The following is a 54,350-nucleotide window of genomic DNA, read 5'->3' as shown; positions in this document are numbered from 1 at the left end:
CTCTGGCGCGACGAGACGCGACAGAGCGCAGAAGTGAAGCGCTTGGCGCAGGGCCATATCGACGCGCTGGAGAGGAAGATCGCGGATATGCAGGACATGGCCCACACGCTCACCATGCTGGTGAACGCCTGCCAAGGGGATCATCGGCCGCATTGCCCGATCCTACAGCGCCTTGAGACCGATCAGGACGATGAAGATCTTTCGATCCGGCCTCGGTCCGGCGCGGTCAATCGCTCGCTGCAATAACCGCATGCCCAAGCAGCCTTTCGGCTGCGAGGGCGCAGAGCGAGGACCTGACCCGGTGCGTCCCCGCCAAAATGGCGGGGACATTGCGTTTCAGGCTTGCGGTTTGCGTGCCGCTTGCCAGAGCAACGGCACGAGGATCAAGGCGACCGGCGGAAACAATAGCCAGTTGATTGCCGCCCAGCCCGAGTTGTGCAGGACGCTGCCTGCCAGAAACGAGACGGCGGCGGTCGTGCCGAAGACCATGAAGTCGTTTGCGCCCTGCGCCTTGGCGCGCTCGCCCGGCGTATGGCAGTCTGTGACCATCGCCGTCGCTCCGATGAAGCTGAAATTCCAGCCGATGCCCATGATGGCCAGAGACCCCCAGAAATTGATTAGCTCAAGCCCGGCCAGCGCGACGATGGCCGAGACGGCGATGAGCAGCATCCCCGCCGCCGTCACACGCTCCTTGCCGAAGCGTGTCATGAGGCGGCCGGTGACGAAGCTCGGCGCGAACATCGCCAGTAGATGCCACTGGATTCCGAGTGCTGCGCTGTCGACCGAATGGCCGGTATTGACCATCGCGATCGGTGCGGCCGTCATGACGAAAGCCATGAGGCCGTAGGAGACGACGCCGGCCGCGACGGCAAGCATGTAGCGGGGCATCATCAGGATCTGGATCAGGGAACGGCCGGAGCTTTCCGACGCGGATTGCGAAGCGGATTGCGGCGTGCGCAGCATCAACAGAATCGGGATCGACAACAACGGAAGCGCCGCCTGGCTGAGGAAGCTGCCGACATAGGGGGTGCCGGGGAAGGAATCGCGTGTCCAGATGACGAGCTGCGGACCGATTACAGCCGCGATCAGCCCACCGACCATCACCCAGGAGATTGCTCGTGCCTTCAAAGCGCCTTCGGCAGCATCGGCGGCAGCGAAGCGATAGCTTTGGACGTAGGAACCGTAGAGACCGGCGGTAAAGCAGCCGACGCAGAACAGTAGGAACGACGATACGAAGATGCCAAACGCCGCGATGAGTCCCGCTGCGAGGCCGAACAACGCGCCGAACAGATAACCGCCACGGCGCCCCCAGGCGCGCATGACGAAGGCGGCGGGCAGCGTGCCGATTGCGAGGCCGAGACCGAAGAGACTGACCGGCAGCGTCACCCATGCGGGGTTGTCGGCAAGCTGCTGGCCGACCAGGCCGCCGAGCGACATGACGATCGGCGCGCTCGATCCTCCGAGCGCCTGCGCGGCAGTAAGGACGGTGATGTTGCGCCGGACAGTTACCGTATCGTCCATTGGACCTCCCACGATTATTTGCTTCGACGTTGACATGCCGGCAAAACTCTTGGGTTTTGCGGGAACCAAACTTTTGCTCTAACGTATATATACCCATACCGGGTAGGGGTAGCTGGATGTGCAACAAAAATTCCAAGCAGATCATCGCGTCGCTCAACCGGATCGCCGGGCAGGTTCGCGGTGTCGGCCAGATGGTCGAGGACGAGCGATACTGCATCGACATTCTCAACCAGATCCACGCGGTTAAAGCCGCGCTCTCCAAGGTGGAGAACCAGGTGTTGCGATCGCATGCCGCCTGCTGCGTCGAGGAGGCGATCGCATCGGGCGATGCAGACCTTCAGCGCGCCAAGTTCAATGAACTGGTGGAGGTGTTCGCGAAAGCGAAACTTTAGATCGAAGGGATCAGACTATGGCGACCCATGCAGCCAAACGCGCCGAACTTCATAGAATGGTGATGGAAAACCATACCTGCCCCTACGGGTTGAAAGCGCTCGATCTGCTCAAGCGGGAAGGCTACGAGGTCGACGATCACCATCTGACGACCCGCGCGGAGACGGACGCCTTCAAGGCAAAGCATGATGTTCAATCGACGCCGCAGACCTTCATAGGCGGCAAGCGGATCGGCGGTTACGATGATCTCGTCCGGTTCTTCGGCGGCAAGGTCGAGGACAAGGATGCCGTTACCTACAAGCCGGTGATCGCGCTGTTCGCGATGGCTGCCCTAATGGCTTTGGCCGCGAGTTGGGCGGCGTTCGGGAACCTCGCGACGGTCCAAGCCGCCGAATGGCTCATCGCCATCGCGATGTGCCTTCTTGCCCTTCAGAAACTGAAGGACGTGGAAGGCTTCGCGACCATGTTCCTGAACTACGACCTTCTGGCGCAGCGATGGGTCCGATATGCCTACATCTATCCCTTCGCGGAGGCGCTCGCCGGCGTCCTGATGATCTCCGGTGCCCTGATGTGGGTGTCGATCCCCGTCGCGCTGTTCATCGGCGGCATCGGCGCGGTCTCGGTGTTCAAGGCGGTCTATATCGACAGGCGCGAGCTGAAATGCGCCTGCGTCGGTGGCGACAGCAACGTGCCGCTCGGCTTCGTGTCGCTCACCGAGAACCTCATGATGATCGGCATGGCGGTCTGGATGATCTTCAAGCCGATGGGCATTGGACACTGACAACCGCGAAAGGACGATCAAATGGCGAGCGACCACACGGCTCATGGCGGGCATTCGGGGAATAGCCACGGCTCCCATGGCCGTCCCTATCTGATGTTCTGGATCAACATGATCCTCGGCCTCATCGTGATGTATGTCGTGATGTTTTCGATGATCGACGGCTGGGGTGACTTCCGGAACAATCTGAACATGCTTTACATGGCGATAACCATGTGGGCGCCGATGGGCATCTTCATGCTGGCGACGATGCCGGGCATGTTTCCGAACCGCAGCGTGAATATTGTCCTCTATGTGCTTTTTGTCGTCCTTACCCTGGGATCATTTTGGGCGACTCGATCCCAAGCCATGATCGATGACCGCCAGTTTATCGACTCGATGATTCCGCATCACTCGGGAGCCATCTTGATGTGCAGAGAGGCCAACCTGTCGGACGCCGAGCTTCTGGCGTTGTGTGAAGAGATTGAGGTCGCCCAGCGTCGCGAGATCGAGCAAATGCAGGCGATTGCTGGCCGGCTGAACGATTAGTCGGGGCTTGGTTCGCATGCGGTGGCAACCTGCATGCGGGTAGATAAGGGAAGCGGAGGCTTACTATGGTTCACGACCATAACCATCATCAAGGCGCCGCCCATGCCCATAACAAGGGGCACGGTGGCGGATCGGGCCATCACACCGCGACTGCGGAGGCAAGCGATACTGTGAAGGACCCCGTTTGTGGGATGTCCGTGGATCCCACAACGGCTAAGCACCGAGCCCAATACCAGGGCGCGACGTATTATTTCTGCTCCGAGAACTGCCAGACCAAGTTCATGGCCGATCCGGGCAAATATGTTGGACCATCGGAACCGACCCAGGCAGCGGTAGTGCCGGAGGGCACGATCTTTACCTGTCCGATGCACCCCCAGATCCGTCAGGTCGGTCCAGGATCATGCCCGATCTGCGGGATGGCGCTGGAACCCGAAATGCCGACGGCCGAAACCGGACCCAGTGCGGAACTGGTCAACATGACTCGACGGTTCTGGGTGGGTGCCGCCCTTTCTGTTCCGGTGGTCTTCCTTGGGATGGGCAGCGAACTTTTCGGCCTGCATCGTTACATTCCTGGCCAGATCAACAACTGGCTGCAACTCATACTGGCGACGCCGGTGGTGCTGTGGGCAGGCTGGCCGTTCTTTCAGCGCGGCTGGGCGTCCGTGGTGAACCGATCGCTCAATATGTTCACGCTCATCGCGATGGGCGTAGGCGTTGCCTGGATTTACTCCGTGGTGGCAACGCTCGCCCCCGACCTGTTCCCGGAAACGGCGCGGATGATGGGAGACACCGTTGCGGTTTACTTCGAGGCGGCCGCGGTGATCACGGTGCTGGCGCTGCTCGGCCAAGTGCTGGAGCTACGCGCGCGCGAACAGACCTCGGGCGCGATACGCGCGCTTCTTGACCTGGCTCCGAAGACAGCCCGACGTATCCGGCCAGATGGCACCGACGAGGAGGTGGCGGTCGAGCATATTGCCGTCGGCGACAAGCTTCGTGTTCGCATGGGCGAGAAAGTTCCGGTGGACGGGACGGTGCTGGAGGGGCGTTCGGCCGTCGATGAATCGATGATTACCGGCGAATCGATGCCGGTCACGAAAGAGCCGGGTGCAAAGCTCATCGCAGGGACCATCAATCAATCTGGCGCTCTGGTCATGGATGCGGCTCGCATTGGTCGCGATACCATGCTTTCGCAGATCGTCCAGATGGTGGCGCAGGCGCAGCGGTCCCGCGCCCCGATCCAGCGCTTAGCAGACCAGGTGTCCGGCTGGTTCGTTCCACTGGTCATCGTTATCGCCTTGATCGCTTTTGTGGCCTGGACCCTTTTTGGCCCGGAACCCCGGTTGAGTTACGGCCTGATTGCGGCTGTTTCTGTTCTCATCATCGCCTGCCCATGCGCCCTTGGCCTTGCAACGCCGATGTCGATCATGGTTGGCGTCGGCAAAGGCGCCAATCTCGGATTGCTGATCAAGAACGCCGAGGCGCTCGAAAGGCTGGAGAAGATCGATACCCTCGTGGTCGACAAGACCGGCACGCTTACGGAGGGGAAACCGGCCGTCACGGCCATCGTTCCGGTCGATGGGCGGAGCGAGACGGAACTTCTTCAAGCCGCGGCGAGCCTTGAACGTGCGAGCGAACATCCGATTGCACAGGCTATTGTCCGTGCCGCGGTGGAGAAGCAGCTCGCACTGTCGGAACCCTCGGACGTCGACTCTCCTGTCGGTCGGGGAGTCTTGGGAACCGTCGCCGGTCAGCGCGTGCTGATCGGTAGCGCCAAGTTTTTGGAGCTGGAAGGCGTTCAGCCGGGCGCAGCGGCGATCGAGGCGGACGTCATTCGCTCACGCGGGGCCACCGCCGTCTTGGTCGCCATCGACGGCCGGCCCGTCGGCGCCATCGGCGTGGCCGATCCCATACGATCCACTACGCCGGCAGCGCTGGAAGCCCTCCGAAAGGACGGCATCCGCGTGGTCATGATGACTGGTGACAATAAGCTCACGGCTCAGGCGGTGGCAAAAGAGCTGGGCATCGCCGATGTGGAGGCCGAGGTGCTTCCAGAACGCAAGAGCGAGGTTGTTACACGTCTTCGCAAGGAAGGCCGTATCGTCGCCATGGCGGGCGATGGGGTGAATGACGCCCCAGCGCTTGCGGCTGCCGATGTCGGCATAGCGATGGGCGGAGGAACGGATGTCGCCATGGAATCCGCGGGAGTCACGCTGCTAGGCGGTGACCTATTGGGGATCGTGAAGGCGCGTCGCCTGTCGGGAGCGACAATGCGCAATATCCGGCAGAACCTGTTCTTCGCATTCTTCTACAACTCGGCAGGCGTGCCGGTGGCGGCCGGGTTACTGTATCCCGTGATGGGGCTGCTGTTGTCACCGGCGCTTGCCGCACTGGCCATGGCGCTCTCTTCGGTCAGCGTCATTGCCAACGCTTTGCGATTGAGAACTACCAAGATCGACATTTAGTGTCACAGGCCAGCGAAGGGCTGCTCAAGAACGAGGACCGATGATGTCGCGTTTTGGGTCGCCTTCCCTTTCCTCACGCGCATGCGAGAGCATGTCGAGCAGAACGTCACCGACATGCCTGTCGGTGACCTCGTAGAACATTTGCTTCGAGTGGCGAACACGGGTCACCAGGCGCGCGCCACGAAGAAGACGCAGGTGATGGCTGACGAGCGACTGCGAAAGCTCCAGCGCCTCGGAAATATCGGTCACGGATTTCGGACCGTCTTCGCAGTGCAGGAGAATCTTCAGCCTGCTGGGATCACCCAGCAGGCGGAAGGTTTCAGCGAGAAAGTTCAACTCTTGGGACGAAGGGGCTTCTGCGATATTCATGTCGAACCTTCCCGATCAACTGAGTGAACCATCAGGCGCGACCGATCAGTGCGAATGACCCGCATGGGATAGCGCCGCGGTGTTCGGCTCCTCCAAGGTGCAACTGGCTACTCCGTCCCAGTCGATGCCGATCGTCGGGTGTTCGATTTTGAACTTCGTTTTCAGTTCGGCCTCGACCTGTTTCATGACGCTGCGAACATCGACGCCTTCCATCGGCTGCACCTGAAGCGTCGCCAGCACACGACCGGAGGTCAGCGACCAGACATGGATATGGTTGACGCTCTGGATACCAGGAACAGTCTTGAGAAGATGCTCGGAGATCTTGTCGGCGCCGGCGTTGTCAGGTGCGCCTTCGAGCAGGATATGCAGAGTGTTCTTGAGCAGGCTCCATGCACTGCGCAGGATCAGCAGAGACACGAATACCGACAGGATGGGGTCGATAGGAGTCCAACCCGTATACCAGATGACGACAGCGGCGACGATCGCACCCACCGAGCCGAGCAGGTCGCCCATGACGTGCAGGACAGCGCCCTTGACGTTGACGTGTTCGGAATCTCCGCGCGTCAGATACCAAAGCACGAAGAGGTTCACGAGCATGCCGATGATGGCTACGACGAACATCGAACCAGCGAGGACCGGCTGGGGCTCCTGGAACCGTTCGATAGCCTCATAGACGATAAAGCCGACGATGCCGAACAACGTAAGAGCGTTGACCAGGCCGGCGATCACCTCGAAGCGGGCATAGCCGAAGGTGCGCTGGCCGTCCGCGGCCCGCCGACCGAGGCGGAAGGCGACATAGGCGAGGCCGAGCGCGATTGCGTCGGTCAGCATGTGGCCGGCATCGGCAAGCAGCGCGAGCGAGCCCGAGATCACGCCGCCGACGGCCTCCACGATCATGAAGGTGAAGATGATGAAAAAGGAAATGAGGATTTTGCGCTCGTTGTCCTTCGTGACTGTCGGGACATGCGAGTGGTCATGATCGTGATCGTGACCATGATCGTGGCCGCCGCCGTGGTTATGGTCGTGCTTGGAGTGGTCGTGACCGTCATGGTCGCTGTGGGAGTGTGATGAGTTTGCCATTGCTCGTTTCCGGTTGCATCAAGTCAACACTTGAATAGTTGTTAAAGTGTATGCTTGTCAACCAGCCGTGCGAATTTTTTTGCCATCTGCCCGAAGCCTCTAGGACCGACGGGTCGTGACGGCGCACAGGGCAATGCCGACGCCTTCGACGTTGAAGATCTGGCTGATCCTAGAAATCAAAATGGGCAGCCCGAGGACTGCCCATTTTGACACTGCAATGAACCGGGGGACACCTACGGGAGCAGCTTGACGCTCATGATCAGTGGGCAGGAGGTAGCATCAGGCGGCTGCCGGGGCGCCTTCGGCCGGATAGCCCGCCTCGGTGAGAACGGCACGCAGGTCCGCCTCGGTCGCGGATGATTCAACACGGACCTCACGCTTGGGCGGATCAGTCTCGATCTTCGCGGCGGCATCGACGATTTGCAGCGCCTTGGTTACCGACTTGGCGCAACCGCCGCATGTCATGTTGGGAACGGTGAAGAGATACATGGAGGGCTCCTTGATTTGAGTCCTCTGGAAAATGGGGCTTTCCACCGTTGGAAGGTCAAGGGGCAAAATTCAGAAACTTTCTGCTTGACCTTGCCACCGTTGTAAGCCGCAAGCATCCGTCATGCCACGACCGCAATCCTCAAGCGCCACGGGCTCGTTTTGAGACTTCGGCATCTTTACCTGGCGGTGGCATCGCCTCTCTCGATTATCTTCCTCTTTCATACAAATATTGAACAGTTGTTTATGTGTTCAAATGTTGTATGATCTGGCTATGACCCGCTACGCGCGATACGTCTCGTCATCGCGTGAATGCTCGACAATCGGAGAGGGACAGTTGGCTTGCCTATGGTCCGAGAGCATATGATCCGGACGGCGGCCCTCGGATGAAGGAGACCGCCAAGTTCCCTGACTCCATCGAGCTTCGTCACCTTCGCTACTTCATAGCCGCTGCCGAACATGGCAGCTTCCGAAAGGCAGGGAGTTCGTTAGGACTATCGCAATCGGCAATCAGCCGTTGCATCGCCGATCTCGAAGACAGGATGGGCGCGTCCCTTTTTCACCGGCACGCATGGGGCGTGTCGCAGACCTTTGCGGGGCAGCGTTTCCTTCATCGCGCGCGTCGGGCTATCAAGACGATAGACGAAGGCGCTCACGAAGTTGCCGCCGCAGGACGATCCGAGCAGGGACGAGTGCGGATCGGCATCTATTCGTCCATCGCTTCGGGCTTTTTGACAAAGCTGCTGGCAAGCTATGGTCGGTCTCATAAAGACGTCAGGATCGAACTGATCGACGGCGATCCTGCCGAACACGTCGCGGCCATCCGCCAGTTCCGCCTCGACGTCGCCTTCCTGACCGGCGACCGGGAATGGCCTGGATGCGACCGGGCGCCTCTGTGGTCCGAGCGGGTTTTCGTTGTGCTGCCCGATCTCCACCCCCTGGCGGCTTTGGACGAGGTGATGTGGGGAGATCTCGCCGATGAGCCCTTCATCGTCAGCGAAGCCGCGCCGGGCCAGGAGATCCATGACCATCTGGTGCGGGAGTTGGCGGACCTCGGCCGGCATCCCGAGATCCAGGTTCAATCGGTCGGTCGGGATAACCTGCTGCCGCTGGTGGCGATCGGCCAGGGTCTGACGCTAGTGAGCGAGGCCATGACGGTGGCCGCGCTTCCAGGCATCACATACCGACCCATCGCCGCCGAGGTGCTTCCATTTTCGGCGGTCTGGTCCCCGGCGAACGACAATCCCGCGTTCCGCAGGTTGCTCTCCATGGCAAAGGCGGCGTCTGCCAAGGCTATGAGGCTCAAGCAAGCGGCTTCGCAGATTGGGGCGAGCGACGTGCTTTTGCGAAGCCGCGATCTGTCGCAATAAATCGCTCCAGCATCGGCACAATGAGCCTGACGGGATCGGCGACGGGCTGGCCGCTCTCGCGGGCCAGCACCTCGGCATAGGCGACCAGATCGCGGTGAAGCGGCGCGGGCAGCTCCACCGTCACCTTGACGGGCTTGTCGTCGGGCAGCGGGCCGAGTCTCAGCTTGGTCATGATCAACCTCCTGCCGGCTCGAATACAAGGTCGCGGGTCACGATGATCCTGACCGGGAAGCCCGGCCGGATGGTCAGCGTGGGGGCAACCTGCAACTGACGTTGCACGATCTGTTGGCCCGCCTGATTGACGGTATCCTGTGCGCCGTCGCGGATGGCCCGGATAAGCCGGTCCTCGTCGCTGGTCGCCAGCTCCGCGCCGACCGCGAGCAGCGTGGAGAGGCCAGCCGCTTTCATCAGATCCCACCAGTGGTAGTCGATCCCGTCCTCAAGGCCGGCATAGCCGCTGGCGTCCGCGCCCGGCAGGCGCTCAAGCACGATGGAGCGTCCGCCCGGCAGGATCAGGCGATTCCACACCAAGAGCACCCTGCGCTGGCCGAAGGTCACGCCATCATCATATTGGCCGATGATGCGCGTTCCCTGCGGGATCAGGAGCAGCGAGCCGGTGGGGCTGTCATAGACGTTCTCCGTCACCTGTGCGGTGATCTGGCCCGGAAGGTCGGAACGGATGCCGGTGATGAGCGCGGCCGGGATCACGGCTCCGGCTTGAAGGATGTAGGGCGAGGCCGGCGGTGCGACGCGATCCGGAGCGACGGTCTGCCGGTCCACCGGCCCGTTGAGGAAAGCGGTATGGCGATTCTGGCCCGCCGTTCCGTCCGGTTGTCCTGTGAGCCCAGCCAGTCCGGGCATGGCTGTTCCGGCCGGACCTCCCGTGCGTGGGCCTGACTGGAAAAATACGTTGCTCAACCGTGCGGCTTCTTCTTCCGCGAGGCGGCGTTGCTCCTCGGGATCGACGGCAGGGGTTGTGATGGCAGGCGGAACGATCGGCTGTCCCCGATTTTGTGCATCGAGGATTGGCCGGCCAAGGTCGCCCGGCAATGCCGGCCCCAGGATCGGGCCAGTATAATCGCGCGGGAGACCGGCGAGGCCATCCGCAGTGGGACGGTTCTCGGTTGAGTAGAGTTCGCCTCCTCCCGGCCCCGCCTCGCGGGTCTGGAGCGCATAGATCAGCGCTCCCCCGACGCCGAGAAGCGCGGCGGCGCCGACGCCTGCCAGCACCTTGCGGGACAAGCGGGTGACGCGGGGCGGCTCGGCGCGCAACCGCATGGGCGCGGCGGTGTTGGTATCGCTCATGAAGGCGATCCTCCCGTGGTCGCGTCGGCCGACTGGGTAGCGGCCTGTCTCTGCTCGATACGGACGATTCTGACCACCTGCTGGCGGTCACCGCTGCCAAGGCGCAGTTCCGCCGCGCCGAACAGCCTGTCGACGATCAGGACATTTTGGTGGATGCGCGAATTGACGATCTGCGGTTCGCCGTCGGAACCGAGAACGAACAGGGGCGGCATCTCGCCCTGCACGATGCCGCGTGGGAAGACGACATAGACGCGCCTGCCGTCATCGAAGACGGAGACTGGACGCCATGGCGGGCTGTCGCCTTGCACCTGCAAGGCGTAGCGATAGTTCCGCGCGGCCTCGGCCGGGATGACGGGGACCGACGGCGCGGTCGCTCGGCTGCCCGGCGGCGGTGCCGGATACGCCCATGCCACGGCAGGCATATAGAGCGCTTCGCGGGCGCGAAGTTCGATCATGTAGATGCGCCGGTCGGTGGTGATGACGAGGTTGGTCGAGATGTCCGGCCGGGTTGGCTTCACCAGCACATGCACTCGGCGCGTCGGACCGCTTCCGCTCTCTGTGTCGCCGATCACCCACCTGGCCGTGTCGCCGGCGGCGATCGGTCCCGCGCCGGTCAGGTTCTCGCCCGGCTCCAGCGCGATGGTGGTGATCTGTCCGACGGCGGCATAGACTTGGTAGAGCGCACCTTCCGACCAGGGATAGATCTGTATGGCATTGTAATAGCCTTCGCGACGCGGCTCGACACGGGCGGCGGCATTGGCGTTCTCAACGCGGCCGGTGGCCGTGCCGGCAGCCTCGCCGCCCCGCGCCACATTCCAGGTGGGCGGCACATGCAGCGGCCTTGGGCGTGCATCGGTGATGGGAGCCTGCGCGGACGGAAGAGGCGGGACATCGGCGTCGTAGCTGAATTGCGGTGTCCGGTTGGTGGCGCAGCCAGCGAGCATGGTCGCGGCAAGCAACAAAGCCGGAAAACCGAGTTTACGGAAAACCGGAAAAGCGGGTTCACTCAAAGACGTGCGGATCATTGACTCATCTCCCGCGACCAGTTGATTGCGTTGACATAGATTCCCAAGGGATTGGCGCGCAGGCGCTCGGCGTCACGCGGCGGCTGGATGACGATGGTGAGGATCGCGGTCCATCGCTCGGTGGTGGAGAGCTGGCCGTTTTCGTAGTGGCGTTCGGTCCAGGCTACGCGGAAACTGTCCGGGGACGCCCGGATGATGCTCGACACCTCGACGGCGACCTGCTGGCGGCCGACGCGCGTGAACGGGTCGTTGGCGCGGGCGTAGTCGTTGAGCGCCACGGCGCCGCGATCCGTGGTCCAGTCATAGGCCCTGAGCCAGTTCTGACGGACAATGATCGGGTCAGCCGGAAGCGAGCGGACCTGTTCGATGAAGCGGCCGAGATGGAATGCGATCTGCGGATCGGTCGGCCGATAATCGGCGGTAGCGGGGGCAACGGTCTGCGCCTGGCCGAGATTGTCGACTTGAACGACCCAGGGCACGACGGTTCCGCGCGCAGATTGCCAGACAAGAGCGCCGGCGAACCCGACCGAGAGGATCAGCGAACCGAACGCCATGTAGCGCCAGTTCCTCGCCTGCACGCGGGCCGAGCCGATGCGGTCGTCCCAGACTTGCGCGGCGCGCTGATAGGGCGTTTCGGGTTCCGGCACCTTGCCGTAATGGGTCGTCGGTCGTTTGAAGGTGTTCATGTGCGGTCACTTTCGGAAAGGCTGACTGAGGAGCCGCCACCGTGGCTGTCGCCGGACCGGACGGCATGGGCGGCAGCGGTGACGCCGTGGCTCATCGCCCGGCTGCGGCGCATCTGCTGCGCCCAGGCCGGTGGACCATCAGCGGCTGAAGGAGGTGATTGCTCGGGCGACGGGGCGCCCCCGACCGTGCCCATGGACGAACTGCCGCCGGACGCCGCAAATCCGGCCCTTGCGCCATCGGAATAGCTGGACTTCATGCTGTCGGCGGCATGGGAGGCTGCGCGCTTCAAAGGCGAGATGGCAGCCGAGCCTGCGGCGCGCGCCACACCGCCAAGGCCGGAAGCGACCCCCGCCGCGCCTGACCCACCCATGGAGCCGAGGGAATAGGCAGACGATGCTGCGCCGGCGGCTGAGGCCCCGCCGCGTGCAAGTGCAGCACCGCCCGAGAGTGTGGCACCGCCCCCCCGCGCGGCGAGCATGGTCGCACCACCGGCAGCGATCGCGGCACCGCCGACAGCGAGGCCAGTCCCGACGGCAGCGCCAGCACTGAGTTGCGGGCCGCCGGAGACGAGGCCGGTGGCGATGCCGGGGCCGAAGATGCCGAGGCCGAGAAGGGAAAGGGCTGCCAGCACGATCGCCATGGCGTCGTCGATGGTCGGGGTCGCGCCGCCGAAGCCGGCGGTGAACTGGCCGAAGAGTGTCGAGCCGATGCCGATGATGACGGCGAGGACCAACACCTTGATGCCGGAAGAGATGACGTTCCCCAGAACCCGTTCCGCCATGAAGGCGGTCTTGCCGAACAGGCCGAAGGGGATCAGCACGAAGCCCGCAAGCGTGGTCAGCTTGAACTCGATCAGGGTGACGAAGAGCTGGATTGCCAAAATAAAGAAGGCGAGGATAACCAGTGCCCAGGCGAAGAACAGGCAGAGGATCTGCACCAGGTTTTCAAAGACGGCGATCCAGCCCATGAGACTGGAGATGGATTCGAGCAGCGGCCGCCCGGCGTCGAGACCGATCTGGGCAACGCGGCCGGGGCGCAGGAGATCTGCGGCCGAAAAGCCTGTGCCGGAAGCCATGAGGCCCAGCCCGGCGAAGCTCTCGAAGACGATGCGTGCGAGGCTGTTCCAATTGCCAATGATATAGGCGAAGACACCGACAAAGATCGTCTTCTTCACCAGGCGCGCGAGAATGTCGTCGTCGGCGCCCCAGGCCCAAAACAGGGCGGCGAGCGTGACGTCTATGACGATCAGCGTCGTCGCGATGAAGGCAACTTCACCGCCGAGCAGGCCAAAGCCCGAGTCGATGTAGCTGGTGAAGATACCGAGAAAATTGTCGATGACCCCCGTTCCGCCCATGATTATCGCTCCCCATCCGGGCCAGGCGTCGACTGCGCGGGCGACCGTCCGAGGAAGCGGTCGCGGGTTTCGGCCCAGATCGCCAAGCATTCGGCGTCATTGGCCGCCGCCTCGCCCATTTCCTGACAGCGACGCTGCCCCTCGCGCAGGAGATCGACCTGTCGCGTCTGCAAAGGAACGGAAGGGGCCGGACCGGCTACATCCTCGCGGTTCATCTCGATGATCGCCGCCGTGATGGCGACGGCTACGAATACGATGGCTGCGATCCGGGCCAGCACCTTCCCCTCCATGATGGGCCTCCCCGGCGTCAGTTGAACATCTGGGCGTTGCCGGGCTGGTAGCCCGAGCCCGGTGTCAGGAAGCGTTCGCGCTGGATGCGGCCCTGTTCGGCGGCGGTCGCGCGTTCGGCTTCCATCAGGGCGTCGGCCCGGCCGTTGGCCGAGATGACCGCGATCAGGTCGGAAAGCTGCTGCGACTGGAGGGCGAGAAGCTGATTGCCGGCTTGGGTGGCCTGAAGCGCGCCGGTCGCCCCTTGGCTTTCGCCGACGAGCGCGGACATCTCCGCGCGGTTGCTGTCGATATTGCCGACGACACCCGCCTGCACCCGCATCGCGTCCTGAAGACCCCCGACGGTATTTTCCCAGCGGGTTCGGGCATCCGCAATGAGCTGCTGGTCGGTGGCCGTGAGGGAAAGGTTGCCATAATCCTGCTGGAACATCTGGTCGATGTTCTGCACATCGAAGGCGATGTTCTGGGCCTGCCCGAGAAGCTGCTGGGTGCGTTGGACGTTCTGCTGAAGCGCCTGAAGCGAACTGTAGGGCAGGCTCGCGAGGTTGCGGGCCTGGTTGATCAGCATCTGCGCCTCGTTCTGGAGCGAGGTGATCTGGTTGTTGATCTGTTCCAGAGTGCGGGCGGCGGTCAGCAGGTTCTCCGCGTGGTTGGTCGGGTCATAGACGATCCGCCCAATGCCGAAGAAGGCGTGGGCCGGTGTCGTGAACATCGGGGTCAGCGCCAGCGGTGCGGTGAGCGCAAGGGCGAGCGCCGAAGCGCTGGCGATGCGGGTGAGCCGGGGAATTGTGCGCGTCATGGGGTAATCTCCTCTTCTTCCAGGATGAGTTCGATTTCGCCGAGGTCAGCGACCGTCGGCGGCAGGGTCTCGCTTTCGGTCGCGAGATTGGTGAGGTCCGGGATGAGATCGGCGGCCCAATCGACGTCGCGTGCCCGGAGCCAGGCCGAGAGGAACCCGTCGCCACCGTGTTCAGCGAGGATTTCGGTGATCAGGGCCTGATCGGATTTGGCCGAGGCGGCGCAGAGCGCCAGACCGACCTCCGACAATCCAAGATCGAACAGGCGGTTGCCACGCCGCGACTGGCAGTAGTAGTCCCGCTTCGGAGTCGCCCTGGCCAGGATTTCGATCTGGCGATCATTGAGGCCAAAGCGGCGATAGATCGCGGTGATCTGGGGTTCGATGGCGCGCTCGTTCGGCAAGAGGAGTCGCGTCGGGCAGCTTTCAATGATGGCCGGAGCAATGGCGGAATTGTCGATGTCGGACAGCGACTGCGTGGCGAAGATGACGCTGGCGTTCTTCTTGCGCAGGGTCTTGAGCCATTCTCTGAGTTGGTCCGCGAACCCTTCGTCGTCCAGCGCAAGCCAGCCCTCGTCGATGATCAGCAGCGTAGGTTGCCCACCCAACCGATCGCCGATGCGGTGGAAGAGATAGGAGAGGACGGCGGGCGCTGCGCCGGTGCCGACGAGGCCCTCGATTTCAAATGCCTGGACATCGGCCGAACCGAGATGTTCGCTCTCGGCGTCGAGCAGCCGACCATACGGGCCGCCGACGCAATAAGGCCGTAGCGCCTGTTTCAGGTCGTTGGACTGGAGCAGCACGGCAAGGCCGGTGATGGTGCGTTCGCCGACCGGGGCGGAAGCAAGCGAAGTCAGCGCCGTCCAAATATGTTCCTTGACGTCCGGGGTGATCTGGATGTTCTCGCGCATCAGGATCGCGACGATCCAGTCCGCAGCCCAGGCGCGCTCGGAGGTCTGGTGAATACGAGCCAGCGGTTGCAGCGAGACGGAAGCCTCGGCCGCATCGGTCAGCTCGCCGCCAAGATCGTGCCAGTCCCCTTGCATGGCGAGGGCGCAGGCGCGGATGGACCCCCCGAAATCGAAGGCAAAGACCTGAGCGCGCGGATAGCGGCGAAACTGCAAGGCCATCAGCGCCAGCAGCACGGATTTGCCCGCGCCGGTCGGTCCGACGACGAGGGTATGGCCCACGTCGCCCACATGCAGGGAAAGCCGGAACGGCGTCGATCCCTCGGTCCTGCCGTAAAGCAGTGGGGGTGCGCCGAGATGATCGTCGCGTTCCGGCCCCGCCCACACGGCGGACGAAGGGACCATGTGGGCAAGGTTGAGCGTCGAGACCGGCGGCTGCCGGACATTGGCATAGGCATGTCCGGGCAGGCTGCCGAGCCAGGCGTCGACGGCATTGACCGTCTCGACCATGACGCTGAAATCGCGGGACTGGATGATCTTTTCGACCAGCCGCAGCTTTTCGTCGGCGCGGCGGGCGTCCTCGTCCCAGACGGTGACGGTCGCCGTGACATAGGCCATCCCGGCCATGTCGGCGCCGAGTTCCTGCAAGGCCATGTCCGCGTCGGCGGCCTTGTTCGCCGCATCGGTATCCACGAGCGCAGATTGCTCGTTGGTCATCACCTCCTTGATGATCGCCGCGATGCTCTTGCGCTTGGCGAACCATTGCCGCCTGATCTTCGTCAGCAGCCGGGTCGCGTCGGTCTTGTCCATAAGGATGGCGCGGGTGGACCATCGGTAGGGAAAGGCCAGCCGGTTCATCTCGTCGAGCAGGCCGGGTGTGGTGGTGCCCGGAAAGCCGGTGATCGTCAGAAGCCGGAGATGTTGATTGCCCAGTCGGGGTTCCAGGCCGCCGGTCAGCGGCTGATCGGCCAGCAGCGCATCGAGATAGACCGGAGTTTCGGGCACGCGGACGCGATGCCGGTTGGTCGAAATCGTCGAGTGGAGGTAGGTCAGCGTGCCGGCGTCATCGAGCCATCGGCACTCGGGCATGAAGCCGTCGAGCAGCGCCAGCACGCGGTCGGTGCGGTCGATGAAGCCGCGCACCAGTTCCCAGGGGTTCACGCCCGAGGTCTCGCGCCCTTCATACAGCCAGGACTCGGAACGTGCGGCATCTTCGGCGGGCGGGAGCCACAGGAAGGTCAGGAAGTAGCCAGAGACGAAATGGCTGCCCTCCTCCTCGAAATCGGCCTTCCGCTCGGCATCGACCAGCGCCGAGGCCGGATCGGGGAAGCGGCTTGCGGGATAGCTTGCGGCTTCCGACCGCTGTGCTTCGACAAAGATGGCCCAGCCGGAGCCGAGACGGCGGAAGGCGTTGTTCAGCCGCCCGGCCACCGCGACCAGCTCGGCCGCGACGGCGGAATCCAGATCGGGACCACGGAACTTCGCCGTGCGCTGGAACGAGCCGTCCTTGTTCAGCACGACGCCGGAGCCGACCAGCGCCACCCAGGGAAGGTAGTCGGCAAGGCGTGAGGCGGTGCGACGGTATTCTGCGAGATTCATCATGGCTCGTGCCTCACACCGAAAGATGGCAGGGGATGCGAAGATGGCGGCGCGCGACCTCGACGAAGAGCGGATCGCGTTTGGCGGCCCAGACGGCGGCGATGTGACCGACGGCCCAGATCAGGATGCCTGCAAGCCATAGCTGAAGGCCGAGGCCGACGGCGCCAGCCAGCGTGCCGTTGAGGATCGCGACGGATCGGGGCGCCCCGCCGAGCAGGATCGGCTCGGTCAGGGCGCGGTGAACCGGCACCGCGAAGCCCGGCACGGTATCGAGGGCCTCGAAGCTCACGGCCATCAGACCAGCGCCCCCCCGCCGAAGCTGAAGAACGACAGGAAGAAGCTCGATGCCGCGAAGGCGATGGAGATGCCGAAGACGATCTGGATCAGCCGCCGGAAACCGCCGCCGGTATCGCCGAAGGCCAGTGTCAGGCCCGTGACGATGATGATGATCACCGCCACGATTTTCGCCACTGGACCTTCGACGGATTCGAGGATGGATTGCAGCGGCGCCTCCCAGGGCATGGAGGAGCCGGAGGCCCAGGCCGGGGACGTCATCAGGCTCACCCAGGCGAAGGCCGATGCGGTTGCGATATGGTGGCGGATACGGAAGGCACGACGGATCATGCAGGTTCTCCAGTGTTGTGAGTGGTGTCGGGTTCTGAAAAGGCTGAGGAAATTCGGTAGTCTCCGTCCGGCCCGAGCCCCTCGACGCGGGCAAGCTCGGCAAGGCGGCGGGCGGAACCGCGCCCGGAGAGGACGGCAACAAGGTCGATGGTTTCCGCGATCATCGCGCGCGGCACGGTGACGACCGCTTCCTGGATGAGTTGTTCGAGGCGGCGCAGCGCGCCGATGCCGGAACCGGCATGGATCGTTCCGATCCCTCCGGGGTGGCCGGTGCCCCAGGCTTTGAGCAGGTCCAGAGCTTCGGCCCCACGGACCTCACCGATCGGGATACGGTCGGGGCGCAGGCGCAAGGACGAGCGCACCAGATCGGACAGAGTGGCGACACCATCCTTGGTCCGCATGGCGACCAGATTGGGCGCCGCGCATTGCAACTCGCGGGTATCCTCGATGATTACGACCCGATCCTGCGTATTCGCCACCTCGGCGAGCAGCGCATTGGTCAGCGTGGTCTTGCCGGTGGACGTGCCGCCCGCGACCAGGATGTTCGCGCGCGACTGGACGGCGGCGCGGAGTGCTTCTGCCTGATCCTCGGACATGATGCCGGCCGCCACATAGTCATCGAGGGTGAACACCGCGACGGCGGGTTTGCGGATGGCGAAGGCAGGCGAGGACACCACCGGGGGCAGCAACCCCTCGAAGCGCTCTCCCGATTCCGGCAGCTCCGCCGAGACCCGTGGGCTGCGCGCATGCACTTCGACGCCGACATGGTGGGCCACCAGCCGCACGATGCGCTCGCCATCGGCGGCGGACAGGATCTCGCCGGTATCGGCCAGCCCTTCGGACAGCCGGTCGACCCAGATGCGCCCGTCGGGATTCAGCATGACCTCGACGACAGACGGGTCTTGCAGCAAGGTTGAGATGGCAGGCCCGAGCGCCGTCCGGAGCATACGCGCGCCGCGGTCCACCGTTGCCTGTTTGTGGTTGATGCCTGCCATCTCGTCCCCGTTCCACCGGGGAGGCGAGAGACGATCCCCGGATGGGGATGACTAAAAGAGACCCAAATCGGGTCGTTTCAACAAGTTTCGACCGTCGTAGTAGCGTAGCGCGCAAATACAGGAGAACGGCGGTGACCCCATCTAGGACCAAGCCTGAAAGCAGCGCCTTGGTCCTTGTCAGGTGATTCGGTTCATCGCGCGGCGGTCAGGAGCCAGCTCCGCACATCCGCTGTCGGTTCAGGGTGGCGCGGCTTGCGCGGCGAAACCAGGTAGAAGTCCGAACCGACGCGCAATTCCGTCGCGAAGGGGCGCGCGAGGCGGCCTGCATCAATATCGTCCTGCACGAAGAACAGGCTCGCTAACGCCAGACCCTGACCGGCGACAGCCGCGTCAACGGCGAGCGATGTCTGGTTGAAGCGAATGTTCTTGGCTGAGGCGGTCACGCCACCCGGATAGGCTCGTTCGAGGAACTGTGGCCAGAAATTATGTGCGTCGTGTAGGAGCGCATAGCGCGTGAGATTGTCGTCCTCGTCGGGCGGACCGAGCTTTTCGAGGAGAAGCGGGCTGGCAACTGCGACGATCACCTGCTCGAACAGGAGTTCGGTGTTGAGGCCCGCCCCGAAGGGTGGCCGCCCATAGCGCACGGCGATGTCGACCGCATCCGTCTGGAAGCTGGAAAGCCGATCCGTGGCAAGGATACGAAGGTCTATATCCGGGTGTGTGGCGGTAAAATCTGGCAGGCGCGGGATCAGCCAGCGTGATGCGAAGGTCGGCGTGACGCTGATGGTCAGGTGCCTGGGTTCCGGCTTCAGCATTTCGGTCGCCTCGGCGATCAACTCGAACGCCCGGCGGATATTGGCAACGTAGCTGCGGCCCGCCTCCGTCAAGGCCAGCGTGCGTGGCTGGCGCTCAAACAGCTTCAGCCCGAGTTCGGCTTCCAGCCCGCGAATCTGCTGCGCGACCGCCCCTTGCGTGACGCCCAGCTCCTCGGCCGCGAGCCGGAAGTTGAGATGCCGCGTCACGACCTCGAATACGCGCAGGCCGTTGAGCGAGGGGAGTCGAGGGAAACCTTCCGGCATAGGATAGATTTTCTACAGAGTGATGGGAGTGGAACTGGTTCGTATCCCGTTTCAAAGGATGATACCAATCCATAGTGCCTCCGTATAGGCGGCTTCCACGATCAATTCTCTTTCAGAGGCCACGGATATGACAGTAGAAAAAATCGCAATCATCACGGCTGGCGGTAGTGGAATGGGCGCGGCTGCTGCGCGCCGGCTGGCGGCAGATGGGTTCAAGGTCGCGGTTCTCTCGTCCTCTGGCAAGGGTGAGGCACTGGCACAGGAACTCGGGGGCTTCGGCGTCACGGGCTCGAACCAGTCGAATGACGACTTGAAGCGCCTCGTCGACGGCACCCTTGAGCGTTGGGGACGTATCGACGTGCTGGTCAACAGCGCCGGCCACGGCCCGCGCAAGCAGATCCTCGAAATCACCGACGAGGACTGGCACGCAGGGTTCGACACCTATTTCCTGAACGTCGTGCGGCCGGCTCGGCTCGTCGCTCCGACCATGCAGAAGCAGAAGGGCGGCGTCATTATCAACATCTCGACGGCCTGGGCCTTCGAGCCGAGTGCGATGTTCCCGACCTCGGCCGTTGCTCGTGCCGGGCTCGCATCTTTCACCAAGATCTTCGCCGATACCTATGCGGCCGACAACATCCGCATGAACAACGTGCTGCCCGGCTGGATCGACAGTCTCCCCGCGACCGAGGAGCGCCGCGACGGCGTGCCTTTGAAGCGTTACGGCACCTCCGAGGAAATCGCGGCGACGGTTGCCTTCCTCGCTTCCGATGGCGCGGCCTATATCACTGGCCAGAATATCCGGGTCGACGGCGGCGTCACCCGCGCCGTGTAAGCCCATGAAGAAAACCGCCTGGCTTGCCTTCTGCTTCCTCGGATTCATCTGGGGAAGCAATTTCATCTTCGTCAAATGGGCAGCGGAATACATCACGCCGGCTCAGATCACGCTGCTGCGCGTGGTCTTCGGCTTCCTCCCTGTTTTTCTGTTCGCGCTGTCTCGGGGCGAACTGCGATGGAGCCATGCCCGTCATGTGCATCATTTCGCGGTCATGGCGCTGGTGGCGACCGCGCTTTACTATTTCGCCTTCGCCAAGGGCACGGCCTTGCTGCCGTCGAGCATCGCCGGAATGCTGAGCGGGGCGATCCCGCTCTTCACCTTCGTCTGCGCTTTCCTTTTCCTGCGCGAGGAACGCATCACGGCGACAAAGGCGGTCGGCGTCGCCCTCGGCTTTCTCGGCGTGTTGCTGATCGCGCAGCCGTGGTCGGTCGGTGGCGACATCGAGATGGCAGGGGTCGCCTGGATGATCGCGGGCACCTTCAGCGTCGGTTGCTCCTTCGTCTATGCCAGAAAATTCGTCAACCCGCTGAAGCTGCCAGCCGCCGCCTTGACGACCTACCAGATCGGCATCGCAATGCTTCTGCTGTTCATGGTGATCCCGGTCGAGGGGATTGGCGCGGTCTTCGCCGACGACCGGGCCTGGATCGGCCTTGTCATCGGTCTTGGCCTCTGCGGAACCGGCCTTGCCTATGTCGCCTATTATCACATCGTCGAAAACCTCGGTGCGCTGGCGGCTTCGAGCGTTACCTACATTCCTCCGGTCGTGGCCCTGGTGATCGGCGTCGTGTTCGTCGGCGAGGCGATCCAGCTGATCGGCTACCTGGCGATGTGCCTCATCCTCGCGGGGGTCGCTCTGCTTCAGTTCGGGTCGCGGAAGGTGGCACCGGAGGTCGAGCCAGATGCCGGTGTCGGCCTTGCTCCTGCCGGAAAAGCACCATGAAGCAGGCATTGCTCCATGATGTCTGGCTGGTGCTGGCCGATGCGGTCAAACAGCGAACGCCCTTTACGCTGATGCAACTCGCGACCGTCGGCGAGGACGGTGCGCCGAAGATCCGAACCATCGTGCTGCGCAGCTTCAACGAGGCATCTACGAGTCTGTCCTTCATCACCGACCTGCGTTCGCCCAAGGTTCGGGAGATCACGGCCAATCCGTGCGTATCGCTTGCCGGCTTCGACAATGAGAGGGTCGTTCAACTGCGCATCGACGGTCGGGCGGAGATCATCGAAGACGAGACGAGGCGGCGGGACTTCTGGAACGCGCTGCGCCCGCATACACATATCCTCTTTCGGTCGGCACTGCCGCCGGGGACAGTGCTGGCCTCGCCGAATGAAATGGAAACCGACGATAGCGATCCGGCGACCGCCTATGCGCGGTTCTGCCTGGTCGAGATCGTCATAAGCCATGTGGAACGATTGGATCTTTCCTCGGAGCCGCACAGGCGATGCAGCTTTAGGCAAGGGCTCCACGGCTGGGAAGGACGCTGGATCGTGCCCTAAGAACGGTTTTGCGATAGTTGTAGCGTTCGCCTCCGTCGCGCCATCGCCGCGAAAAAGCAGTTTACGGGATCGGCATTAATGCAAGCACTCCGCCTGACGATCTATTCGTCCGCTGCCGCTACATCCTCGGTAATCTCCTGCCGCAGCTTCGGTCCCTGTGCGAGGCGTCGGCCGAGCGCAGTGATGAACGCCTCGTATCGCTCGGCCGATTTGGCCTTTGCCGCCTTTGCCGCCGGCTCGGGCAAGGCTGGCGTCGTCATCAGCCAGAAACGAATGAATACCGCCAGGCTCTCGACGGCGATGCCGACATCACGCTCTACCCGCGTCATGCGGCGGTCGATCTGGTCGAGTCGCTTGGCGACGATCGCCTCGCGGCGCTCAGCATCATCCGGCGACACGAAGGATGCGATGGCAGCCTCGGCGATCATGGATTGCGACCGATCCCGGCGTGCGGCGAAGTCGGCCAGCGCCGCAGTGAGGTCTGGATCGAGATAGATCGTGACCTTTGATTTCTTCTTGCGTTGCATCATGGTCCTATAGGTCCATGCCGTCGTTCGGGTCCATGGCAACCTGCCGGGCAATCCCCTGGACCTGCCGGATCATCCGCCGGTTCTGGACAGCCTCCTCGTCGACATCATCGGGCGGGGCGAACTCAAACTCGTTCTCGATGGGCTTTTTCTTCTCCACCGGCTTCACCCGGCTGAGTTCTGGCTGCAAGCGGCGTTCGGATTCGGTCGTATCCTCGTCATCCGTCGTGGGGTTGTCCTCATCCACGGCGGCTTCCGGCCGCGCCGGGAGCGGAAGCGTGGTCCAGTCGTCGGGCCGGGCTCCCTCAGGGCGCTGCAATTCAGGTGGTGACAGAACACGCTCGCGAAACCGGGCGTCCTCGTAGTAGCGCGCCTTCGTCGCCCGGATCGGGGGGATGCCCGCCACCATGACGATCTCCTCATGCGGGGGAAGCTGCATGATCTCGCCCGGCGTCAGCAACTGGCGGGCAGTTTCCGAGCGCGAAACCATGAGGTGCCCGAGCCAGGGCGACAGCCGGTGCCCGGCGTAGTTCTTCATCGCCTTCATCTCGGTAGCAGTGCCGAGCGCGTCCGAGACTCGCTTGGCGGTGCGTTCGTCATTCGTCGCAAAGCTCACCCGCACATGGCAGTTGTCGAGGATAGAGTTGTTCGGGCCATAGGCTTTCTCGATCTGGTTCAGCGACTGCGCGATCAGGAAGCTCTTGAGACCATAGCCCGCCATGAAGGCCAGGGCCGTCTCGAAGAAGTCGAGCCTGCCCAACGCCGGAAACTCGTCGAGCATCAAGAGCAGCCGATGCCGCCCCGTGTTCGCCTGCAGATCCTCGGTCAGGCGGCGGCCGACCTGATTCAGCAGCAGTCGCATCAAGGGCTTGGTGCGGTTGATGTCGGAGGGCGGCACGACGAGGTAGAGCGTGGTCGGCTGATCGCCTCCCACAATGTCGCTGATGCGCCAGTCTGAGCGGCGCGTGACCTCGGCCACGACCGGATCTCGATAGAGGCCGAGAAACGACATCGCCGTCGACAACACGCCGGACCGCTCGTTCTCGGATTTGTTGCGCAGCTCCCGCGCGGCGCTGGCGATGACGGGGTGCGGTCCTGCGTCACCGAGATGCGCGGTTTCCATCATGGCGCGCAGGGTGGAATCCACCGGGCGCTTCGGATCGGAGAGGAATCGTGCCACGCCGGCGAGGGTCTTGTCGGGCTCCGCATAGAGGACATGAAGGATGGCGCCGACGAGGAGCGAATGGCTGGTTTTTTCCCAGTGATTCCTTTTGTCCAACGAGCCTTCGGGGTCGACGAGGATGTCGGCAATGTTCTGGACGTCGCGCACCTCCCACTCGCCGCGGCGCACCTCGAGCAGCGGATTGTAGGCCGAGGACTTTGGGTTGGTTGGGTCGAAGAGCAGCACGCGGCCATGGCGTGCCCGGAAACCCGAGGTAAGCTGCCAGTTCTCGCCCTTGATGTCGTGGACGATGGCCGAGCCGGGCCAGGTCAACAGCGTCGGCACCACCAGGCCGACGCCCTTGCCCGAACGTGTCGGGGCAAAGCACAGCACATGCTCCGGTCCATCATGGCGCAGATACTCGCGATCATACCGGCCAAGGACGACACCATCGGGATCGAGCAGGCCGGCCGCCTTCACCTCGGGTTTCTCCGCCCATCGCGCCGAGCCATAGGTGGCGACGTTCTTCGCCTCGCGCGCGCGCCAGACTGACATGCCGATGGCGACCGCGATGGCGATGAAGCCGCCCGAGGCCGCGATGATCCCGCCCTTGGCGAAGATCGGCGGCGCATAGGCTTCATAGAAATACCACCACCAGAAGAGTGCGGGCGGATAGTAGATCGGGGTGCCGAACAGCTCGAACCAGGGCGGCCCGAGTTGCGCCTGATAGGCAAGGCTCCAGGCGACATATTGGGTGGCGCCCCAGGTGGTGGCGAGGATGATGAGGAAGACGACGCTGATCTGTCCCCAGAGGATCTTGGTGGCGGACATGGGGTTGGTTCCTTTCCGATTGAGGTCAGAGGCCGAGGCCGCGCTTGCGCCCGAAGTCCCAATCGACACCGCCGTCGTCGCGGGCGATGCCGGAGACGTGACGGCCGATCTGCTTCTCAATGGAGGGCGACCAGGGCACGAGCTGGAAGCCGAGGCCATCGTCGATCATGGCGAAGCGGCCTGAGGCGAGCGCGAAGCGCTGGCGATAGGAGCCGGCGACATATTCGCCGCTGGCGGCGCGCTCGAAGGACATGCCGGTCTCGGCCGCGAGCTTCTCGCCGAGACTGTCGAGTTCGCGCCTGCGCAGCGTGTTCAATAGCCGGCGAGCGAAGACGACGCGCCCGCCTTGCCGCTCCGCGAGATCCTCGCCGATCAGATGCTCCGCCCGCTCGTCCAGTGCCTGACGGACCTCGGCGCCGAAGCCGCTATCCGAGAGAGGAACCGGCTCGCGGGCGATGGCCTGGCGGTCGAGCCAGGTCGCGCCCGAGGCCCCCACCTGCGCACCGAGATCAAGATCGGAGCGGACAGCGAGCGCGACGCGGCGCGCACCTTGCGCATCTTCATAGGCGCGCAACTCGACGATTGAGCCGGGCGGGCTGTCACCGGCGGCATCGAGATGAGGGAGCTTGATGTGGTGGGTGCGTCCGTCGACGCCATCGACGACGGCATAGGCCGTGCCCTTCAACTCGTCGTCAAGGCCGCGCTCGACCAGGCGGCCGATGACGGGAACGTCGAGGCTTTCGCCGGCGAGGACATAGCTGGCCGAGCCGCGTTCGATGCCGCGCGCGATCAGGGCACGGTGCATGCGCTTGATGATGTCGCCGCGCTCGCCGAGTTCGCGCAAGACCGTCTCGGCCTCGGGCTTGATGAACCATTGCGAATGGCCGATCTGCCCGGCGACGCCGAGGATTTCGAGGGTGCGCAGCCGCCCGACCTTCAGCGTATGGAACTCGTCCTGCGGTCGGCTGGCGAGCGGGGCAAGATCGACGATGCCGGATTTTCCCGCATCACGGACAAGCTGCCGGTCGAGCTGGGTCCAGCGTTCCGCCTCGATCTGGGCCTCTAGCGCACGGTGAATGTCGAGATCGGTGCGCGGCCCCAGCTCCTGGGTGATGAGATCGCGCGCCCGGTCCCGCATCCCCTCCTTGATGTAGTCGCGGGAGATCACGAGGTCCTGCCCATCGTCGCGAACACCGCGCACGATCAGATGGACATGCGGATGCGCGGTGTTCCAGTGATCGACCGCCACCCAGTCGAGGCGCGTCCCGAGATCCTTTTCCATCTGGCCGACAAGATCGCGCGTGAATGATCGGAGGTCGGAAATATCCGGCGCGTCGTCGGGCGAGACGATGAACCGGAAATGATGCCGGTCATCGCCGCACCGCTCCGCGAAGGCGCGACCATCGGCATCCTCCGTTCCCGGCCCGAACAGCCGTGCCTTCTCGCCATCTCGGGTCACGCCGTCACGGCGGAGATAATCGAGATGCGTTCCGAGCGGCGCGGACCATGCCATGTTGCGCACCACGCGCGCCTTGACGACGGCGCCGCGTGTGCGGGTGGTGATGAGACGATTGGCCTGGACGCTGGCGCGCTGGCCGCGCCCGAAGCGGGAGCGATTGCCGGAAGTCACGCGGCCGGATCGAGAGACGCCACCGCCGGCCTTCTTCGCGGCGGCGAGCGCCTGCGCGATGAAGGGCCGGGTCTGCTGAGCGCGGGTCGAGCGGATGCGCCCCGGCCTTATGCGGAACTCGTGTTCATCGGACATGACACAGCCCCGCACGGTGCAAGACAGTAAGGAAATTCAGGAGGATGGGCGCGAGGCGCACGGTGCGCGAATGCGCGGCACGGTGCGGAACGCGCCGAAAACATGAACAAAAACAACCGACCGACCGAGCCGCACCGTGCGCGCTTTTATCCTGCCATCTTCCGGTCGTGGTGCCTGCCGCCACCCCCCGCGCCCTCCATGACACGCCAGCGGTCGACAGGATGCGAAACCGCACGGAGCCGCTCATGGCTGGTCCTCACCGGCACTGCGAGCGACGAACAGCCCCTCCGGCTGCAAGGCCGTGAGCGTTTCCGGTGCTGCCGGGACGAATGAAGGGGCGTCGCGAGGCGTGGGGTCGGGTGAAGCCGGATCGGAAGCGGTAGCGCCGATTTCTCCCGCCACGAAGATCGCCGCCTCGCGCCAATCGAGCGGTGGAACAACCGACGAGCTGCCCCCCGACGGTCGCTCGCCGAGCAGGATCGGTGTCAGCGCGGCGACGTAGGCGCGTGTCTCGGCCGGAAGCGGACGAGCCGTCGCGCGGTATTCGTCGTAACGGCCGGGACCGGCATTGTAGGCCGCGAGCATCGCGGCCACATTGCCGTAGCGATCCCACATCTCGCGGAGATAGGCCGTGCCCGCGAGGATGTTGTCGCGCGGCTCGAAGGGGTCGCGGCCGAGAGCATGGCGGATGCGCAGATCCGCCCAGGTGTCGGGCATGACCTGCATCAGTCCCATCGCACCGGCGGACGAAATTGCGCGCACGTCGCCCGCGCTCTCAGTGCGCATCACGGCGATGATCCATGTCGTCGGGATGCCGAAGCGTTGCGAGGCTTCCGCAATGTGGGCGTCGTGCGGATGCGCGGCAACCACATGACCGGGCATCGCAGCTTGGGCTAGGACGGGCGGCGTGGTGATGGCTGAAACGAACAGGCCGGAAAGAAGAGAGAGGATGATGCGGCGGCGGACGCCGCATCTCCCGGAGGCGAGACGAATGCAGGAGATGAGCATGGTCATTCCTGCTCGTCGCGCTTCTTTTGGCGGGTCCAGTGCAAGCCCCAGTCGCGTCCGTCCTCGTCCGCCTGGAACAGGCGGGCGCGGATCGGCTGCTGGAAGACGGGATCGTCGAGCAGGACCGAAACGAACGGCCCGGCGCGTTCCCCGGAATGTTTCCAGCCCGCGCCGACTTCCGGTCCGTCCTCGTCGCCGAGGTGGATGCGGTAGGCGGGCGCATTCTCCGCCTCGGCGTTCTCTGCTGGAACGAAGGTCAACTCCGCGTCGAGCGTGAGGGTGCGGACATGCCCGGAATAGCCGGACGGGGTGCGGGTAAATTGGCCGATCTGTGCCATGGGAGGTTTCCTTTGCTATGCGGTGGAGAAGACGCGGGCCGTTCGCACGCCCCGCAGCGGACGCGCCGTCACCGCATCGGCGCGCGCCAGACAAAGCGGCCATCGCCGTCTTCGTCGGTGAAAAGCGGGATCGCGCGGCCGATCACCGCCGAGGCGGGGAACGGGCCGAAATAGCGGCCGTCGAGGCTGTCGCCGACGTCCGGGTTCATCAGGAAGACTTCGCCCTCGGCGATGACGCGGCAGCCCTGCCAGACCGGCAGGTCTCGGCCGAGGCTGTCGCGGTCGCGTGCTTCGCCGAGCGGAACACCATCGACGGCGATGGCGCGGCCGGCGCGGCAGACGCGCTGTCCGGGCAGGCCGATCACGCGCTTCAGAAGCGGCACGTCGCGCGCGACGTAGCCGCGGTCCACCATGTAGGACGCGAACGGCTCAGGTGGCATGACGGCGACCAGATCGGGCATCTCGATCCGATCAGCGGGCGCGACGGTGTAGAACCCGATCGGCACGCTGGCCGATGCGTTCCAGAGCAGCCTTGGCGCGGTCGGAACGAATCCGGCGATGGCGATCCCCAGCGTGGCCGCCGCCGTCACCATGACATAGCGAAAGCGCGTCATGGGGCGATCTCCCGGCGCCGGAGCCATGCCTGATGGCGCTCGGCGGTGTAAGGACGCGGCGCTTCGCCTGCGTTCATCCAGTGGGCGACATGCCGCCAGTGATCGGGATCGACCTGGGCGGGATCGACGCCAATGGCCTCGATCCCGTCGACATGGCGAAGGACGGCCTCAACCTTCGGCCAGCCTTCGATCTTCAGCAGGATTTCGCCGCCCGGACGGACGAAGGGCAGCGTCTGATAGGATTCGCCCGGCGCAACCGCGCGCAGGATGTCGAGGCGCGAAATGATCGTGCCGTGGTCGTTCGCCGCCCAGCGGACGAACGCGAACACCGAACCAGGACCGAAAGAAACGACGCGCCGGTTGCGGTCGAGGATCTGCGTTCCCGCCTCATGGCCGAACCTGATCCAGTATTCGGTCCTGCCCTCCACCCAGGTCAGTTCCACGCGGGTCAGATCGCCATCATGGGCATCGATACCGATCATGGGCGGTCTCCCGCTGTGTCGGGAAACTCGCGCGCAAGCAGGTCACGCAGCATGTCCGCGACGGTGGTGCCGCGCCCGAACGCGGCGATCTTGATCCGCCCGCGAAGCTCGGGCGTGATGTCGATCGTCAGCCGGGCGGAATGGGCGGCTGCGGCGCCATCGCGCGCTGGCCGTCCATCGCCAGCCTTGATCCAGCCATCGGGATCGGCTGGGCGCGTAGCGAAGCCGCGCTTGTCCGTGCCGGCCGTCATGACGGGGCTCCGTCATGGAACGGCAGCACGGTGGCGATGCGGGCGCGGGCGAGATCGGCCATGTCGGCGTCGATCTCGCAGCCGAGATAGCTCCGGCCGGAAAGCCGACAGGCTTCCCCGGCTGCGCCGGAACCGGCGAACCAGTCACCGACAAGTCCGCCTTCCGGGCAGCTCGTGCGGATCAGGATTTCCAGGAGCGCCGACGGTTTCTCGGTCGGATGGATGGCGCGGCCGTGGCAGTTGCGCAGGTAGATGACCGAGCGCATGAGGCGCGGTCCGCCGTCATGGCTAATGTAATGGCCGGCGTCGATCTGGCCGGTATGGGGTGGACGCTGCTTGCGCCGCACCGTGCGGGCCGTTGCGTCGGGCGTGGTCTGGACGTCGTTGTAGATGTCGCGCCAGGCGTTCTCTGCCGGATAGAACTGGACGGCCAGCTCATGCACCCGCTTGAAGCGATCATTGTGAAAGCCGGTGCCGTTCTGCTTCTCCCAGATCACCTCCTGCGCGATGCGCAGACCCGCATTGGCGAAGTGGTCGGCGGTCGCCATGAAGGAACGAAGTGAACCGAAAACCCAGAGCGAGCCGGTCGGCTTGAGGGCGGCGCGCGCCAGCGCGACCCAGCCCTCGACGCGCCGGTCCCAGGCGAGCGAGGTGTCGCCATAGGGCGGATCGGCGAGGATCATGTCGTAGGGAGCGTGCCAGGGCATTTCTTCGCGGCAGTCGCCGGTCAGGATGGTCATTGGCCGACCCTCCCGATGCCCAGCCGCGCAATCTCATCGGTGAGCGCTGCGACTTCACGCGCGGCAGGAGATTGGCGGTCGATCTCGCCTGCGAGACGACCTGACTGTGCAGCGTCGGCGAAGACGACGCGCTGCCCGACAGTGGTGGCAAGGACGGGCGGGTCGTGATCTGCAAGGCTTTCGGCCGTTTCGCGGGCGATGACGGTGCGCGCGCCGCAGCGGTTGAGCGCGAAGCGGGCGACGAGTTGGGGCCGATAGATGCGGGCCTCTGCGAGGAGGGCCAGCATTTCGGCCGAGGCCCAGCCATCGAGGGGCGACGGCTGCACCGGGATCAGCACCAGGTCGGCGGCGAGGAGCGCGGAGCGCATGAGGCTGGCGACACGCGGCGGTCCGTCGATGACGACGTGATCGACATCGCGGGCGATCTCCGGTGCCTCGCGGTGCAGTGTGTCCCGTGCGAGGCCGACGGTGCCGAACAGTCGAGGCAGGCCCTCGCGTGCGCGTTGCTGTGACCAGTCGAGCGCCGAACCCTGCGGGTCGGCATCGAGAAGTGTGACGCGCTTTCCGCCCTGCGCCAGTTCTCCGGCGAGATGCAGCGCCAGCGTGGTCTTGCCGACACCGCCCTTCTGGTTGAGGAGTGCGATGATCATTGGCCGCCTCCCGGCAAGTCGAGAGGAAGGCGGGGTGTGTCGGAACCTTCGGAAGCCTCGGTTCCGCCGGGCTGAGGGGCCGGCTGGGAAGCGCGTGGCGTGGCAGATGCGCCGTTCCTAGCGGCTCTGCTGAGGCTTCTGGCGGTGTCGCGGATGAGGTTTTCCACATCGCGCACGCGCTCTTCAAGGTTAGAGTCTTTGTTAGACTCTAAGTTAAGGGCGCGATTTTGCGAGTGGTCTTCGGGCGTTAAGCCCGATTTCGGTTCCCGATAGCACGAGCCTTGGGTTCCCGATAGCACGATAGTCCGGGTTCCCGATAGCACGAGGCCATTCACAGGTTTTCCACAGGCCGGTGTCGGCTCGAAGGCGAGCAGCATGCGCCCGCCGATCTCGGCTTCCAGAAAGAGCCGGTAGCCCGGCAAGGGCTGGCGTCGGATGATGTCGCGCAACTCAAAAGCGAAGCGTTTGAATGGCGACATGCTGCCGGACTTCTGATGGAGGTGGCGGAAGTCGAAGCGCCAACCCTCACGCTGGCGGCCGCCGTGCTTACGCACTAGGCGGTAGAGCCATCGGTCGAGTCCGCCGGTCAGGTCGAAATAGGTCCGGTCGATGGTCAGCACGAGCGCGTCGTCGAGGACGGCCTGATAGAACCAGTCCGGCACGATCATCTCGATACCATCGGGGCGGCCGTTGCGGTCGGTGCGCTCCTGCCATTCGTTGATCCAGGAGAAGCGATGCCGGCGGCCTTCAGCTGGTTGCCGGATCGAGGTGGAAATGGTGGTCGATTGCAGCCGGTCGAGTGCGGCCTTCAGGCGCTGGTAGTCGCGCAGCGACGTGCCGCGCCCGACATAGGTGAGGATTTCGTAAGGCGTGGCGGCCATCAGCCGGGACGTCCGAAGCCCGGTATCACGGGCTTCGACGATCTGGCTGGCGGCCCAGATCAGGATGTCCGCATCCCAGATCGTCGCCATGCCATGATCGGGGACCGCCTCGACCCGGATCGTCACATTGCCGGCGGCGAAGTCGATGGGCGCGACACGTTTTGACTTGCCGAGGGAGAAGAAGGGATAGGCCATGAGATCCTGCGCGTCTCGTGGCGCGAAGTCGCCGGGGAGCGCCCTGAACAGGTCGAGCTGCCCGCGCTCGGAAAGGGATCGACGTCGCGCCACCATGAAGGGAACTGGGTGCGATCAGCGGGCGGAGCGCCCGACCTGCGGGCCGGTCGGAAGGGCGTGGCGCTTGGCGGGCAGCACGGAGCCACGGGGATCGGAGGTGGAGGTTACCGCACCGCGCTCGGTCCAGGCTTCGAGATCGTCGATGGCATAGACAACCCGGCCGCCGAGCTTGCGATAGGCAGGGCCGGTCCCGTAGGTGCGGTGTTTTTCGAGCGTCCGGGCCGAAAGGCTGAGAAAATCCGCAGCCTCCTTGGTGCGCAGGAAGCGCGGCGGCAAAACGACGGGTTCATGTGGCATGATCGGGCCTCCGGGCTGTTGGGAACGGCCACTGCGAGTCAGCGGCGGGACAACGACCACGGTGGCGGAGGGAGGCCGGCGAGTTGCAGGGCGAAGTTGATGGGTATCGAAATCGCCCACCAGCCCAGGCGTCGAACTACGCTAGCGTTGGCGACGATGACGCAGGAGTTTTCGATAGCCGCCCGCGACCATGGAATGGGCGTCGCGCAGAAGCGCCTTGATCGTGTGGCGGGCCGAAGACGCCTGCCATTCATCGCGGTCGAGCGGCCCGATCTTCAGGATGACTTGCGCGATTTCCTGCTGTGTGGCGCCCGCCCTGTGTCCGTCAAAGGCGCGAAGCATCCGTCGCAGGCGTATGCGCTGCTGCCGGGTCAGCCGCGTATCGGGAGGAATGGCGCGGCCATGTAGGGCGGAGAGGAAGCGGCGGACGGCTTCGATCCGGTCGAAGCCGTCCAGGCCGAGCGGAACGATGGCGACGGCGATCCTGTCGTCGCCGGCCGTGCAGTCGAGGATCTGCAGATGCTGTCCGTTGCCAATATCGAGCCGGTAGTCCTCATCCGTAGGTTGCGAGCGAGGATGGGCGCGCCAGATCACGGTAGCTGCGAGACCGATTTGCTCGTCAAATTCCGATGGCGCGTTCGCCAGTATGACGACGCTCGTGTCCTCCTGCGGAAGCCATAATACCTTGGCGTCAGGTGGCGCAGCCAGCGGATCGACGGGGAAATCGGAGTCCCCACCGCTGCCGGATTCGTTCGGTCAGCGGTTCGGGATCTCCCTGGCCAGAGGCCGATGCCTCAAAATCAGCGTCATAGGCATCGTTGCGGCGGAGCCACTCCCAAGCCAGATCGGATGGCGTCAGCACATCCAGATGCTCGTAGTCTGCCGAAGAACGCCAGGTAGATGCGTTGGGTGTCATCGGAGCCTCCCACGTCACAGCTCAGGAAGTTGGAGAGACTCTACGATTCCCGTTCGGGTTGAATTGAGGAAGCTGGGTCGGGATCAACAGGTGATGCGTCCCGCGCATCGCTATGATGTTCGGTGCTGACTTTCGCGGACCAGTTCGCGATAGCCGCGCTCGGTCATCCAACGCGCTCGTGCGAGATGCGCGTCATGAACGCGGCGGCTACGCTCGGGATCACGCTCTGGATCGAGATTGAAGAGGATTCGAACCGCTTCGCGCCAGTCGGCGCCATCGCGCGCTGCGTCGAGCAGGCGCATATAGAGCTTCATGTGTTCTCGATCATATGGTGTCAGCGTTTGGCTGGACGGTGGTTCGTCAAGAAATGTCTGTGTCGCTTGTCCCATCAGTCGCTCACGATCGGATAACGTATTTGTTAACCATCTCCGGCGGGAGATAGCCATTCTTTTTATGGGCAACGGGTCAATGCGCAGGCCACGACGCTAACCCGGCGTCGGGCTCCGCTCGTGCAGGAGCAAGACGCCTTCGCCCTTATCCGTTGACAGGAAAACGATGCCGGCCGCTTCGAGAGCGCGGCGAACCTGATCGCGAGTCGTCTCGAACACCTCAAGCCCATTTTGGGATTCGAGGCGTTTGAGTGCGGTCAATGCGACCTGGGCCTTGTCAGCGAGCGTCTCCTGTGTCCAACCCAGCAACGCGCGTGCGGCCCGTGATTGGCGAGCGGTGATCATACATGATCACCTCCCACCGAGACCTGCACGCACTCCAGAACTACGACTATAATAGTCGCTCTGCCTTCAAATTCCACTCGAAATTCGGCTGGAATCGTCGTGATCAACCTCGCAGTGGCGGGATAGGCAGCCATCTGATTCGGTCGGACATACGACAGCGTATCGGCGCGGCCAGAATGGCCTGGCCCAGGGAGAGGAGGATGGGTTTGGGAAGGAGGGCGAGGGAACCGTCGCCTCCTTCCCATGGGAGGGTTCAAGGGAGGGGCTTCAGCCCTTCCCTTGGGGAGGATGTTTGAAGGAGGGGGCTTGCCCCTTCCTTCATGGGAGAGCGTTGAGAGGGGCGTGCCCCTTTCATCAGCCCTGCGGGCCGGTCGATCCGGCCGGCAGGGCTTTGACGACGAAGCAAAGACGAGAGGCGGCTTTCGCCGCCTCTCGTCGAAGGGTCAGTCGGTATCCGGTCCCCAGAGCGGATTGCTCTCCGGGTCCTCGATGTGCCCGTAGTCCGGTTCGAAACCGCGAACCACAGCCCCGATCTCGTGACCGCCGATGCTCGTGCGCCCCTGCGCAACGAGGATGCTCACCGCAGTCGGATCGGCCTCGATGGCCCAGATCGCGTCCTCCATATCGTCGTGGGGACCGAGGTTTTCGATGGGGATAACGTCGCCATCCTCGTCGTAGCCGCCGTGCAGATACATCGGCGCCTCGGCCAGACGCTTTGCGGCAAGCTCGGCATCGCGGATAAGCCCGAAAGCCTGCTTGCGATCGCGCCAGTATTCGGCGCTGCCCCCGTCGATACGGATGATCTTTTGTTCGGTCATGTCATGCTCCTTTCTCTCGCTGACGGGAGGGTCGGGCACCGTAGCCGCGAGGGGTCAGGGATCGCGCAGCGACCGCCAGCGGCGGCGAGCGGGGGAGCCGATTTTCTGACGATGCCCTTGGGTATCGGCTGAAAATTGGGGGGACCGTGAAGTCCTTGACGCCGGAGTGGCTGGTGCATGATCCGAAGTCAGAGAGAGAAGAGCCCGCGGCCCCGACTAGGGGCCGCGACAATATTCGGTGGAACCGAAGGGGAGGTTTGGAGGGGTTTCCCCTCCATGGGTGGGGGAGTTTGAGGGGGCGGGGCTTTGCCCTGCACCTTCATGGGGTGAGTTTGAGAGGGGCGGCTTGCCCCCCTTTCATAAGCCCTGCCGAGCGGTCGATCCGGTCGGTATGGCTATTACGACAGGGGAAAAGGTGGCGAGCGGCTTCCGCCGCCCGCCACCTCGCTATCGGTATCGGTATCGGAAGTTGCTGACCGGGCGCTCGTAGATCTCGGGGTCGAGTTGCCCCGCGCCATCGGGGCCAATGCTGGCATCGCAGAGATAGGTGGTGAAGCGGATACCTGTCTGGGCAGCGATCTGCCGGAGGATGGGACCAAGGCCGGACAGATGCTTGTCCTCGACGGTCATCCATTCCGGGATCGGGCCATTGCACCACATGGCCGCAACGGGGTGGTGGTATCCGCCGAAGTCCGGGTCACCATCGACGGCATCCAGCAGATGCCAAGGATAGAACCCCCGGCCGCCGGATTCGAGATCGCCCATGCAGTCGCCGAGGGTCTGTTCAAGGGACTCGCGCACCGTCGGATCGCTTTCGTTCCGTAGCCGCCGCTGGACCTTTGCGCCCTCGCGGCAAGTCTTGAGATGGCCGTTGAGGGCAAGAAGCAGCTTTTCATGGAGGGACTGCGAAAAGCGAGTGTCGCACCTGAAGTAGTTCTTGCGCACCCTGGTTCTGATGCGGCCAAGCTTTCTTGAGAGATTGAGGAAATCGAGATCAGACATTTGTTTCTCCTTTCGTTCTGACGGGAGGAGCCTGCACTGTTGCCGCGAGGGGTCAGGGATCGCGTAAGCCGACCGCCAGCGGCGGCGAGTGGTGGAGCCGATTTTCTGACGATGTTCTTGGGCGTCGGCTGAAAATTGGGGGACCGCGAAGTCCTTGACGCCGGAGTGGCTGGTGCATGATCCGAAGTCAGAGAGAGAGGAGCCCGCGGCCCCGACCAGGGGTCGCGACATTATTCAGCGCAACGCCAAAGGGGAGGTTTGGAGGGGTCTCCCCTCCATGGGTAGGGAGTTGGAGGGGGCGGGGCGTAGCCCTGCACCTTCATGGGGCGAGTTTGAGAGGGGCGGCTTGCCCCCTACTCATTCGGGGAGCATCGGACCAAAAAGTGGTTTCCTGTTTTTGGAAATGATCCGATGCTCCGGCAAGGAAATCGGAGCGCCGGGCGCGAAGGCGCATGGCGTTCCGGTGGGGAATCTTGCGCTGAGCCGGCGGGCGCGACCCACCGTAAACATGGAAGGCCCGGCGGCTTGCGCCGCCGGGCCTCTGGCTTCCCGCTCAGAACGGGATGTCATCGTCGTCGATGAACTTGCCGTCGTCGTTCTCGGTCTGCTTCGCCCGGCTCAGGAAATCGACGGTCTCGGCGATGATCTCGCAGCCGTAGCGGTCGTTGCCCTCCGCATCCTTCCACTTCGTGTAGTGGATGCGGCCGCGAACCAGAACCTTCATGCCCGTGTCGCAATACTGCTGGACCGTCTTGCCGAGGCCGTTGAAGCAGGTGATGCGGTGCCATTCCGTGTCCTGAACCCGATAGCCCTTCTCGTCACGGACCACGCGGCCTTCCGAGTATTTGGGGCGCGACGTGGCGAGGCTGAAGTGGGTGATCGAGGTGCCGCCCTGGGTGGTGCGGGTTTCGGGGGCCTGACCGATGTTGCCGGCGAGGATGACGATGTTCTGCATTGTAAGTCTCCGTTGCTCCTCGGAGGGACCATCCCTCCGACGAGACCCGGCCAAGGCCGTCGGGAGACTCCCGCAACTGCCGCCCTTGCGGCAGCTCGCCCCTAAGGCCCGGAGTGGGGCGGGCAGCCGCGCTCGCGCGGCAACACGGTCCGGAGCCGCCGGGGTTGCTGGTGGAAACCGAACGGACTTAGGGGATCAGTCAGTCGGAGGGATTGGTGCCTTCGAGAGCCAATCGGGGACGCGCAGCAGAACTGGCATCCCTGCCGGTAGCAGCAGCGTGCTGGCCCTTGGAACCCGTATCCATGCCACCGGGCATCCCGATCTAACCCACTTCCCCGTCATGTTCACGCCCCGCTGGAAGGCTGTGTGGCCCGTGACGAGAAGGGCTATCGGGTCTGGAGCGCGGAACCGGCATCGCATCACCTGCATCAATGGCACGAGGTCAGGTCCGGCAGTATTGCGGCAAGGGTTTGAAGGTGATTGCGGCTGTGTTCACGAAATGAAGTGGAAGGATGCGGCTGGCCATCGACTGCACGGCGTCAGCGGGATTCACGCCGATGACCGGCTTCCAGAGCCGGGCAAAGCAGGTCGAGAAAGACGGCAGCGTGACCGCGATGACATGATTTCCCATTCTGAGCAGGAAGCCCGGAGCCCGGTGGTCCAGCCGTCGGGTTTCCATGAGACTGCGGGATCGCGCACGCCGGCTCAGCGCGAGAACACCGACTCGCCGAGCGCGTTCAGATTGATGATGGCCGAGACGCCGATGACCAGGCCGCCCACGCCGCCCAGAAGGTTGAGCGCGAGGGTCGAGTCTATGGCGTTCTTCGTGACGCCATAGACGAGCGCGTAGCCAGCTATGACGGCGGGCACCGCGAAGAGGGCAAGCGCGATGAGGCGAAGAACAGGGTTCTTGGCAAAGCCCAGGACCGCGATCACCAAGACGATGGACAGCAGGGCCGCACCGAGCGCAGCGAAACCGGACATCAGGACGCCGGCTCCCGCGCCCCACGCGTATTGCGCGGCAGTAATGGCCGACATGACGGGCAAAGCGTAGATCGCGAGATTGTAGGCGATCACGCAGGCCGTGATGGTCAAAGAGATGGCGAGCAGGATCAACGTCATGGAAACCTCCAGCGAACGGTTGAGGATCACGACAGGCTGCCGGGAGATGCGCTCCGCCTGCGACTATTCTGCTTCGCCGGTTCTACAAGGATGCTCCAATAGAGGCTCGACCTCGCTTCCTGTCAAGGTTTGGCGGCTGAAAGCCGCCGAACGGCGGCGCTTACGCGCCGCCGTCGAACTTCATGACCGGGATGCCGAGCTTGCGGGCCTTGTCGGCGAGATTCTCCTGAATCCCGGTGCCGGGGAAGACGAGGATGCCAACCGGCAGCACATCCAGCATCGCGTCGTTGCGCTTGAAGGGTGCGGCCTTGCCGTGCTTCGTCCAGTCGGGCCGGAAGGCGACCTGCGGCACCTTGCGGTGGTCTGCCCAGCGGGAGGCGATCAGTTCCGCGCCTTTCGGGGTGCCGCCGTGCAGCAAGACCATCTCCGGGTGCTTGGCATGGACCTGATCGAGCCGCCCCCAGATCAGCCGGTGATCGTTGAAACCGGCGCCGCCGGTCACGGCCACCTTGGGACCGGCAGGCAGCATCACCTCGGTCTCGGCGCGGCGTTTCGCGGCAAGGAAGTCGCGGCTGTCGATCATCGCGGCGGTCAGGTTGCGATGGTTGACCATCGAGCCGCTGCGCGGCCGCCAGGCGCTGCCGGTGTGGTGTTCGAAAGCCTCGGCGGCGAGATCGCGGAAGAGTTCCATGCTGTTGCGCCGTTCGATGAGGGTCTGTCCCTCTGCCGTGAGGCGTTCGAGTTCGACCGACTTCACCTCGCTGCCGTCCTGTTCCCGCTGCATCCGGCGCTGCGCCTGCTCGTTGTCGTCGAGATCGCGTTCCACCCGGCTGGCGGCGCGGTGAAAGAGATTGACCGTCCCCCAGAGCAGCTCTTCGAGATCGGGCTCTAAGCGGGTGTCGCCGAGCGTCGCGACGAGGGCGTCGAAGATGTCGGTGACGGCACTGGCGACGGTATTGCCTTCGGGCAGCGGCCTGGGATCGGGTTCGTCCTGGAAAGGACGCCAGCCGTAGAGCTGGAGTTCGGTGAGGGCGTGATCGGTCTGGGAGGAGGTGTGGACCGGCTCGTCGCCTGCGGAATAGGTTTCGTTCGTCATCGGGAGCGTCCTTTGTCTGGAGACCGCGCCCATCGCGGCCTTCGCAGGCGTCGACGCGCACGGGCGGGACGGGTTGGCAGCCCTCGCCCACTCCGCGAGGGCCTCGATGGCCGGGTTCGGACTATTTTGACTTTCGCGATGCAAAGGCGGGGCTCGTCCCCGCCGGCGGAAAATAGTCCGAAAGCGGCCATTGCCTGCCCGGCCCGTTTGTGCGCCGATCGCCCTCTCAGAAGGCCGTGGGTGCGGGCCTCTCCGACGAAGGATGCGCCTGCCGATGGCCAGCGAACGAAACCGGCAGGCGACGAGTTGGGCCGCGCCTCCGAGAACGATTACATCCTCACCGCTCCATGAAACGGCGGATGTCCTCGGGATGAAGCTGATCCTTCAGGGCCGCCCTGAGGGCATCGGCGCCACGGCGTCGCAGATCATCGTTGAAGTCGCCCTCGACCGGCGTGAGCGTGACCGCCTCGATCCCGAAGCTCGCTGCTCTGGAGGCGAGGCTGTCTCTTGCGCCGTCCCCGGCCGGGTCGCGATCGCGCAGGACATAGAGCCGGCGCAGGGACGGCGGGAACAGGATGGCAGCGAGGTGAGCGGCTGAAAGCGCCGCCAGCATCGGCATGTGGGGCAGAACCTGACGGGGCGACAGCACGGTCTCGATGCCCTCGCCGGCTACGAGAACCTCAGCGGCAGTGTCGAAGCGGACTGCGTGGCCGAGAAGGTCGCCCATCGCCCGCCGCGGTGTTTCGACAGGTGCCTTGCCGGAACCGTCCGGGGCGAGCCAGGTGCGATGCGCGCCGGTCTGGTGGCCGGAGAGATCGGTGACGGCGGCGACGAGTGCCGGCCTGATCTCGGTGGGCGAATGCTCATCGGGCCTGTAATAGCACCGGGGATGGTAGCGCAGCGCGGCGGTGCCCGAGAGGCGGGTGATCGCCCGCCCGCGCAGGTAGATCTCCGCAAGCGTGCCGCCGATCGGCTGCGCCATGGCGAAGAGGCGGCGAGACGCTTCAGGCGAACCGGACGCCACGCTGGACGTGCTGCCGGTCGGCGTCTTCGTCTTCTCCGGTTCGGGATGCGGGAGAGCGAGGAAACGGCGCGCTTCCTCGGCCACGTCCTTGAAGTCGACGAGGCCAAGCGATTGCCGGATGATGTCGAGCAGATCGCCATGCTCCCCAGTGGCCATGTCGGTCCACTTCCCCGCCGCGCCCTTGCCGGATTCAGGCCCGGTGAGGCGGACAAACATGGATCGCCCAGGCGTGTTTTGCACATCGCCGACCAGCCAGTATCGTCCGGCGCGCTGGCCGGACGACAGATAATGGCGGCAGACCGCCTCGGCCTCCCGACCGAGACGGATCGCCAGTTCCGAGACATCGTGACGGGGCATCATGCTGCCTCCCGCTCGCCGATGCGCTCGACCGGCCAGCGGTCGAGAACCTTGCCGAGAACGGCAGGGCCAGTCCCATCGACTGGAACGAACATGCGCAGCTTCCATGAGATGATTTCGTGGAAGAGGCCATAGGCCGAGAGGCGCTGACGCATCATGTCGGTAAAGCCGGAGAGTTCGATCCGGTTCGCGCCCATGACGCAGACCCGCCGAAGCTGAAGGCCCTCGGCGAGATCGAGGATCGTCCGACCTTCCATCAGCGCCGCAAAGGCATCATCCGGCGTGACCGATGCGGTTCCGGTCTTGGTCGCGTTCGCGGCCCAGGCTGGAGAGACCTTCCGGCCGATGATGCGCTCGCCGGCGTCAGACTGGAGCCGATAGACGCGGGTGGAGTCATTGGGCAACCGCTTCCAGATCGGCAGCAACAAGCCCGTGACCATATGCAGGGTGCTGTCGGCAAACTCCGGCACTTCTGCAACCTCGGCCTCCCAAGCCGATGCGAAGACGTCCCGGTCGGCCTCGACCCAATGGGTTTCGCCCATCATTCTGACCGGGACGTTATGGGCCTCCATCGGCCGGATCAGGCGGACGCGGCGCTCGATCTCGCCATCATCCAGCATGACGCTCGTGCTGGGGATCTGCACCGCCGCGCGACCCGAGCGCTCGTTGATCAGCAGCTTCGCACGCGGATCATCGAGTTCGGCCAAGGCGGCGTCGAGCGTCACCGGCCGGTTGCGCTTGCGTTCGGTGATAGTCAGCAGGCTGGTCTCGGCCCCGGTGCGCGGATGGGTGTAGATCACCTGCCGGTCCGCCACCACGAAGCTTTCGGCGCGCAGCGTCTCCAGTCCGGCATCATAGGTGCCCGAGGCGATGGCGCCCTCAATCCGCGCGGTCAGAAGCTGCTCGAAGGCGGTGAACAGCACGCCCTGAAGCTCAATGGTCAGGGCGAGCAAACGGTTGAGAAACGTGGTGATCGCCGGCAAATCATCCTTGATGCCGTTCGAGTCCATCAGCTTCAGCCCCGTTGCGGCCTCGAACCGCTCCAAGCTGCATCCCTCGACCTTGCCCCGCACCAGCAGGAGATAGAGCTGGCGCAGCGCGTCGCGGGCGTAGTGGCTCTCCAGATTGTCTTCCGGGCGGAACAGGCCCTGACCGCCGGTCTGGCGCTGGCCGCGCGTGATCGCACCCAAGGTGTCGAGGCGGCGGGCGATGGTCGAGAGAAATCGCTTCTCGGCTTTCACATTGGTCGAGATCGGCCGGAACAGCGGCGGTTGCGCCTGATTGGTGCGGTGCGTGCGGCCAAGCCCTTGGATGGCGGCATCGGCCTTCCAGCCCGCTTCGAGGAGATAGTGGACGCGCAGCCGGGTGTTCTTCGCCGAGAGTTCGGCGTGGTAGCTGCGCCCGGTGCCGCCGGCGTCGCTGAACACCAGCACACGCTTGCCATCATCCATGAACGCCTGGGTCTCGGCGAGATTGGCCGAACCGGCGCGATTCTCCACGACCAGCCGGTCGATGGTCACGCTGCGCTTGCGAACGATCCGGCGCGAGCGGCCAGTGACCTCGGCCACGGTGTCAGTGCCGAAATGCTGGATGATCTGGTCGAGCGCGCCGGGGACCGGCGGCAGGCTGGCGAGGCTTGCGATCATCTCGTCGCGCCGCGCCACGGCCTCCCGGCTTTCGACTGGCTGGCCGTCGCGATAGACCGGGCGAGACGACAGGTTGCCCTCCGAATCCGTGAACGGCTCGTAGAGCTGGACCGGGAAGGAATGGGCGAGGTAGTCGAGGACATATTCGCGCGGCGACAGGTCCATTTTCAGGTCGCCCCATTCCTCGGTGGGGATCTCGGCGAGCCTCCGTTCCATCAGCGCCTCGCCGGTCGAAACGATCTGGATGACGGAGGAATGGCCCGCCTCCAGATCGCTGGTGATCGAGCGGATCAGCGTCGGGGTTTTCATCGACGTGAGCAGGTGCCCGAAAAAGCGCTGCTTGGCGCTCTCGAAGGCCGAGCGGGCGGCGGATTTGGCCTGCCGGTTCAGCGTGCCGGAGCCGCCGTCGCCGCCGGTGATGTTGGCGGCCTGCATCGCGGCATCCAGGTTGTTGTGGATGATGGCGAAGGCATCGGCGTAGCTGTCGTAGATGCGGATCTGCTCCGGGGTCAGCTCATGGTCGAGCAGCTCGTATTCCACGCCTTTGAATGACAGCGAACGGGCGGTGTAGAGGCCGAGGGCGCGCAGGTCGCGGGCCAGCACCTCCATTGCCGCGACGCCACCGGCCTCGATCGCCTCGACGAATTCCGCCCTGGTCGAGAACGGGAAATCCTCGCCGCCCCAGAGGCCCAGGCGCTGCGCATAGGCGAGGTTGTGGACGGTGGTGGCGCCGGTGGCCGAGACATAGACGACGCGGGCCTGCGGCAGGGCATGCTGGAGGCGCAGCCCGGCGCGACCCTGCTGGCTGGCGGCGACATCACCGCGTTCTCCCTTGCCGCCGGCGGCGTTGGCCATGGCATGCGCCTCGTCGAAGATGATGACCCCATCGAAGTCGGAGCCCAACCATTCGACGATCTGTTTGACGCGCGAAACCCTTTCGCCGCGGTCGTCGGAGCGCAGCGTGGCATAGGTTAAAAATAGGAGGCCTTCGCCCAGAGTGATCGGCTTGCCTTGTAGGAAGCGCGACAGCGGCGTGACCAGCAGCCGCTCCATGCCGAGGGCGCTCCAGTCCCTTTGGGCGTCCTCCAGCAGCTTGTCCGACTTCGATATCCAGACCGCCTTACGCCGCCCTTGCATCCAGTTGTCGAGGATGATGGCAGCGGATTCCCGGCCCTTGCCGACACCAGTGCCGTCGCCGACCATGAACCCTTGGCGGAAACGGATGGCACCCTCGGCCTCCTCCGGCGCGGCGGACAGGCTGTCGAGCGTGTCATCGACCGTCCAGGCCCCGGCGAGGAAGCCCGTATGGGCCTCGCCGGCATAGATCACGGTTTCCAGTTGCGCCTCGGACAGCTTGCCGAGAATGTCGGCTGGCAGCATCGGCCGGTAGCTCGGCTTCGGCGGCGCGATGCTCGCCATCGACGCCGATTGCACGAGCTGGGTCGGATGCGCCTGCGCGCCGGCGATGCGGATGGTCTGGAGACCGTATTCCTCATAGATCGCATCGGAGAGGCGGCCGTCTTCGGCCGGTGCCCAATCGACGGTCTCATAGGCGAGCGGCACCCCCTCCGGCTCGGCCAGCGGCGCGGCGGGCGCAGCCCTCGCCGTTCGGTTGACATAGCCGCGCACGGTGCGGGGGACGGCAGGCCGCGCGATCGGCACGGCAACGCCGGGATCGACCGGCAGCCGCGCGGGCAACTGATCCGCCAGCCAGCCCATCAGCGTCGCCACGTCCGGCGCGACTCCGATTGCTGTCGGAAACACCGCAGGGTCGTCGGCGGGCAGCTTGTCGATGACGGTCAGCCGGGTTGGGATCGTGGTGCCATGCTTGGCATAGACCGACCCATCGACTGCGGCGGAAAAGGTGACGCGGCCGCGCTCCTGCAGCCGGGTCCAGGAGGCGGTCCATGCCGGATTGTCGGCGGCGAAGCTCGCCCCGGTGATGGTCACAAGCCGCCCGCCGGGCGCAAGGCGCGCCAGCGCCGAGGCGACATGGCGGAAGGCGGCATCGGCCATGCGGCCCTCGACATTCACCATGACCGAGAACGGCGGGTTCATCAGCACGACGGTCGGGACCAGGCCGGGATCGAGGTGATCGTCGATCTGGGCGGCGTCGAAGCGGGTCACGGAGAGGGCCGGAAAGAGAGAGGAAAGCAGGCCGGCGCGCATCTCGGCGAGTTCGTTGAGGAGCAGCGTGCCGCCGGCGATCTCGGCCAGAATGGCGAGGAGCCCGGTGCCGGCCGAGGGCTCCAGCACCCGGTCGGCAGGAGTGATCGCCGCCGCCGTCACCGCCGCAAAGCCAAGCGGGATCGGGGTGGAGAACTGCTGGAAGGTCTGGGCTTCCTCCGACCGGCGTGTATGCGTCGGCAGGAGCCCGGCGATCTTGCCGAGCTGCGGCAGGATAGCCGCCGATGACCCGGCTCTGCGGAAAAGCGCAGCGCCGTATTTGCGCAGGAAGAGGACGGTCGCCGCCTCGCAGGCATCATAGGCGGTCTTCCAGTTCCAGGCGCCGGTGGCATCGGAAGCGCCGAAGGCCGCTTCCATGGCGCCGCGCAGGGTTGCGGCATCGACACGCTGACCGCGTTCGAGATGCGGCAGCAGGAAACCGGCAGCGGTGAAGGTGGAAGCAGCCGTCTCGGCGTCATGGTCGAGTGGAAGCGGCGCGGCGGCGGAGGCCGCCGCGGAAGCAGAGATCATGTTCATCGGAGATTCCTTGGGAGAGCGGAATAGGACCGAGCCGCACGGCGCTCTCTCTCGACCGCACCGGCTCAAATCCCTTCCGGTCGCTCTCTCCCTCTCAAGCCGTGGCGTAAGCAGGCATGAAACAAGCGCCCGGCCGAGAGGCGGAGCGCTTGTCGGGGTCAGCCAAAACGGCGTCCGGCTTTGGTGAAGGTATATTCGTTGGCGGTGATGGTCTCATCCACCGCCTCATCCGAGGAGAGGTAGTCGTATTCGCGCTCAAGCTGGCGGTAGAGCCAACGGGCCAGATCGCGCAGCGCCTCAATCACGATCTCCTCGGCATCGGCGGTCATGTCCTGATATGTCTGGCTGTCGCGTTCGACGGAAATCGCCATGCAATACTCATGGTAGTAGCGACCACGATGGCTGGCCTCGGCGCGAAGCTGGTAGAAATTGCGTCGCTGGATTGCCTGAAGGGCATCGGCGATACCGTGCAGGGCCGTATCCTGCGGTGCATGGGATCGAATCTCGGCCGAGGCGTTCTTCCCATAGGAGTAGAACCCTTCCCAACAAGCGCCATCGCCTTGTGACCAGAAGCCTGAGAAGAAGATGCGCGGCTCCCGCCGCGAGCCGCCGCCATACAGGCGCACGGTGCGGGTCTTGAAGCGGATGCCGAGGATTTCCGCGATCCGCTGGAAATCCTCATAGACCGCATCATACCAGTCGTAGTCGAACCCGCCTTCGCGATACCAGGCGCGGGCCTTGTCCTTCGCCGTGTCGGAAAGCTCGTCGAGCCGATAGACCGTGGTTTCGATGATCTCAGGCATAGGGATCACCTCCGTCCAGGACGATCTCCAGCCAGCTGCCGCTATAGATCCAGTCCACGGTCTCGCCGGTGGCGAGATCGAGGGCATGCGCGCCACCACCGAAGGCGTTGACCCTGGCTTGCGAGCAGGCGGTCGCATACTGGAAGCCCCAGAGGCCCGACAGGCCGAACGCGGCCGCGCAGCGTTTTACGAACTGGATCACATGCTCGGGATCGCCGGTCTCATCGTCGCGCATCCAGAGCTGGGTGCCGCCATGCTCAGGCTGGATCGACAGAATGAATCCTTCCGAGGGAGGGTCTTCGGCAGCGTTTTCCTCTGAAAGTGCGTTGTAGAGGTCGAGCGCGCGGGCGGCGTTTTCCGGGGTGCCTACGTCGAGCAGGCAGGAGAAATGGGTGAAATAGTTAGCCATGTCGGACTCCTGAAACGAGAAAGCCCGGCGCGCGGCCGGGCGAAGATGTGGAAGAAGGTGTCAGGCGGCCTGGGGCAGATGGAGAAGCTCCGCCGCGGTCTCGCGCCAGTAGGGATCGACCAGTCGGGCCTCGAGCAGGCTGGCGCGATAACGATGATCGCGGGCTGCGCTGTGATCGACCCGACCGGAGGCGGCGAAGGCCAGCCCGCGCAAGCGGCTGGCTTCGGTGATGATGCGGCGGGCCTCCACGTCGGAGACGACGGGCTGCTGCCAGAGGACGATTCCTGCCCGGATCTCGCCACCGAGAACCAGGCCGAGATCGCCGTCCTGAATGACGACGATACGCGGGTGAAAGCGCAGCGTGTCGTCCGCGCTGACACGAATGTCGCCGCGCGCGACGCGCTGGCTGGCAAGGATCATGGCTTCTTCGGCGGATGCGGATTGACCGATGACGACCGTGCGGTCGAATTCATCGGCCTCGTCGAGGCCCTCGTAACCGGCCGTGCCCATGCAGGAGAGGCGCAACGGCAGCTTTTGGGCGTAGCGCAGCCGGGGCAACACCTCGCGCGTGATGACGTCGCCGACCAGGGTAAAACCGGGGTGGTGGGAAAGGGTCATGGGGTTTGCTCCACGACGGGCGGCGGAAGCCTCTCTTCCACCTGCAACCCGTCACGGCCAACCGACCCACCCTCTCACTCTCCTGTTGTCGGGGTGGATCAGCACCACGGTTCGCGGCGTCCCGCCCAGGTTCGGGCCAGTCCCTCGCTGACGAGAATGTCTCCGACGTCTCGTCCCTCGACGCGGATCGCCGCCAGGGTCCGGCCATAGCGGTCGGTTCCCTGGTGCAGGATTTCGATCCGCTGGCCTTTCAGAAGCTCGGCCAGCCTGATCTTCGATTGCAGCGCGAGGTCGGTTTCATACGCGCATTGCCCCTCGATCTCGGGGGCGTCGATGTTGAAGATCCGGACGGCCTCAGATTGCCGCGTCGTGCCCAAGCGAATGGAATCGCCGTCCCAGACGCGGATTTCGGCCGGTTCGCATGACGCCGTGCAGAGCAGAATGGAAACGACAATATGGCTGAGCATGGCGAATGGCTTTCATCTTGATGGAGCGAAATCGGCGTGATCGCCGACGGTTCTTTCCGATGCGGGTCGAGATCGCAATGCCGTCCGGCACGCAAGCGGCAATCGGCGGCGATTGTCGGGAGAAGGCCCGACTGCGCTTGGGCACCGGGCCTTGGGAGTGAGGCGCTTTCGCGCCTCAGCTCCACGGATCGAGTTCCAGCTTCACCATCTCCTCGTCGCCGTCGAACTCGTCGGCCGGCATGGCGGAGTGGGTTCCATCTCCGGCCTGAAACACGACGATGGAAACCATCAGCGTGGTGGCGAGGCTGGCGGCGAAGGCGGTGGCATCTGCATAGGACATGGGTTCCGGCTCCTGTCTTGGGAGGCGGGGGACCATCCCCCGCGCGACAGGCGCCCGAAGTGTCCGACCGGATCTGCAATCACCCTCGCGCGTTCGGCTCGTCCGAATCCGCGAGGGCGGCACGCTCGCGTAAGCCGACCCCTCGTGGGTTGATTGACAAAGAGACGGTCGGACCAAGGTTCGCGAATGGAAGCGGGGGTGGTGCTTCGCCTCTGACAGGATGCCGGGAATCCCGTCATAGATGCCCCGCCGCGCCAGCCTCGTTGCCGGGCTGATCTTCAGGATGTGTTTCAGGCTGGAGATGGAATCCGCTGTCCCGCTGCGAGAAGCTGACGGCGCAATGGTGACGCTGGACCTCGATCCGTCGCTGGCTGCGCGGCGATACCCCGATGGCCCGGTCTGCGCCAGGCACAGGCGTAAGGGCTGCTCAGTCCCATAGCCCATCGGCGATCTCGCGGGCGATAATTGCCCGAGCCTCCATCATCACGTCGTCGCCGGACGTGTCGATATGACCGTAGAACCGTGTCCGGGCGCCGTGCGCGCTCCAGTCCGCATAGCGGCAATATTCGCACCTATCGAGCCGGAAGGCGCGCATGTCCTCGGCCCAATGAGGCTTCGGCTCCACGAAGACGGTGACGCCGCCGCGCGTTTCCTCCCACGGAAGCGATCGCTCCATGGGAGGGTTGCGGCGGTCGTCAGCGAAGATTTCATCAACCGTCATGATCATGCGCCACCACCATCGGCGCTTGGAACGGGGCTGTCCGGATCGGTGGAATCAGGAGGATCGCGTTTAATTTCACACGCCTTCGTCCAAAAGAACTCGTCGCGCTCCAACATGCGCTCGAAATACACGTCGCCGATCTGGTCGTCGGGCGGCAGATCGTCATCGAAGGCGTCAGTCCACCATTCTTTGGCGATCTCTGTGCGCCAGTGCATCGCCTCTTCGCTGTCGAGAAAAGCGCGCACATCGGTTCCATAGCGATGTTCATAAAGGGCGACATGAACAGTCTGAGGAATGGGCTGGCCGGGGTTGGGATGGTTGTCGGATGGCATGATCCTGTCTCCTGAAAAAAAAGGCCCGGCCGGGGCCGAGCCTATATGGGGTGGGGAGTAAGCGGGGCGACCGAGACCGCCCCGCTGGTGCGCGTCACTCGGCGGCGACCAAGGCCACCGGATCGTCGGCGGCATCGGCCGCGTTCTCATCGTCACCGGCGAGGAAATCGGGCAACGCCATGCCATTCTCGTCCTGATCGGCTGAGCCATCCACGGCCTGCGCGTCCACGGTGGGGCGCAGCGGCTCCGGCAGCCAGCCGGTATCGGCCAGAAGCCGCTCGGCCTCCTTCGCCATGTCGCCCTTCTTGAGATGCGCGATGAGATCGGCCGCGCGATCGCCGGCGCCTTCACGCACCGCTTCGAGGATGCGAGTCTTGGTCACGCGGCCGAGGTAGTTCTCGACCGTGGGTTTCCAGCCGGCTTCGACAAGATCGAGGCCGGTGGCCTGCGCCAGCCGTTCGGCCTCGGCCATGCGGCGGTCGAGACCGTGCTGCGAGATGCCATTCCCCGAATAGGGGTTCGGCCGCTCATAGAGCGCGTTGACGCCGAAGCTGACGCAATGGGCGAGCAGCGCCAGGCGGCTGGCATCGTCGAGGCCGTCGATCCAGCCCCAGAGCCTGTCGTCATCACCGGAGGGAATGTCGCCCCGCCAGGCGTCCGCGCGTTCGTCGATCATCTTCGCGGCGGCACTGTCCGCGAGCCCGGTCGCATCGGCCGGGAGATAGATGTGACGCACGGCGGCATAAAGGCTCGTTCCCGAGGTGGACGTGCGCTCGAAGGTATCGAGAACCAGCTTGTGCAGCAGGGCCGTCATGGCGACGTGCGGATTCTCGGCGAGCGCATTGCGCAGCGCCAGCGTCCGCCATGCGGTCAGGTCCGTCACCAGCCGCTCGGGCAGCGGTTTGACAGCATCGTCCTCTTCCTCGTCGGCGTCCGGGACCGGCTCGCCGCCGACAGTGATGACGGCGCGCTGCACGGCATCAGGGTCGGACGGGTCCGCGCCCTCTCCGGCATCCTCGCCATCGACCGTCTCGGGTTGCTCATCCTCGCGGCGGACGTAGCCGCTGCTGACGATCAACTCGCCCTCGCGGCCGATACTGACGATAACACCGGCACGGGCGATGTCTTCCGGCGCGAAGGTGACGGGCCGGTTCTCGAAGGCTTCCAGCTCGGCCTCGATCTCCCCGAGACGCTGATCGGCCTCATCGGGGAGGTCGTCGGCTTCGGCATACTTGGCTTCGAGTTCGTCATACTCGTCGCGCAGCGCCTCGCGCGTGGCGCGCTCCTCTTCGGTCAGTTCCTGGGTCACACCGGCCAGCTTGCGCAGGCCGTTGGTGTGGCCGTAGGGCAGCTCGACCGCCGCGTCGATCCACTTCCAGCCTTGACCGGCGATCTCGTCGGCAATGGCGCGCAGCTTCTCGTCGACCAGGCGGTCGAGGAGCGTGACGTCCTGCAACCAGCCGCCGTTTTCCTCGGAGAAGAGGTCGCGCAGCACCGGGCCGCCCGCTGTCTCATAGGCTTCGACGCCGATAAAGCGGGCGCGCTTATCGGCGGCCGGAACCGTGGTCTCGGTCAGCATATTGCGGATCTGCCAGGGCTCCTTCTGCCACGACGTGCTGATGCGCTCCCAGACCTGATGCTGGCGCTCGTGGTCGGGGTTGACGGTGAAGGCTTCCAGCATCGCCAGCGTCATCTCGTTGCGCGCATAGGCATCGTGTAGTGTCGGCGCGACGGTGGCGAGGCGCAGACGCTGCATGATGTAGCGCGGCGTGGTCCGCCAGGCGTCGGCGATCTCCTCCTTCGACATGCCCATGTCGAACATCCGCTTGAACGCCTTGAACTGGTCGAGCGGATGCAGGGCGAGGCGCAGCAGGTTCTCGGCCAGCGAGTCGTCGACGGCCGAGGTCTTGGCGTCGGCCTTCTTGACGATGCAAGGCACAAGCCCTTCGGCCGGGAAGCGACCGGCTTCCACAAGGCGCGCGATGGACCTGTAGCGGCGGCCGCCTGCGGGTGTCTCGAAATCGCCGGTCTCATTGCCGTCCTCGTCGAATACGGCGCGGACATTGAGACCTTGCACGAGATCTTCCCGCCGGTCGATGTCATGGGTCAGGTCGTCCAGGCCGGCCTCCACGTCGATCTCGCGGACGTTGCTATCCGACAGTCGGATGCGGTTGAACGGAATATCGCGCGCCCGCGAGAACTCGATCATCTGAAGGGCGGGCTTCTTTTTCTTGGCAGCTCGGGCCATGGTGGTCATCTCCGCGACGGGCGGTCGTGAGCCTCTCTCTCGACCTCCAACCCGTCACGAAGCGAAGCGCCGCCCTCTTACTCTAAGAGGGCAGCGCTGTCGCAAGGACACGGGCTATTCAGCTTTGGAACAGCTCGTCAGTCGGCCTCGGCAACATTCGCGTTCGGGTATTCCCGCCGGTCGAAGACCGTGGCGGGGCCATGATCAGCGTGTTGAAGGGCGCCCTCTATGAAGAAGTGCTGCGGATCGAACCCTTGGTAGAAGGCATCGACCGCGGCATCCTCATCCTCTGCTTCGACCTCCTGGACGAAGCAGACCCACATCGCCCGCCGCTGGCGGACGAAGTAGCGGTTCATGGCGGGGACGCACTCGAATACCTCGTTGATGTCGCCGTCCGTCGCGGCGGCTTCAAACTGCTCGACGGCATGATTCCGGTCCGCGGCCTTGCACAGCCAGAACTCGTTCTCGGCGCCATGGCAGATGAGGAAGGTTTTCAGGGGCGTGGGTGACTGAATAGCAGGCATCTGCGTTCTCCGTGGCGGGCCGCCGGGAGCCTCTCTCCCGGCACCCAACCCGCCACGACCCAAAGCGCCGCCCTCTGTCTCCAGAAGGGCGGCGCTGCGAGCCGGAAAATCGCAAAGCCGGAAATCCGGCTATGTGCATCGGCGAGTTTCAGCAGTCACACCCCGCACATGCCCTCGCATTCGTTCGGCCAGAGGTCGAGCTGGCCATGATCGGCGGCTGTCGAAAGATCGGCCAGATCGAGCGGGACGGCGGAACGGTGAAGATAGACCTCGCCGCGAATGCCCCGGAAGCCCGTGCGGATGGCGGCATCGACCGACACGGCATCGGTCCACCCTTCGGGATCGTGGTCACGCATATGCCGCCAATAGGCATTGGAATGGAACGGGCAGCCGATGCAGGCGCTCTTGGGCGGGAGAGGATAGCCATGCCGCTCCAGCCAGCGCAGGCAGTCCTGGCGGGTCATGCCCCGTTCGATCAGGGGCCAGCGGTTGACCTGCCAGTCCTCAAACGAGGGCTTCATGCGCAACGCCTCGTCGAGAGAAATCCCGATCCATTGCTCGGCGACTGGCGATCCGGGCGAGCGGCGCCCCGCAATGCCAAGGAGTTCGCGCACCTTCCGCCGGATTGGGGTGATCTTGTAGTCCTTGGTGCATTGGCGGCGGATCATGCCAATGCTGATCCGCTCACCTGCCAGGACGCGGGAACCGACAATGACGGGTTCGCCGTTCTCGTCTTCATCATAGACGGGTAGTTCAGTCCCAGCGGGCGCGACCGTGCGTGTGAAGGCGGGGATCGAGGCCCACCGCTCGCCGCGTGCGCCGGTGAGCAGATCGGCGCGGATATCCCCGGCCGAGACGATATGGATGGGGAATGGCAGGACATTCGGCGATCCCAGCCAGGCAAGATGCTCATAGACCGCGTTCGGCTCCCAGCCGGTGTCCGCGAAGATCGCGCAATCCGGCATCGGGCCGATCTCGCCATGGGCAGCCATGAGGGCGAGCGTGGTCGACTGGACGCCGGCGCCGAGGCTGAGGACACGCAGGCGGATCTCGGCCGCCTGCGCAGGATCGGGGATCGAGCCGGGAAAGGCGAGCGCGTTCATCATGCTGCCTCCCGCTCATCGTCGGCCGCACCGAGCCCGTCCGCATCTGGCAGGAAGGACAAAATCCAGTCGGCCGCTTTGCTCGCCTGCGAGGCAGCGCGGACGACGGCCCGGTTGTCCTCGCGCAGCACTTCGAGCCAGGAGGCGATGTAATCCGCATGGCGGACGGTCGGCACAATGCCGAGGGAGGCACAGCAGAAGGCGGCCGAGATTTCCGCCACCAGCTCCTCGAAAGCGTATTTCCTGGTGCCGAAGGAACCGGAAAAATCGCGGTTCAGCCGGGACGCATGGCCTGTCGCATGACCCAGCTCATGCAGGGCCGTCCGGTGCCAGTTGATCGGCTCGAAATAGGCTTGCGGCGGCGGAACGACCACATGGTCGAGGGCCGGGACGTAGTAGGCGCGGTCGCCGCCGATGCGGAAGTCGATGCCGGTCGCCTTGATGAGCGCCTCGACCCTCGGCTCGACCAGTCCGGATGGCGGAGGCGGCATGGCCACGGCAATGTCCTCGGGCAGGCCCTCGCACTGCGCGGTGTTGAACACCGTGAACCGCTTCAGGAACGGGATCTTCCCCGGTTCCTCGCCGGTCTCTCGCGCCCGCCGCTTCTCGTCCTCGGGCGTGAAGCGATCGGCATAGACGACGGTTGTGCCGCACTCGCCCTTGCGGACATTGCCGCCGAGCGAAAGCGCCTGGCGGAAGGTGAGCCAGCCCTGTCCGGGGAAGCCGTGCTGGACGACGGCGCCCCACAGGATGAGGATATTGATGCCGCTATAGGCGCGGCCGGTGCTGGCGTTCTGCGGCAGGCCGAGCGGGGCCTGGGCCGTGGCCTTGCCCCAGGGCTGGACCCAAGGAAAGCGCCCGGCCTCAAGCTCGGCGATGATCTTGTCGGTGATCTCGTCGTAAAGGTTCGCCCGATCCGCGCCGGAACGGGGGGTATGGTCGTATCTGGACATCGCGGTTCTCCGCGACGGGCGCCGGAGACCTCTTCTCCAGCCCTCAACCCGTCACGGCAAACCCCGTCTGCACTCTCACTCTAAAGCGGCGCTGCCGCCGATCACGGCGGCGCGGTGCCGTGCCCAACCGCAAGTTCGTCCGTGGTCGGCGGTTCGAACATCTTCGACCAAGCGAGAAGATCGTTCGGATCGACAGCCGCATCGGCAGGCGCATCGCGGTTGCGGGCGATGATCCGACGCTGCAACTCCTCGACGGGGACGTCGAGATAGTGAAGCCGGGTCTCGCAGCCGAGCGACTGCGCAACCGCCCGGTAGGAATCGCGCTCCTCTCTTGACCAGAAGCCGTTCTCCAGAATGACGTCGTTTCCGGCGGCCAGAAGGCGTTGGGCCAGACGCCATTGCAACTGCTCGACACGCGCGCGGCCGCCCTCGTCGTAGAGCTGGAATCCGAGCGTGGACATCCATTCATCGGGAGAGAGGCGAAGCCCCTTTCCCTGATTCTCAAGCTGCCGTGCCAATGTGGTCTTGCCCGAGCCGGGAAGCCCACAGATGAGATGAAGTATAGGCATTGGGACAGTGTATCGCGAGGCGAGCGCGTCCACCACATCACTGAGTCCGGCTGAGACCTACCCAGGGGGCGTTGCGGGGTCTCCCCGCAGAAGGGGGTGTGCCGGCAACGCAGTGCCGGCCAGGGGGAAGGCTTTCCCCCGCAAGAACCGACAACCGCAAAAGCGTAGAAGTGCAAGTAAGCAATACCTGACTTCACCTGCCGCTATAGCCAAACGAGCAACCTGCTTTCGACGTTCGACCATCTTGGCATATCCCCTACAGGGGGATAGGATATGACGATGACCAAGCCATCCCAAACTCACCAATCCCACCCGGAGATCGTCAAGCGGCTGAAGCGCGCCGATGGTCATCTTCGCGGCGTCATCGAGATGATCGAGGGCGGGCGGCCGTGCCTCGACATCGCCCAGCAGCTCCATGCCGTCGAGAAGGCTATCGCCCAGGCCAAGAAGACACTGATTCAGGATCACCTCGACCATTGCCTCGAAGAAGTGGTCGGGCCGCTCGGGCGTGATCGGCGGCAGTCGATCGACGAGTTCAAGGAAATAGCGAAGTATCTGTGATGTTGGCGATCCTCGAAAACCGGACCTATCGCCACCTCTTTCTGGCACAGGTCATCGCACTGGTGGGAACCGGCCTTGCGACGGTGGCGCTGGGCCTGCTGGCTTTCGAACTGGCGGGGGCGGAGGCCGGCGCGGTGCTGGGGACCGCGCTCGCCATCAAGATGATCGCCTATGTCGGTGTCGCGCCGGTCGCATCGGCATTCGCCGAGCGTGTGCCGCGGCGCGCCATGCTGGTGGCGCTCGATCTCGTCCGCGCCGCCGTTGCCGTTTTCCTGCCTTTCGTCACCGAGATTTGGCAGGTCTATGTTCTGATCTTCGTGCTGCAATCGGCCTCGGCCGCCTTCACGCCGACCTTCCAGGCGACGATCCCCGACATCCTGCCGGACGAGAAGGAATACACGCGCGCGCTGTCGCTCTCCCGGCTGGCCTACGATCTGGAAAGCGTCGTCAGTCCGATGCTGGCGGCGGCACTTCTCGCCTTCATCTCGTTCCATAGCCTATTCGCCGGCACGG

Annotated in this window: 62 protein-coding genes (2 of these 62 running past the window's edge); 11 read left to right on the top strand and 51 right to left on the bottom strand. The window is 64.5% G+C overall.

Annotation, left to right across the window (positions count from 1 at the left end; translation table 11 throughout):
* Positions 1-246 carry the 3' portion of a Cu(I)-responsive transcriptional regulator gene (gene cueR, locus GL284_RS05690; protein ID WP_080620522.1) on the top strand. Its footprint begins 204 nt before the window's first position, so the window shows 246 of its 450 coding nt (coding positions 205-450); the start codon falls outside the window, past its left edge; it ends in the stop codon at positions 244-246.
* Between the two features lie 90 nt (positions 247-336).
* On the opposite strand, the gene GL284_RS05685 is transcribed toward cueR, so the two are convergent.
* Entirely contained in the window at positions 337-1,521 is a 1,185-nt protein-coding gene (locus tag GL284_RS05685; RefSeq protein ID WP_080622749.1) for an MFS transporter, read from the bottom strand.
* Positions 1,522-1,637: 116 nt separating this feature from the next.
* Here GL284_RS05685 and GL284_RS05680 point away from each other — a divergent pair, with 116 nt between their 5' ends.
* The 4 genes from GL284_RS05680 to GL284_RS05665 all read left to right on the top strand — a co-directional run bounded on the left by GL284_RS05680 (position 1,638) and on the right by GL284_RS05665 (position 5,679).
* Entirely contained in the window at positions 1,638-1,913 is a 276-nt protein-coding gene (locus GL284_RS05680; RefSeq protein ID WP_064790834.1) for a metal-sensitive transcriptional regulator, read from the top strand.
* A 17-nt stretch (positions 1,914-1,930) separates the two neighbouring features.
* On the top strand, positions 1,931-2,692 hold the full coding sequence (locus tag GL284_RS05675; RefSeq protein WP_080620521.1) for a MauE/DoxX family redox-associated membrane protein: 762 nt from the start codon (positions 1,931-1,933) through the stop codon (positions 2,690-2,692).
* Positions 2,693-2,713: 21 nt separating this feature from the next.
* Entirely contained in the window at positions 2,714-3,217 is a 504-nt protein-coding gene (locus GL284_RS05670; protein ID WP_080620520.1) for a DUF305 domain-containing protein, read from the top strand.
* 65 nt (positions 3,218-3,282) lie between these two features.
* Positions 3,283-5,679 (top strand): heavy metal translocating P-type ATPase, encoded by a 2,397-nt coding sequence (locus GL284_RS05665; RefSeq protein WP_089389385.1) that lies wholly within the window; start codon positions 3,283-3,285, stop codon positions 5,677-5,679.
* A 24-nt stretch (positions 5,680-5,703) separates the two neighbouring features.
* Here the strand turns inward: GL284_RS05665 and GL284_RS05660 are convergent, their stop codons facing one another.
* The 3 genes from GL284_RS05660 to GL284_RS05650 form a co-directional block, all read right to left on the bottom strand.
* Positions 5,704-6,048 (bottom strand): ArsR/SmtB family transcription factor, encoded by a 345-nt coding sequence (locus GL284_RS05660; RefSeq protein WP_080620518.1) that lies wholly within the window; start codon positions 6,046-6,048, stop codon positions 5,704-5,706.
* 45 nt (positions 6,049-6,093) lie between these two features.
* Positions 6,094-7,128, bottom strand: coding sequence for a cation diffusion facilitator family transporter (locus GL284_RS05655; RefSeq protein ID WP_080620517.1), 1,035 nt, complete (start codon positions 7,126-7,128; stop codon positions 6,094-6,096).
* A gap of 279 nt (positions 7,129-7,407) precedes the next feature.
* Positions 7,408-7,617: a heavy-metal-associated domain-containing protein gene (locus GL284_RS05650; RefSeq protein ID WP_080620516.1), complete on the bottom strand. Its 210-nt coding sequence runs from the start codon at positions 7,615-7,617 to the stop codon at positions 7,408-7,410.
* Positions 7,618-8,000: 383 nt separating this feature from the next.
* Here GL284_RS05650 and GL284_RS05645 point away from each other — a divergent pair, with 383 nt between their 5' ends.
* The gene (locus GL284_RS05645; protein WP_080620515.1) at positions 8,001-8,984 is read left to right on the top strand and encodes a LysR family transcriptional regulator; all 984 of its coding nucleotides are present in this window, start codon (positions 8,001-8,003) and stop codon (positions 8,982-8,984) included.
* On the opposite strand, the gene GL284_RS05640 is transcribed toward GL284_RS05645, so the two are convergent.
* The 12 genes from GL284_RS05640 to gcvA all read right to left on the bottom strand — a co-directional run bounded on the left by GL284_RS05640 (position 8,917) and on the right by gcvA (position 19,644).
* Complete coding sequence (locus GL284_RS05640) at positions 8,917-9,156, bottom strand: DUF2274 domain-containing protein (RefSeq protein ID WP_080620514.1); 240 nt, start codon at positions 9,154-9,156, stop codon at positions 8,917-8,919. The two genes, GL284_RS05645 and GL284_RS05640, sit on opposite strands and share 68 nt — an antisense overlap.
* A gap of 2 nt (positions 9,157-9,158) precedes the next feature.
* Complete coding sequence (locus GL284_RS05635) at positions 9,159-10,289, bottom strand: TraB/TrbI/VirB10 family type IV secretion system protein (protein ID WP_080620513.1); 1,131 nt, start codon at positions 10,287-10,289, stop codon at positions 9,159-9,161.
* On the bottom strand, positions 10,286-11,314 hold the full coding sequence (gene trbG, locus GL284_RS05630; RefSeq protein ID WP_155043641.1) for a P-type conjugative transfer protein TrbG: 1,029 nt from the start codon (positions 11,312-11,314) through the stop codon (positions 10,286-10,288). The genes GL284_RS05635 and trbG overlap by 4 nt, the downstream gene beginning before the upstream one ends.
* Positions 11,311-12,000 (bottom strand): conjugal transfer protein TrbF, encoded by a 690-nt coding sequence (gene trbF, locus GL284_RS05625; protein WP_080620511.1) that lies wholly within the window; start codon positions 11,998-12,000, stop codon positions 11,311-11,313. The genes trbG and trbF overlap by 4 nt, the downstream gene beginning before the upstream one ends.
* Entirely contained in the window at positions 11,997-13,355 is a 1,359-nt protein-coding gene (gene trbL / locus GL284_RS05620) for a P-type conjugative transfer protein TrbL (protein WP_080620510.1), read from the bottom strand. Before trbL ends, trbF begins: the two co-directional genes overlap by 4 nt.
* A 2-nt stretch (positions 13,356-13,357) precedes the next feature.
* Complete coding sequence (gene trbK-alt, locus GL284_RS05615) at positions 13,358-13,645, bottom strand: putative entry exclusion protein TrbK-alt (RefSeq protein WP_155043640.1); 288 nt, start codon at positions 13,643-13,645, stop codon at positions 13,358-13,360.
* A 17-nt stretch (positions 13,646-13,662) separates the two neighbouring features.
* Positions 13,663-14,442 carry a P-type conjugative transfer protein TrbJ gene (gene trbJ, locus GL284_RS05610; RefSeq protein ID WP_080620508.1) on the bottom strand — a complete coding sequence of 260 codons (780 nt, stop codon included), beginning with the start codon at positions 14,440-14,442 and terminating at the stop codon, positions 13,663-13,665.
* Positions 14,439-16,949: a conjugal transfer protein TrbE gene (gene trbE, locus GL284_RS05605; protein ID WP_155043639.1), complete on the bottom strand. Its 2,511-nt coding sequence runs from the start codon at positions 16,947-16,949 to the stop codon at positions 14,439-14,441. The genes trbJ and trbE overlap by 4 nt, the downstream gene beginning before the upstream one ends.
* A gap of 10 nt (positions 16,950-16,959) precedes the next feature.
* Positions 16,960-17,241 (bottom strand): VirB3 family type IV secretion system protein, encoded by a 282-nt coding sequence (locus GL284_RS05600; protein WP_155043638.1) that lies wholly within the window; start codon positions 17,239-17,241, stop codon positions 16,960-16,962.
* Complete coding sequence (locus GL284_RS05595) at positions 17,241-17,570, bottom strand: TrbC/VirB2 family type IV secretion system protein (protein WP_028710779.1); 330 nt, start codon at positions 17,568-17,570, stop codon at positions 17,241-17,243. Before GL284_RS05595 ends, GL284_RS05600 begins: the two co-directional genes overlap by 1 nt.
* The gene (trbB, locus tag GL284_RS05590) at positions 17,567-18,517 is read right to left on the bottom strand and encodes a P-type conjugative transfer ATPase TrbB (protein ID WP_425274181.1); all 951 of its coding nucleotides are present in this window, start codon (positions 18,515-18,517) and stop codon (positions 17,567-17,569) included. Before trbB ends, GL284_RS05595 begins: the two co-directional genes overlap by 4 nt.
* Before the next feature lie 239 nt (positions 18,518-18,756).
* Complete coding sequence (gene gcvA, locus GL284_RS05585) at positions 18,757-19,644, bottom strand: transcriptional regulator GcvA (protein ID WP_080620504.1); 888 nt, start codon at positions 19,642-19,644, stop codon at positions 18,757-18,759.
* Between the two features lie 127 nt (positions 19,645-19,771).
* Between gcvA and GL284_RS05580 the strand changes: the two genes are divergently transcribed.
* The 3 genes from GL284_RS05580 to GL284_RS05570 are packed head-to-tail and all read left to right on the top strand — an operon-like array spanning position 19,772 to position 21,976.
* Complete coding sequence (locus tag GL284_RS05580; RefSeq protein ID WP_080620503.1) at positions 19,772-20,476, top strand: SDR family oxidoreductase; 705 nt, start codon at positions 19,772-19,774, stop codon at positions 20,474-20,476.
* 4 nt (positions 20,477-20,480) lie between these two features.
* Positions 20,481-21,419, top strand: coding sequence for a DMT family transporter (locus tag GL284_RS05575; protein ID WP_155043637.1), 939 nt, complete (start codon positions 20,481-20,483; stop codon positions 21,417-21,419).
* Positions 21,416-21,976 (top strand): pyridoxamine 5'-phosphate oxidase family protein, encoded by a 561-nt coding sequence (locus GL284_RS05570; protein ID WP_080620501.1) that lies wholly within the window; start codon positions 21,416-21,418, stop codon positions 21,974-21,976. Before GL284_RS05575 ends, GL284_RS05570 begins: the two co-directional genes overlap by 4 nt.
* 101 nt (positions 21,977-22,077) lie before the next feature.
* On the opposite strand, the gene GL284_RS05565 is transcribed toward GL284_RS05570, so the two are convergent.
* The 35 genes from GL284_RS05565 to GL284_RS05400 form a co-directional block, all read right to left on the bottom strand.
* Entirely contained in the window at positions 22,078-22,506 is a 429-nt protein-coding gene (locus tag GL284_RS05565) for a ribbon-helix-helix protein, CopG family (protein WP_080620500.1), read from the bottom strand.
* 4 nt (positions 22,507-22,510) lie between these two features.
* A complete protein-coding gene (locus GL284_RS05560; RefSeq protein WP_089389005.1) occupies positions 22,511-24,496 on the bottom strand; it encodes a conjugal transfer protein TraG in 1,986 nt (661 codons plus the stop codon).
* A gap of 25 nt (positions 24,497-24,521) precedes the next feature.
* Positions 24,522-26,261, bottom strand: a complete 1,740-nt coding sequence (locus GL284_RS05555; RefSeq protein WP_080620499.1) for a relaxase/mobilization nuclease domain-containing protein — start codon at positions 26,259-26,261, stop codon at positions 24,522-24,524.
* A 243-nt stretch (positions 26,262-26,504) separates the two neighbouring features.
* Positions 26,505-27,269, bottom strand: coding sequence for a lytic transglycosylase domain-containing protein (locus GL284_RS05550; protein WP_196216717.1), 765 nt, complete (start codon positions 27,267-27,269; stop codon positions 26,505-26,507).
* 2 nt (positions 27,270-27,271) lie between these two features.
* Entirely contained in the window at positions 27,272-27,607 is a 336-nt protein-coding gene (locus GL284_RS05545) for a DUF736 domain-containing protein (RefSeq protein WP_080620498.1), read from the bottom strand.
* A 68-nt stretch (positions 27,608-27,675) separates the two neighbouring features.
* On the bottom strand, positions 27,676-28,221 hold the full coding sequence (locus GL284_RS05540) for a S26 family signal peptidase (protein ID WP_080620497.1): 546 nt from the start codon (positions 28,219-28,221) through the stop codon (positions 27,676-27,678).
* Positions 28,218-28,703 (bottom strand): DUF2840 domain-containing protein, encoded by a 486-nt coding sequence (locus GL284_RS05535; RefSeq protein ID WP_080620496.1) that lies wholly within the window; start codon positions 28,701-28,703, stop codon positions 28,218-28,220. Before GL284_RS05535 ends, GL284_RS05540 begins: the two co-directional genes overlap by 4 nt.
* A complete protein-coding gene (locus GL284_RS05530) occupies positions 28,700-28,954 on the bottom strand; it encodes a ribbon-helix-helix protein (RefSeq protein ID WP_080620495.1) in 255 nt (84 codons plus the stop codon). The genes GL284_RS05535 and GL284_RS05530 overlap by 4 nt, the downstream gene beginning before the upstream one ends.
* On the bottom strand, positions 28,951-29,694 hold the full coding sequence (locus tag GL284_RS05525) for a DNA-methyltransferase (protein ID WP_155043636.1): 744 nt from the start codon (positions 29,692-29,694) through the stop codon (positions 28,951-28,953). The genes GL284_RS05530 and GL284_RS05525 overlap by 4 nt, the downstream gene beginning before the upstream one ends.
* Entirely contained in the window at positions 29,691-30,344 is a 654-nt protein-coding gene (gene parA, locus GL284_RS05520; RefSeq protein WP_080620493.1) for a ParA family partition ATPase, read from the bottom strand. Before parA ends, GL284_RS05525 begins: the two co-directional genes overlap by 4 nt.
* Positions 30,341-31,420: a replication initiator protein A gene (locus tag GL284_RS05515; RefSeq protein ID WP_230382923.1), complete on the bottom strand. Its 1,080-nt coding sequence runs from the start codon at positions 31,418-31,420 to the stop codon at positions 30,341-30,343. Before GL284_RS05515 ends, parA begins: the two co-directional genes overlap by 4 nt.
* A 114-nt stretch (positions 31,421-31,534) precedes the next feature.
* A complete protein-coding gene (locus GL284_RS05510; protein WP_080620491.1) occupies positions 31,535-31,816 on the bottom strand; it encodes a helix-turn-helix transcriptional regulator in 282 nt (93 codons plus the stop codon).
* A gap of 141 nt (positions 31,817-31,957) precedes the next feature.
* On the bottom strand, positions 31,958-32,410 hold the full coding sequence (locus GL284_RS05505) for a DUF2285 domain-containing protein (protein WP_226341155.1): 453 nt from the start codon (positions 32,408-32,410) through the stop codon (positions 31,958-31,960).
* Positions 32,411-32,507: 97 nt separating this feature from the next.
* Positions 32,508-32,732 carry a transcriptional regulator domain-containing protein gene (locus GL284_RS21455; protein ID WP_080620489.1) on the bottom strand — a complete coding sequence of 75 codons (225 nt, stop codon included), beginning with the start codon at positions 32,730-32,732 and terminating at the stop codon, positions 32,508-32,510.
* Between the two features lie 110 nt (positions 32,733-32,842).
* Positions 32,843-33,121, bottom strand: a complete 279-nt coding sequence (locus GL284_RS05500) for a DNA -binding domain-containing protein (RefSeq protein ID WP_080620488.1) — start codon at positions 33,119-33,121, stop codon at positions 32,843-32,845.
* A 96-nt stretch (positions 33,122-33,217) separates the two neighbouring features.
* A complete protein-coding gene (locus GL284_RS05495) occupies positions 33,218-33,466 on the bottom strand; it encodes a helix-turn-helix domain-containing protein (RefSeq protein WP_080620487.1) in 249 nt (82 codons plus the stop codon).
* Positions 33,467-33,909: 443 nt separating this feature from the next.
* Complete coding sequence (locus GL284_RS05490) at positions 33,910-34,284, bottom strand: hypothetical protein (protein WP_080620486.1); 375 nt, start codon at positions 34,282-34,284, stop codon at positions 33,910-33,912.
* A gap of 447 nt (positions 34,285-34,731) precedes the next feature.
* Complete coding sequence (locus tag GL284_RS05485; protein WP_080620485.1) at positions 34,732-35,286, bottom strand: hypothetical protein; 555 nt, start codon at positions 35,284-35,286, stop codon at positions 34,732-34,734.
* A 553-nt stretch (positions 35,287-35,839) separates the two neighbouring features.
* A complete protein-coding gene (locus GL284_RS05480) occupies positions 35,840-36,241 on the bottom strand; it encodes a single-stranded DNA-binding protein (protein ID WP_080620484.1) in 402 nt (133 codons plus the stop codon).
* 705 nt (positions 36,242-36,946) lie between these two features.
* Positions 36,947-37,363, bottom strand: coding sequence for a hypothetical protein (locus GL284_RS05475; protein ID WP_080622747.1), 417 nt, complete (start codon positions 37,361-37,363; stop codon positions 36,947-36,949).
* A gap of 160 nt (positions 37,364-37,523) precedes the next feature.
* Positions 37,524-38,459: a DUF2493 domain-containing protein gene (locus GL284_RS05470; protein ID WP_080620483.1), complete on the bottom strand. Its 936-nt coding sequence runs from the start codon at positions 38,457-38,459 to the stop codon at positions 37,524-37,526.
* 337 nt (positions 38,460-38,796) lie between these two features.
* On the bottom strand, positions 38,797-39,840 hold the full coding sequence (locus GL284_RS05465) for a DUF7146 domain-containing protein (protein ID WP_080620482.1): 1,044 nt from the start codon (positions 39,838-39,840) through the stop codon (positions 38,797-38,799).
* Positions 39,840-44,189 carry a strawberry notch-like NTP hydrolase domain-containing protein gene (locus tag GL284_RS05460; RefSeq protein WP_155043634.1) on the bottom strand — a complete coding sequence of 1,450 codons (4,350 nt, stop codon included), beginning with the start codon at positions 44,187-44,189 and terminating at the stop codon, positions 39,840-39,842. The genes GL284_RS05465 and GL284_RS05460 overlap by 1 nt, the downstream gene beginning before the upstream one ends.
* A gap of 158 nt (positions 44,190-44,347) precedes the next feature.
* Entirely contained in the window at positions 44,348-44,992 is a 645-nt protein-coding gene (locus tag GL284_RS05455; RefSeq protein ID WP_155043633.1) for an antitoxin of toxin-antitoxin stability system, read from the bottom strand.
* Positions 44,985-45,401: a hypothetical protein gene (locus GL284_RS05450; protein ID WP_080620479.1), complete on the bottom strand. Its 417-nt coding sequence runs from the start codon at positions 45,399-45,401 to the stop codon at positions 44,985-44,987. The genes GL284_RS05455 and GL284_RS05450 overlap by 8 nt, the downstream gene beginning before the upstream one ends.
* 60 nt (positions 45,402-45,461) lie before the next feature.
* Entirely contained in the window at positions 45,462-46,019 is a 558-nt protein-coding gene (locus GL284_RS05445; RefSeq protein ID WP_080620478.1) for a hypothetical protein, read from the bottom strand.
* 98 nt (positions 46,020-46,117) lie between these two features.
* Positions 46,118-46,486, bottom strand: a complete 369-nt coding sequence (locus GL284_RS05440; protein WP_080620477.1) for a thermonuclease family protein — start codon at positions 46,484-46,486, stop codon at positions 46,118-46,120.
* A 175-nt stretch (positions 46,487-46,661) separates the two neighbouring features.
* The gene (locus tag GL284_RS05435) at positions 46,662-46,826 is read right to left on the bottom strand and encodes a hypothetical protein (protein WP_164871400.1); all 165 of its coding nucleotides are present in this window, start codon (positions 46,824-46,826) and stop codon (positions 46,662-46,664) included.
* Positions 46,827-47,253: 427 nt separating this feature from the next.
* Positions 47,254-47,553: a hypothetical protein gene (locus GL284_RS05430; RefSeq protein WP_080620475.1), complete on the bottom strand. Its 300-nt coding sequence runs from the start codon at positions 47,551-47,553 to the stop codon at positions 47,254-47,256.
* Positions 47,550-47,879, bottom strand: a complete 330-nt coding sequence (locus GL284_RS05425; protein WP_080620474.1) for a hypothetical protein — start codon at positions 47,877-47,879, stop codon at positions 47,550-47,552. The genes GL284_RS05430 and GL284_RS05425 overlap by 4 nt, the downstream gene beginning before the upstream one ends.
* A gap of 94 nt (positions 47,880-47,973) precedes the next feature.
* A complete protein-coding gene (locus tag GL284_RS05420; protein WP_155043632.1) occupies positions 47,974-50,127 on the bottom strand; it encodes a ParB/RepB/Spo0J family partition protein in 2,154 nt (717 codons plus the stop codon).
* Positions 50,128-50,264: 137 nt separating this feature from the next.
* A complete protein-coding gene (locus tag GL284_RS05415) occupies positions 50,265-50,651 on the bottom strand; it encodes a hypothetical protein (RefSeq protein ID WP_080620473.1) in 387 nt (128 codons plus the stop codon).
* A 155-nt stretch (positions 50,652-50,806) separates the two neighbouring features.
* A complete protein-coding gene (locus GL284_RS05410; protein ID WP_230382924.1) occupies positions 50,807-51,757 on the bottom strand; it encodes a hypothetical protein in 951 nt (316 codons plus the stop codon).
* Positions 51,754-52,707, bottom strand: a complete 954-nt coding sequence (locus tag GL284_RS05405) for an ArdC family protein (RefSeq protein ID WP_080620472.1) — start codon at positions 52,705-52,707, stop codon at positions 51,754-51,756. The genes GL284_RS05410 and GL284_RS05405 overlap by 4 nt, the downstream gene beginning before the upstream one ends.
* 101 nt (positions 52,708-52,808) lie before the next feature.
* Complete coding sequence (locus tag GL284_RS05400; RefSeq protein ID WP_080622744.1) at positions 52,809-53,276, bottom strand: P-loop nucleotide/nucleoside kinase family protein; 468 nt, start codon at positions 53,274-53,276, stop codon at positions 52,809-52,811.
* Between the two features lie 279 nt (positions 53,277-53,555).
* On the opposite strand from GL284_RS05400, the gene GL284_RS05395 reads away from it, so the two are divergent.
* The gene (locus GL284_RS05395; RefSeq protein ID WP_080622743.1) at positions 53,556-53,837 is read left to right on the top strand and encodes a metal-sensing transcriptional repressor; all 282 of its coding nucleotides are present in this window, start codon (positions 53,556-53,558) and stop codon (positions 53,835-53,837) included.
* Positions 53,837-54,350 carry the start of an MFS transporter gene (locus GL284_RS05390; protein ID WP_080620471.1) on the top strand. It continues 800 nt past the right edge of the window, so only the first 514 of its 1,314 coding nucleotides appear in the window; the start codon lies at positions 53,837-53,839; its stop codon lies off the right edge, out of view. Before GL284_RS05395 ends, GL284_RS05390 begins: the two co-directional genes overlap by 1 nt.

Origin of the sequence: Paracoccus shanxieyensis (genome assembly GCF_009711265.1) — a bacterium.
Classification (GTDB): domain Bacteria; phylum Pseudomonadota; class Alphaproteobacteria; order Rhodobacterales; family Rhodobacteraceae; genus Paracoccus; species Paracoccus shanxieyensis.
Note: the sequence above shows the minus strand (reverse complement) of the source record. Positions and strands in the feature narration are given on the sequence as shown.

Bases quoted from the DNA above. Each gene is read 5' to 3' on its own strand.
- trbJ (WP_080620508.1), bottom strand. From the start codon at position 14,442: ATGACGCGCACAATTCCCCGGCTCACCCGCATCGCCAGCGCTTCGGCG.
- GL284_RS05575 (WP_155043637.1), top strand. From the start codon at position 20,481: ATGAAGAAAACCGCCTGGCTTGCCTTCTGCTTCCTCGGATTCATCTGG.
- trbK-alt (WP_155043640.1), bottom strand. From the start codon at position 13,645: ATGGAGGGGAAGGTGCTGGCCCGGATCGCAGCCATCGTATTCGTAGCC.
- GL284_RS05595 (WP_028710779.1), bottom strand. From the start codon at position 17,570: ATGATCCGTCGTGCCTTCCGTATCCGCCACCATATCGCAACCGCATCG.
- GL284_RS05535 (WP_080620496.1), bottom strand. From the start codon at position 28,703: ATGATCGGTATCGATGCCCATGATGGCGATCTGACCCGCGTGGAACTG.
- GL284_RS05450 (WP_080620479.1), bottom strand. From the start codon at position 45,401: ATGGCTAACTATTTCACCCATTTCTCCTGCCTGCTCGACGTAGGCACC.
- GL284_RS05465 (WP_080620482.1), bottom strand. From the start codon at position 39,840: ATGCCCCGTCACGATGTCTCGGAACTGGCGATCCGTCTCGGTCGGGAG.
- GL284_RS05670 (WP_080620520.1), top strand. From the start codon at position 2,714: ATGGCGAGCGACCACACGGCTCATGGCGGGCATTCGGGGAATAGCCAC.
- GL284_RS05445 (WP_080620478.1), bottom strand. From the start codon at position 46,019: ATGACCCTTTCCCACCACCCCGGTTTTACCCTGGTCGGCGACGTCATC.
- GL284_RS05415 (WP_080620473.1), bottom strand. From the start codon at position 50,651: ATGCCTGCTATTCAGTCACCCACGCCCCTGAAAACCTTCCTCATCTGC.
- GL284_RS05675 (WP_080620521.1), top strand. From the start codon at position 1,931: ATGGCGACCCATGCAGCCAAACGCGCCGAACTTCATAGAATGGTGATG.
- GL284_RS05435 (WP_164871400.1), bottom strand. From the start codon at position 46,826: ATGTCCTATGCAGATGCCACCGCCTTCGCCGCCAGCCTCGCCACCACG.
- GL284_RS05470 (WP_080620483.1), bottom strand. From the start codon at position 38,459: ATGACGAACGAAACCTATTCCGCAGGCGACGAGCCGGTCCACACCTCC.
- GL284_RS05500 (WP_080620488.1), bottom strand. From the start codon at position 33,121: ATGGGACAAGCGACACAGACATTTCTTGACGAACCACCGTCCAGCCAA.
- trbG (WP_155043641.1), bottom strand. From the start codon at position 11,314: ATGATCCGCACGTCTTTGAGTGAACCCGCTTTTCCGGTTTTCCGTAAA.
- trbE (WP_155043639.1), bottom strand. From the start codon at position 16,949: ATGATGAATCTCGCAGAATACCGTCGCACCGCCTCACGCCTTGCCGAC.
- GL284_RS05580 (WP_080620503.1), top strand. From the start codon at position 19,772: ATGACAGTAGAAAAAATCGCAATCATCACGGCTGGCGGTAGTGGAATG.
- GL284_RS05525 (WP_155043636.1), bottom strand. From the start codon at position 29,694: ATGACCATCCTGACCGGCGACTGCCGCGAAGAAATGCCCTGGCACGCT.
- GL284_RS05600 (WP_155043638.1), bottom strand. From the start codon at position 17,241: ATGGCCGTGAGCTTCGAGGCCCTCGATACCGTGCCGGGCTTCGCGGTG.
- GL284_RS05530 (WP_080620495.1), bottom strand. From the start codon at position 28,954: ATGACGGCCGGCACGGACAAGCGCGGCTTCGCTACGCGCCCAGCCGAT.
- trbL (WP_080620510.1), bottom strand. From the start codon at position 13,355: ATGGGCGGAACGGGGGTCATCGACAATTTTCTCGGTATCTTCACCAGC.
- GL284_RS05635 (WP_080620513.1), bottom strand. From the start codon at position 10,289: ATGAGCGATACCAACACCGCCGCGCCCATGCGGTTGCGCGCCGAGCCG.
- GL284_RS05510 (WP_080620491.1), bottom strand. From the start codon at position 31,816: ATGCCACATGAACCCGTCGTTTTGCCGCCGCGCTTCCTGCGCACCAAG.
- GL284_RS05440 (WP_080620477.1), bottom strand. From the start codon at position 46,486: ATGCTCAGCCATATTGTCGTTTCCATTCTGCTCTGCACGGCGTCATGC.
- GL284_RS05550 (WP_196216717.1), bottom strand. From the start codon at position 27,269: ATGCTCATCTCCTGCATTCGTCTCGCCTCCGGGAGATGCGGCGTCCGC.
- GL284_RS05560 (WP_089389005.1), bottom strand. From the start codon at position 24,496: ATGTCCGCCACCAAGATCCTCTGGGGACAGATCAGCGTCGTCTTCCTC.
- GL284_RS05480 (WP_080620484.1), bottom strand. From the start codon at position 36,241: ATGCAGAACATCGTCATCCTCGCCGGCAACATCGGTCAGGCCCCCGAA.
- GL284_RS05405 (WP_080620472.1), bottom strand. From the start codon at position 52,707: ATGTCCAGATACGACCATACCCCCCGTTCCGGCGCGGATCGGGCGAAC.
- trbF (WP_080620511.1), bottom strand. From the start codon at position 12,000: ATGAACACCTTCAAACGACCGACGACCCATTACGGCAAGGTGCCGGAA.
- GL284_RS05410 (WP_230382924.1), bottom strand. From the start codon at position 51,757: ATGATGAACGCGCTCGCCTTTCCCGGCTCGATCCCCGATCCTGCGCAG.
- GL284_RS05420 (WP_155043632.1), bottom strand. From the start codon at position 50,127: ATGGCCCGAGCTGCCAAGAAAAAGAAGCCCGCCCTTCAGATGATCGAG.
- GL284_RS05680 (WP_064790834.1), top strand. From the start codon at position 1,638: ATGTGCAACAAAAATTCCAAGCAGATCATCGCGTCGCTCAACCGGATC.
- GL284_RS05565 (WP_080620500.1), bottom strand. From the start codon at position 22,506: ATGATGCAACGCAAGAAGAAATCAAAGGTCACGATCTATCTCGATCCA.
- GL284_RS05455 (WP_155043633.1), bottom strand. From the start codon at position 44,992: ATGCCTGAGATCATCGAAACCACGGTCTATCGGCTCGACGAGCTTTCC.
- GL284_RS05395 (WP_080622743.1), top strand. From the start codon at position 53,556: ATGACCAAGCCATCCCAAACTCACCAATCCCACCCGGAGATCGTCAAG.
- GL284_RS05495 (WP_080620487.1), bottom strand. From the start codon at position 33,466: ATGATCACCGCTCGCCAATCACGGGCCGCACGCGCGTTGCTGGGTTGG.
- GL284_RS05430 (WP_080620475.1), bottom strand. From the start codon at position 47,553: ATGATCATGACGGTTGATGAAATCTTCGCTGACGACCGCCGCAACCCT.
- GL284_RS05645 (WP_080620515.1), top strand. From the start codon at position 8,001: ATGAAGGAGACCGCCAAGTTCCCTGACTCCATCGAGCTTCGTCACCTT.
- gcvA (WP_080620504.1), bottom strand. From the start codon at position 19,644: ATGCCGGAAGGTTTCCCTCGACTCCCCTCGCTCAACGGCCTGCGCGTA.
- GL284_RS05570 (WP_080620501.1), top strand. From the start codon at position 21,416: ATGAAGCAGGCATTGCTCCATGATGTCTGGCTGGTGCTGGCCGATGCG.
- GL284_RS21455 (WP_080620489.1), bottom strand. From the start codon at position 32,732: ATGACACCCAACGCATCTACCTGGCGTTCTTCGGCAGACTACGAGCAT.
- GL284_RS05400 (WP_080622744.1), bottom strand. From the start codon at position 53,276: ATGCCTATACTTCATCTCATCTGTGGGCTTCCCGGCTCGGGCAAGACC.
- GL284_RS05490 (WP_080620486.1), bottom strand. From the start codon at position 34,284: ATGACCGAACAAAAGATCATCCGTATCGACGGGGGCAGCGCCGAATAC.
- GL284_RS05685 (WP_080622749.1), bottom strand. From the start codon at position 1,521: ATGGACGATACGGTAACTGTCCGGCGCAACATCACCGTCCTTACTGCC.
- GL284_RS05485 (WP_080620485.1), bottom strand. From the start codon at position 35,286: ATGTCTGATCTCGATTTCCTCAATCTCTCAAGAAAGCTTGGCCGCATC.
- GL284_RS05640 (WP_080620514.1), bottom strand. From the start codon at position 9,156: ATGACCAAGCTGAGACTCGGCCCGCTGCCCGACGACAAGCCCGTCAAG.
- GL284_RS05660 (WP_080620518.1), bottom strand. From the start codon at position 6,048: ATGAATATCGCAGAAGCCCCTTCGTCCCAAGAGTTGAACTTTCTCGCT.
- GL284_RS05460 (WP_155043634.1), bottom strand. From the start codon at position 44,189: ATGAACATGATCTCTGCTTCCGCGGCGGCCTCCGCCGCCGCGCCGCTT.
- GL284_RS05665 (WP_089389385.1), top strand. From the start codon at position 3,283: ATGGTTCACGACCATAACCATCATCAAGGCGCCGCCCATGCCCATAAC.
- GL284_RS05655 (WP_080620517.1), bottom strand. From the start codon at position 7,128: ATGGCAAACTCATCACACTCCCACAGCGACCATGACGGTCACGACCAC.
- GL284_RS05650 (WP_080620516.1), bottom strand. From the start codon at position 7,617: ATGTATCTCTTCACCGTTCCCAACATGACATGCGGCGGTTGCGCCAAG.
- trbB (WP_425274181.1), bottom strand. From the start codon at position 18,517: ATGCTCCGGACGGCGCTCGGGCCTGCCATCTCAACCTTGCTGCAAGAC.
- GL284_RS05545 (WP_080620498.1), bottom strand. From the start codon at position 27,607: ATGGCACAGATCGGCCAATTTACCCGCACCCCGTCCGGCTATTCCGGG.
- parA (WP_080620493.1), bottom strand. From the start codon at position 30,344: ATGATCATCGCACTCCTCAACCAGAAGGGCGGTGTCGGCAAGACCACG.
- GL284_RS05515 (WP_230382923.1), bottom strand. From the start codon at position 31,420: ATGGCCTATCCCTTCTTCTCCCTCGGCAAGTCAAAACGTGTCGCGCCC.
- GL284_RS05540 (WP_080620497.1), bottom strand. From the start codon at position 28,221: ATGACGCGCTTTCGCTATGTCATGGTGACGGCGGCGGCCACGCTGGGG.
- GL284_RS05475 (WP_080622747.1), bottom strand. From the start codon at position 37,363: ATGACGTTGATCCTGCTCGCCATCTCTTTGACCATCACGGCCTGCGTG.
- GL284_RS05425 (WP_080620474.1), bottom strand. From the start codon at position 47,879: ATGCCATCCGACAACCATCCCAACCCCGGCCAGCCCATTCCTCAGACT.
- GL284_RS05555 (WP_080620499.1), bottom strand. From the start codon at position 26,261: ATGTCCGATGAACACGAGTTCCGCATAAGGCCGGGGCGCATCCGCTCG.